Genomic DNA, 54444 nt, shown 5'->3' on the forward strand with positions numbered 1-54444 from the left:
AATGCTCGGGTGGCGCGCACCATCCAATCCAACGCTGCCGCCCTCGGCCTCGATTGGGGCTACGTGCTGCACCAGCTCACGGTCGAAACCTGGCTCGCTTCGCCCGCGCAGCAACCGTCGGCGCCGCGCTACGGCCTCATCATCGCCGACCCGCCCTACGCCCAGCTCGATCCCGATGTCATCGCCCGACTCGCCGCCTACCTGGCGTCGGGCGGCATTTTAGCGCTATCGCATTCCAGCAAGCTCACCTCACCGAGCATCGAACCCCTCCGCCTTGTCAAATCCAAAACCTACGGCGACACGGCGTTGAGTTTCTACGCGCTCCCGAATAGCACGTAGTGAAAATTTACTACCATTCGAGGTATGTACCAAAAAGGTAGTAAAACACACAAGAGGCTCACCCCAACTTGCGCAAACGCGCCCCGTAGCTTAGCTTTAGAGAGCACGCGGATGTGGTGGAATGGTAGACACGCTAGCCTTAGGAGCTAGTGGGGGCAACCCCGTGAAGGTTCAAGTCCTTTCATCCGCACCAATGCAATTATTCGCCGCCCGTGCCTTGTGTCCTGCCACCTCCCAGCCTATGCTTAATGCAAGACTAGAAAGGCATCCGCAGCACATGCAAAAAATCCTGCTCGTCGAAGACGACCCTCTCATTTATCGCCTCTACCAAAAGGTTTTCGCCCTCGAAGGCTTCGAAGTGCAGCTGGCTGAAAACGGCCAGTCGGCGCTCGATCAGCTCAAAACCTTTCACCCCGACATCATCTTGCTCGATATCATGATGCGCGCCATGAACGGTCTGGAGGTGCTCGACAAACTAGGAGCCGACCCCACAACCGCCACGATCCCGGTGCTCGTGCTCACCAACATATCCGACACCCGCATCACCCAGCGCGCCACCGAAAAAGGTGCCGCCGCCGTGATGATCAAAAGCGAATCAGAGCCAGACGCCGTGATCGCGATGGTGCGGAGCATCCTGGCCAAGCCCGCCGGGCAATAGCCCTTACCGCGATGCCAGAAACGTACCATCAGCAGCTGCGCCGCCAAATCAACGAAGCCCTGGGCGCAGATGCCAAGCTTCCGGCCGACCTGCAGAAGTTGCTGCACCACATCAGCGACACCTACAGCCAATTTGACGCCGAGCGAGCTCAGGCCCAAACCACCATCAAGCTCCGAACCGAGCAGCTCATGGCCTCCACTTCTCGGGCATACTCGTTTCTTGATAGCCTGCACAGGGGATTCATCATGTGCGACGTCAATCCCGAAGTGGTCCTCACCAATCTCTCGGTGCGCGCGATGTTGTCTGCCGACGAACCCCCGTCGCCATCCGGGGCCAACCGCGAGTGGACGCTCGCCGCAATCGATACCCTCTTGCAGCCCGCCTTGCACCTCAAAGACCTCATTCGAGCCAGCCTCGCGTCAAACCAACCCCGCGAATTCAAAGAAGTTAGCTTTGGCAAGCGCGTTCTGCGGTTGTTCATCGCCCCCATGATCAACGAAGTAAACGGCGACCAACAACCAATCGGGGCAGTGATACTCGTGGAGGACATCACCGAGCAGAAGGTATTGGATCGCTCCAAAGACGAATTCTTTTCCATTGCCTCCCACGAACTGCGCACCCCGCTCACCGCCATTCGCGGCAATGCCTCGGTCATCAAAAAATACTATGCCGAAAGCCTCAAAGACCCCAGCCTCGTCGAAATGATCGACGATATTCACGAATCATCCGTGCGCCTCATCGAGATCGTCAACGATTTCCTCAACGTTTCGGCTCTCGAGCAAGGCAAAATCCAAATGAACCCCGAGGCGTTGGCGCTGGCTGATGCCGTCAGTGAAGTCACCCGCGAGCTTCAGGCTTTGAGTGACGCCAAAGGCCTTGCCCTGGTCGTCGACCCGAGTGTTCCAGCCGCACCATTGGTAACCGCCGATAAACAGCGCATCAAACAAGTCATATACAACCTCATCGGCAACGCCATCAAATTTACCGACCAGGGCAGCATCACCGCCACGGCGCGGGCCGACCAAAACTTCGTTTACTGCACCGTTACCGACACCGGTCACGGCATGCCGCCCGAAAGTCACCGGCTGCTGTTTCGCAAATTCCAGCAGGCCGGCAGTAGCCTGCTGACCCGCGACAATACCAAGGGCACTGGTCTGGGCCTCTATATATCCAAGCTTATCGTGGAGCTTTCGGGGGGCAAGATCGAGCTGGAGCACTCTGAGGTGGGCAAAGGCAGTGCATTTACGTTTAGCCTGCCGCGCGCCGCTTCCAGACAATAAATCCCAAAAGACGCTCGCCGAGGCAACGGTATCCAAAACCGCGCCTCGGCGAGCATTGGCGTGGATCGCGCACGTCCTAGCCGCCCACGATCCGCCCTAGCGTTCAGCCCGCCACCATGGCGATGATCGAATAGAAATCCCGCCAGTTCAGTACCAGCGAGGCCTCGCTATCGCTCAAATTCGGCTGGCTGCGCACCGTAGTGTTGCGCCACCCCCGCAAAGGGGTCAGCAGCCGAGCCCCCCAACCCCGGCGTCCAACCACTTTTTGGCTAGCCTCCACATGTGTGCGCCAAACGATGACGAGCCGTAGACACGCCAGTGCTACCTGCGCTGCCAGGCTAACCCCGCTAAATCCCGCCGAACCCGCCAGCGCGAAGTGCCCGGCTTGAATGTACTGCGGCGCCACCTTAAATCCTGTTGCGCTCGTAATGCGTGCCCTGCGCGCCGCCACCGCGGGCAATTCCCGGCTTCGGTGCTTCTCGAGCCAGGCGCCCGTCACGAACGCGGCGGCTATGCTCACCAGCACGCCGTCGGCCGGATGCAGTCGGGCTCCATATTGCGCCAGAAAGATCGTAGCGACAGTATTGTAGATGGTTATGAACCCGAACATCATAAACTGCACTCGCAGCAGATGTCGCGTCCGAAAGCGCGCCTCTGCCTCCACGCGGGCGGACTGCCGCCAAACCCCGGGATATAGTGAAGCTTGCACGATGGCAAACCCCTCGCCGATCAAGATGTAGCTATAGAGAACTCCTTCGGTTGATGCGCGGATTCGAGTTAGCTGGGCTACTTCATAGGTGAGGGCAAGGACTACGCAAAGGCCAGGAACGATGAGCATCTCCCATCGATGCCGCCACAAAATATGCCGCCACGAAGCCGGAGGCTGTGCAGTCAGAATCATCGCGAACTACGCTCCTTAAAATGGAGGTGGATGGGGGAGGGTACGCGGACTGGTGAAAGCCCCAGGCATTATAAAAACCAGCGAATCGATATTCAACTCAATCTACAAAAAATCTTTTTGCACCATCTTATCGCCATCCGTTGGGCCACGTAGACACCGACTCCACCATTTCTATACGATAAAACCGTTAAGAAATTATTAAGAAAAGGAGTCTCATCATGTCATTAACAAAGCTGCGATCAGCGCTAGCGGCGGCGGTATTGCCGGTGGCCGCATTTATGCCGCTGCTCGCGCCGGCCGGGACGGCCCGGGCATTTTCAAGCTGCCCCACCGACCCGCTATCGGCCCTCACCCCGTACGAAGCAAATTATAACGACTCAGCCGCTGTCGATGTCGGCGTCAAATTCAACGTGCACGGCGCGCCGTTTGTGCGCGGCGTCAAATTCTACAAAGGCACCGACAACACCGGCACCCACGTAGCGCACCTTTTCGACTACTCAGCTTCCACCGAGCTCGCCTCGGCCACCTACACCAGCGAAACCAGCACTGGTTGGCAGACCGTAAACTTCTCGAGCGACGTGCCGGTGGACGACACCCACACCTTCGGCGTGTGGGTTGAAATGCCCGACGGCCACTACGCTGTTGATGGCGCCGGCGGCAACGGCACCAACAACTTTGGCGCCACCCCCGGCGGCCACGGCCAATTCGGCACTGCCGATGACGTGGTCGTGATTCCCCAGGGCAACTCGGGCATCTACGAGTACGAGCCGCAAGCCGGCGTGCCTAGCAACACCACCGACCTCAACTACTGGGTATCGCCCATAGTCGGCGACACCACCGCTCCGTCGGTTGAGGTGGGCAACATGTCGGTCACCGATGACGCTTCCGGTCCCTCCGTGGATTGGGACGCCCCCGGCGCGGACACCAACGCGGCCACCAGTGATGGCACCCCGGTCCGGACCGCGGTTGAGCGCATCCAGGGCGAAAGCAGCGACTGGATCGTTGGCAGCCAGTCGGGCGATCTCTCAAGCTGGAGCGACGGTCCCAACGACCCCACCGCCCTTCCCGGCACCGCGTACACCTACAAGGTCATTAACTACGACGGCTGCGGCAATGCCTCCTCCGGCGCCACCGACACCGTAACGACCGCCAGCCAATCGCTCGACCACATCTTCTCGGGCAACCCGGCCAACACCGACACGGGCCAAACCGACCCGCTCACCGTCGGCCTGCGCTGGCACGCTGATGAGCCCGGCTATGTCTGGGGCGTGCGCGTGTACCGCGCCAGCGGCACCCAGTACACCGGCAGCCTGCAAAACTTCGTTAGCCTTTGGGATACCGCCTCAACCACCACGGCTATGGCCACGCGCAACATCCCTCATGGCAACAACCAATCCGGTTGGATTGACGTACGCTTCGACGCACCCGTAGCCGTGGACGCCAACCACGACTATGTCGTGGGCTACCTCAGCCGTAACGGCCTCGAAACCTACACCAACGGCACCCTGAGCAGTGACGTCACCAACAGTCACCTCACCGCCGTCGGCGACACCGAGGGTACACCCAATGGTGTCTACTCAACCTCGGGCGGCTACCCCGGCACCCGCTCGGGCAACGACACCTGGTACGGCCTCGATGTAGACTGGTACCCCGCTCCGTAACGCTTACGGAAAACCGTTCACACGAAGGGCCGGACGCTGGTTGTCCGGCCCTTCCCTTGACTCTTGCATGTTCGCAAAATGTTCGGTATATTTCTCTCGGTCAGCAACTATAATGAATCGCAGAAGGGGACCAACCATGGCCGAGTTAACCGCCGCCGCTGTTCGGACAATCTTTAAAGAGGAATTCTCCGATCTTCGCGCCGAAATGCAGCAGGGATTGACCATCGTAAAGCAGGAATTCGTAGGCGTCAGATCCGAAATGAAGCAAGGACTTGCAGGTATACGGTCCGAAATGAAACACGGACTCGCGGACGTCAGGTCCGAGATGCAGCAAAGCTTTGCAGCTATACGGTCCGAAGTGGCTGCAGAATTCACCAACGTTCGCGCCGAAATGAAGCAAGGCCTCGCGGACGTTCGGGCTGAGATGACCGCCGAATTTGCGAATGTCAGATCCGAGATGACCACCGAATTTGCCAACGTCCGCGCCGAAATGCTCGATGGCCACGACCAAATTCTCGAAGCCATTCAGCGCCTGAGCGACGAAGACCGCGACGAAATGGCCGGCCTCACCGGTCGTTTGCGCAATCACAATGAGCGTATCGCCCGGCTCGAACGGCTGAGCGATCTGCGGTAGTTACGCCCCCGCCTTCACGAGTCGCTCCACCTCGGCCAGTGTCGGCAGGCCCGGCCGCGAAATTTTCAGCGCTGCTGTGGCACTGCCGTAGCGCATGGCCGTCTCCAGATCTTTGCCGGCCCGCACCGCCGCGATGACCCCGGCATTGAAGCTATCGCCCGCACCCACCATATTCACAGGTCTCACGTCATGGGCCGGCACTCGAACGACATTGCCACCTACCAGCCCCCAGGCACCACGCGCGCCGTCTTTCACCGCCACCCGCGTGTCGCCCCAATCGTGGTCTTCAAGCCCAGCCTCGATCGCACCAAACCCCCACAGCGCCAAAAACTCATCGCGACTCGGGAAGTAATAATCCGCCCGACGCACCAGTTCGCGCACCATGGCAAGATCGCCCTCGGTCGAACCGGCATTTAGCCGGCCGTGATCTACCACAATTCGCGTATCGGTCGCCCTCGCTCGCTCGGCCAATTCTTCATAGGCTGGCAGCAGCCGCTTGAGCTTAAGACAGCTGCCTAGGTACAAATACTCCACTTCGGGTAGCAGCGGTTCGGCCCGCTCCAACACCTCATCGGCCGTCAGAGCCTGGTTGGCCGTGCCCATCGCCGCCATCAGGGTGTGCGCCTGGTCATTCACGAAATTCATGCCAATATTCGTATGCACCGCCGCATCAACCACTAGCGCCGGTCGAATTCCGGCCTGCTCGATCATTCGCGCCAACATTTCTCCGGGCCGATCTTGCCCAGTTTTGCCCACCATCACGGCCGACAGCCCCAGCGCGACACATAGCCGGCTAAAATTCAGCGCCGAACCCCCAAGCGTAAACTCGTAATCTCCGGCCACCAACTCGGTCTCCACGGCTAGCCCGCGCTCATCAAACGGCGCACCGGTTGAATTAATGTCGATATACACCCCGCCGACAGCCAAAAGCTCGTATTTTTTCATGACTCGAGCATACACGAACGGCCATCCCGCCGGCTAGCCAGTCGACAAACAACACCGCAGAGCGTATCGTATGCCTGCCCGGAAAGAGCACTGCCCAACAGAGTTAGGAGCCCAGTATGGGCAACCCCCCGTACGATCGTGAGCAGGTAAACCAGTCCATCTATGCGCTGGGGCCATCCATCGTGGATCAAATGCGCATCCTGCACCCCGCTCATCACAGGGTCGATGCACCGTACGGTTTCATGATCCTCGACCCGCAAGTCCACGCCGTCAATCGAAACAATGCACTGGGCCTGAGCAATCCCCTCAAGGAAGCCCGGGCCTATCTGGGGGCACGCCTCGTGGGGCACTATGTGAGCCCCGCCGCTACCGCGAGAAGCCACGGACGACCGCCGCTCGCTGGCGCGATGAGCCTAGCGGCGGCGGTCGCACTCATGCGGTATCGCAATCAGCTCAGCGACAACACCGCTGGAATATTCGACCGCGAACAGGGCAAAACCGGCTGGCAGAGCTTCCTCGAGGTAAGGCCGGCGCCGATCATCCCGACTACCTTCAACGGCCCCGCCTTCATCATCGTGGCTGGCGGTTGGCCACAGGAGGACCACGTCGCAGCGACGGCGATCGAGCTCATGGCCCATGCGCTCGATCTCGCTTTCGGGGATCGTCCGCCCATCCTGCGATGACTACAGCTCATCTTCCGGGTGCGTTCCGCCGGCCCCCACTATCCCGGGGGCCGGCGGGACCACCGCTAACGCTTTGCGTCGGCCGCCAGCCGTGCTAATCTAGTACACTATGGAAACCAAGCTTATCACCCGCACCGACACCGAAATTCAGTTCACGGTAGTCCTCGACGAGGCCTATCTCAAGCCCATCAAGGCTGAAATGTTCGATCATCTGCGCGGCCGCGTCAAGGCCGCCGGCTTCCGCCCCGGCAAAGCTCCCGACATGATCGTGGAGCGTGAGCTTGGATCGGGCACCGTTCACAGCGAAATTATCGATCACGCTATTCAACATTCGTATCCCGATGCCATCAAGGAGCACGCCGTCCAAACCGTTTCCGGCCCCAAAGTATCGCTCGAAAAGTTCGTCCCCTACACCGAACTCGTCTATAAAGTGACCGTCGAGCTCCTGCCCAAAGTCAAACTGCCCGATTTCAAAAAACTACGCGTGAAGCGACCCGCCATCAAGGTCGAAAAAGCCGAAATCGAGCGCACCATCGAAGACTTGCGCCGCCGTGAAGCCGCTCGCCTCGAGAGCGAGCAGCCGGCCAAGAAGGGTGATGAAGTCAATTTTGATTTCGACGGCACCAAAGACGGCCAGTCCGTCTCCGGCGCTTCGGCCAAAAACCAGACCCTCCAGCTTGGCTCTGGCCAATTTATCCCCGGCTTCGAAGACGAAATGATCGGCCTCAAAAAAGGCGACGAGAAAACCTTCGACATCCGTTTCCCCGAAAGCTACCACGAAAAAACCTTGGCCGATCAGGTGGTCACCTTCGCCATCAAGATCAACACGGTCACCGAGCTGGTGCTGCCCGAGATCGACGAATCATTCATCAACGCCGTCAGCCCGTTCAAATCACTCGACGAGCTTAAGGCCGACATTACCGCCAAAATCTCCGGCGAAAAGGCCGAAGCCGCCTCGCGCGAGTACGAGCAAGAAGTCCTCAATAAGCTCCTCAAAAATTCTGACTACCAAACCCCTGAGACGCTCGTGGAGCAGCAGCTGGAGCGTATGCGCACCGAGCTCGAACAAAACCTCGCCTACAGTGGGCTTGATCTGACCAAATACCTCGACCTCTCGGGCAAGACCCGCGCCGAGCTCGACACCGAAATGCGCCCCGAAGCTCAGCGACGCGTCGGCCTGGCGCTCGTCCTCACCGAAGTGGCCGCGGCCGAGCAGTTGAGCGTGAGCGCCGAGGAACTCGACGCCGAAATCAGCCGCCTCAAGCAATCGTACCCCGACCCTAGCACCCAGGCCGAACTCGAAAACGCCAGCACCCGCGAAGAGGTCTACAACCATCTCATGAGCTCCAAAGTCATTGCCCGGCTCGTCAGTTACGCCGAAGCCAAATAGCGCACCCCGGGGCTAGCACTCGCATACCACGAGTGCTAAAATAACCCCAGAATGTGAACAAGGAAGCCCCCATGAAGCCAACCAGCCAATCCATTTTGATCCCCACCGTCATCGAGAAAACTCCCGGCGGCGAGCGCGCTTACGATATCTATTCGCGTTTGCTCAAAGAACGCATCGTGTTTCTGGGCACCGGCATCGATGACACGGTCGCCAACCTCATCGTGGCGCAGTTGTTGTTCCTCGAAAGCGAAGATGCCAGCAAAGACATTCAGCTCTACATCAACTCACCCGGCGGGCAAGTGTACTCGGGCCTGGCCATCGTCGACACCATGCACCTCATCAAGCCGGCCGTTTCCACTATCGTGGTGGGGGTGGCGGCCTCCATGGGTGCCATCATTGCCTCTCAGGGTGAAAAGGGCAAGCGTTTCGCGTTACCAAATGCTAAGATAATGATGCACCAGCCGTCCTCAGGCTTTGAAGGCACTTCGGCCGATATCGAGATCTCGGCCCGCGAAGTGCTCAGCCTGCGTCACCGCATCGACGAAATGCTAGCTGATGCCACGGGTCACCCCATCGAAAAGATCAATCACGACACCGATCGCGATTATTGGCTGACCGCGCAGGCCGCCGCCGAGTACGGCGTGATCGACAAAGTCATTACCAAATCCGCCTCCGCTACGAAATAAGCTTAAATTCCCAGGAGTCGCCCGCTTGAAGCGCCGCACCGAGATACCGGCCCAGTTCGTCACTGACGACGCCTCGATCGTCCGTAATGCCAGCTTCAATCGGCTCTGGAGCGCGCAGATTCTGTCGCAGATTGCGCAGAACCTGCTCAACTTTGCCCTCATCATCCGCGTCTTCCAGCTCGCCCAAGGCACACGCCTCGCCAACGTCTCGGTGGCACTGCTCATTTTGAGCTTTGGCATCCCATCGCTGCTCTTCGCCGCCGCGGCCGGCGTGTACGTGGATCACTGGAACAAAAAGCGGGTGCTCATCATCGCCAATGTCACCCGGGCGCTGCTGGTGCTCGGGTATTTGGCCTTCGAGCATAATCTGTATCTCGTGTTGCTGCTGACCTTCCTCATCTCCACCGCCACCCAGTTTTTTACCCCCGCCGAAGCCGCGGCCATACCGGCCCTGGTGTCCAAAAAACACCTCCAGCGCGCCAATTCGCTGTTCGTTTTTACCATCTACGCCTCGTTTATAATTGGCTATTCCGCTTCGGCGCCGGTGATCGCCGCCTTTGGACCCAGCGGACCGTACATCCTCACGGCTATTATGTTTGCCCTAGCCTCGGCGCTGGTGTGGGTGCTGCCCGATATTCAGGTGGAACGCTCCAAGGGCATGCCATTTAGGCACGTAGTGCGCCATACCTGGAGCGAACTGCGCGACAACTGGGAGCTCATTCGCACCACTCACAATCTATCGTTTCCCATCCTCCAGCTCACCGTCGCGCAGTCCATTCTGGGAGTCATCCTGGCGCTCGCTCCGGCTCTATCACTGGCAGTTTTAGGCTTGCCATTGCAAAATTCATCGCATTACCTCATTATTCCAGCCGGCATTGGCATGGTGCTTGGAGTAGTACTCATTGATCGCCTAACGGCGCTCGTGCCACGCATCCGGCTTATCGTGGGCGGGGTGATCGCCGGCGCTGTCGCTCTCACGCTGCTCGGTTTGGCCGACCGCTTGCACCATTTCACCGACGGCAAGGTTATGCTGGCGCATTACCAGATCGGCCTGATTGTCATCCCGATTGTTTTCATGCTGGGGTTCACGAATGCGGTCGTGTCGGTGGCAGCCCAAACGCTGCTGCAGGAAAACACCACCGAACAGAGCCGCGGCAAGGTCTTTGGCGCGCTCGGTATGATGATTAACATCGCCGCCACGCTGCCCATTTTCTTTGCCGGCATATTAGCCGATCTCACGAGTGTTAATATTGTCATCTCTACCCTTGGGCTCCTTCTGCTTGCATTTGCTCTCGGGCAATTTTGGTACCTCCGCCGCTCTGGTAAACTCGGCTAATGGTTTCCCGCCTAAGTTCTCAGGCCACCGCTTGAGCTCTTGGGTTGGAGTCCGACCTCGAGCCTGCGCCCGAGGTCGGACGGTTGTGGTGAATGGTCGCTGCCTGACCACCCGCTTGCCGTCGGGCGTCATGCCCGCCGACACGAGGGACGCGGGCGCGCCGAGGGCCGTCGTCTCCCCCTACCTGACCTTCCACGAAGCGCTTGAGCTCTGTCGGAGTAGCTGGATTGGGACTGCCGGTTCGGTGAGCGGTCGCGGTCGTCGCAATCATTTCGTTAGGGGCCGAGAAAGCCCTGCGGTAATTCCTAGAGCCTGCCACTCCATCTCGATGATGAGGATAGCTCGATGGAGGGAGGACCCGCCCGGCACCAAGACCGGGCGGGTCCTCGTCCCGGAACTAGCAGCCCAGCTGGACCGCCGGTACCGGCTTACTCACTACGCTCAGAATCAAGCTCCCTGGGTACCCGGCAGATGTGTCGCCCCAGCGATTCGGGTACGAGTGCTTCTGCCACCAGTCCAGCGAGTGCGGTGACACCAGCTGTACCCGGCAGTCATGCGGCGTGCCGACGATCAGGGTCTGGCCTGCGGGGCATGGCCGGGTAGACAAGGTCACCAGGTCGCCGGATTCCACTACCAGCGGGGTGCGGGTGCTGTCGGTGGCCTGGACCTTCCGGTCCAAGACGCACGCCCGGATCGGGCGACTCGAGTTGGCGACCAGCTGTTCGAAATTGATGCTGGCAATCTTTGTCCCCTCTGGTAGGCGCGGCGCACGAGATGCGGGGCCGGGAACGGGCCGCGCCGAGGTGGGCGCAGCTGCGCGCGTCGTTGCCGTCGCGGAGCCTCCCGGATCGCTGGTGCAGCCTGCGAGCAGGAGGCCTGCAGTGAGGCCCAGCCCTGCGAGCAAGGCAGTCGTTCGTGTGAAGTGCACAGAAATCACCCTTCGGTATCGGTACTAACGACGCCTATATGTCTACACGCCGGCCACGTGCACGTCAACACCTTGACACCGCCACCAGATTGCGCCACACTAGATACCAAGAGGATGCTTAAATCGGACAACTAGGGCCTGTAGCCCCTAGTTTTATGTGTTTAGAAAAGCCTCAGAGCACATATTCACTCACATCACCCATAGTTAGGAGCAAAGTTTTGGCCAAACCAGGCGCGCGCACCCGCAAAAACCTGAAGACAACAAAAGACGTCTTACCTCTCCCTAACCTCATCGAAATCCAGCTCAACTCGTTTGACTGGTTCGTCACTGAGGGTCTCTCGGAGCTCTTCGCGGAAATCAACCCGATCGAAGACTTCACCGGCTCCAGCCTCGCGCTCTATTTGCGCGACTTCCACTTCGAAGAGCCCAAATACGACGAAAAAACCGCCAAAATCAAAAACACCAGCTTTGAAGTTCCGCTCAAAGCCAAGGCCGAACTTGTCAACAAAGAAACCGGCGAAGTTCGCGAACAAGAAATTTTCCTCGGCGACTACCCGCTCATGACTGAGCGCGGTACCTTTGTGATCAACGGCGCCGAGCGCGTCGTGGTGTCGCAGCTCGTGCGTTCTCCCGGCGTATTCTTCACTTCCGAGCGCGCTGCCGCTGGGGAGTTGTTTGGCGCCAAAGTCATCCCAAGCCGGGGCGCCTGGCTCGAGCTCGACACCTCCGCCGCCGGCGTTATTTCGGTCAAGATCGACCGCAAGCGCAAACTTCCCATCACCACCTTGCTGCGCGCCTTTGGCTATGGCACCGACGAAGAGATCAAAGCGCTCTTCAAAGACGCCGACACCGGCGACATCAAATACATTGACGAAACCCTCGAAAAAGACCCCAGCTCCACTATTAGTGAGGCCCTCATGGAGGTCTATCGCCGCATCCGTCCGGGGGACCTGGCGACCGTCGAAAACTCCAAGAGCCTCATTGAGGGCATGTTCTTCGACTTTAAGCGCTACGATTTCAGCAAAGTCGGCCGCTACAAGCTCAACAAGCGCCTCGGTCTCGACGTCCCCAATACGAGCGAATACCGCACCCTGCGCCGCGACGATCTGGTAGCTATCGTGTCGGAAATCATCAACCTCGCCAACGGCAAGGGTCAAGCCGACGACATCGACAACCTCGCCAACCGTCGCCTCAAGATGGTAGGGGAGCTCATGCAGAGCAAGTTCCGCATCGGTCTGGCCCGCATGGAGCGCATCGTCAAGGACCGTATGTCGGTCTACGACACCACTACCGTCACCCCCGGCCAGCTCGTCAACGTGCGGCCGATTGTGGCTTCCGTGCGCGAATTTTTCGCCAGCTCACAGCTGTCTCAATTCATGAGCCAGATCAACCCGCTCGACGAAGTGGTGCACAAACGCCGCCTCAACGCCATGGGTCCGGGTGGACTCAGCCGCGAGCGCGCCGGCTTCGAAGTGCGCGACGTGCACAAGACTCACTATGGCCGCCTCTGCCCCATTGAGACGCCGGAAGGCCCCAACATCGGCCTCGTGAGCAATCTCTCCACCTACGCCCGCGTCAACGAGTACGGCTTCATCGAAACGCCGTACCGCGTGGTGCTGCGCGAACTGCCCACCGACAAGGCTGTCGGCGAGATCGCCCGCGGCCAGGTCAAGGCTGGCGACACCGTGATCATCAAAAACGGCGACACCATCACCGAAGCCGACGCCAAGAAGCTGGCCAAAGCCGGTATCGAGAAGGTCAACGTCAAGGCTCACGTCACCGACAAGAGCGTGTGGCTCGATGCCTCCGACGAGGAGCAGGCCGTCATCGCCGGCTACGGCGTGGAGCTCGACGACCATGGCTACTTCAAAGAAGCCCGCGTTCCGGCCCGTCTGAAGGGTGAGGCCGAAGAGGTCGACGCCAACTCGGTTGACTTCATGGACGTCTCTTCCAAGCAAATCGTGTCCGTATCCGCCTCGCTCATCCCGTTCATCGAGCACGACAACGCCAAGCGCGCGCTCATGGGCGCCAACATGCAAAAGCAGGCCGTAGCGCTCATTAAGCCGCAGGCCCCCATCGTGGGTACCGGCATGGAGGCCACCGTCGCCCGCGACTCCGCCCAGGTGGTGCTCGCCGAAGCCGATGGCATCGTCGACTCCGCCACCGCTAAGAGCATTACCGTTACCTACAAAACCGGCGAAACCAAGACCTACGAGCTCACCACCTTCGCTCGCAGTAACGTCGGCACCTCCATCCACCAAAAGTGCGTGGTGTCTGCCGGCGAAGAAATCAAGAAGGGCGACGTGCTGGTAGACGGCATGTCCACCAAAGACGGCGAGCTCGGCCTCGGTCAAAACATCCTCGTAGCCTTCATGAACTGGAAGGGCTACAACTTCGAGGACGCCATCGTGCTGTCGTCGCGCCTCGTCGGTGACGACCGCTACACCAGCATTCACATCGAGACCCACACCGTCGACGTCCGCGACACCAAGCTCGGACCAGAGCAAGTCACCCGCGACATTGCCAACGTTTCCGAAGAGTCCCTCAAGGACCTCGACGAAAACGGCATTGTACGCATCGGCGCCGAAGTCACTGCCGGTGACATCCTGGTCGGCAAGATTACCCCCAAGGGCGAGCAAGAGCTCAGTTCTGAGGAAAAATTGCTCCGCGCCATCTTTGGCGAAAAGGCCCGCGACGTCAAAGACACCTCTCTGCGCCTGCCCAACGGCGAACGCGGCAAGGTCGTCGGCGTCAAAATCTTTAGTCGCGAAAACGGCGACGAGCTCCAGGCCGGCGTTATCGAGCAGTATCATGTGTCGGTCGCGCAAATGCGCAAGATCACCATGGGTGACAAAATGGCCGGCCGTCACGGCAACAAGGGCGTCATCGCCCGCATCCTGCCCGCCGAAGACATGCCCTACCTCGAAGACGGCACTCCCGTCGACATGATCCTAAACCCCCTCGGTGTCGGCAAGCGCATGAACATCGGCCAGATCTTCGAAACCCACCTGGGCTACGCCGCCCACGCTCTCGGCTACACCGTAGCTTCCCCAGTCTTCGACGGCGTCACCCTCGACCAGATCAAAGCTGAGCTCAAAAAAGCCGGCCTGGCCGAAGACGGCAAGACCCAGCTCTACGACGGCCAAACCGGCGAGCCCTTCCAGGAGCGCACCACCGTGGGCTACAAGTACATGCTCAAACTCCAGCACATGGTCGACGACAAGATCCACGCCCGTTCCACCGGTCCCTACGCCATGGTCACCCAGCAGCCGCTCGGTGGTAAGGCGCAAATGGGCGGTCAGCGCTTCGGCGAAATGGAAGTCTGGGCTCTCGAAGCCTACGGCGCCGCTCACACGCTCCAGGAAATCCTCACCATCAAGAGTGATGACGTGGTCGGCCGCTCCAAGGCCTACGAGGCCATCATTAAGTCCGAAGAAATCCGCGGCCCGCGCATTCCCGAGAGCTTCAATGTGCTCGTGAAGGAACTCCAATCGCTCGGACTGTCGGTCGACCTCACCAAAGAAGACGGCAGCGACACCGTCATCGACGCCGAAACCGTGATCGCCGAGCGCCTCGATGACGAAATCACCGAGCTCGGCACCGAAAAGATCATCGAAGGCGAGGCCGTCGTGGCCGACATGCCGCTTGTTGACCTCGCTGCCGGCGGTGAAGACGAATTCGAAACCCTCGACGGGAACGCCGAAGAAACCGACGAAGACGAAGCCAAACGAGTGGCCGCAGACACAGAATTAACGGTGGAAGGCTAGTATATGGAACAATTTGAAAATCAAACCTCCACCGACTTCGACGGCGTGAAGCTCTCCCTTGCTTCCCCCGAGATGATCCTGCAGTGGTCTCACGGTGAAGTTACCAAACCCGAAACAATCAATTACCGCACCCAGAAGCCCGAAAAAGACGGTCTCTTCTGCGAGAAAATTTTCGGTCCTACCAAAGACTGGGAATGTTACTGCGGTAAATACAAGCGCATTCGCTACAAGGACGTTGTTTGTGACAAATGTGGTGTGCGCGTCACGCGCAGCATTGTGCGCCGCGAGCGCATGGGCCACATTAGCCTCGCCGTGCCCGTGACCCACATCTGGTTCCTGCGCGGCACCCCTAGCTCAATTGGCCTCGTGCTCAACATGAGCATCCGTGACCTCGAGCGGGTGGTTTACTTCGCCAGCTACATCGTCACCAGCGTCGACAACGAACGCCGTCAAACGGCGCTGGCTGGTCTCGAAGCCGAGTTCAACTCGCGCAAAAACGAGATCATCAAGACCTATGAGCAGCGCGCCGGTGAACCCGACGCCGATGTGAAGGCCCTGGCCGAGGCGCAAAACGTCGAGCTCGACGAGCTCGATGCCTCCCGCGCCACCGCCAAGAGCGAGCTCGAAAGCCTCGCGCGCCTCACGCTGCTTCCCGAAGCCAAATACCGCGACCTCAACCTCAAGTACGGCGAGGTCTTCCGGGCCGCCATCGGCGCCGAAGCCATTCGCGCCCTCTTGGCCGAGATCGACACCGACAAGCTCGTGAGCGATCTCGATGCCGAAGCTGAGGCTTCACAAGGCCAAAAACGCAAGAAAACCCTCAAGCGCCTCAAGATGATCGAGGGCATGAAGGCCGCCGGTATCCGTCCCGAGTGGATGGTCACCACTGAGCTGCCCGTGATCCCGCCCGACCTGCGCCCCATGGTGCAGCTGGCCGGTGGCCGGTTTGCCGCCAGTGACCTCAACGACCTCTACCGCCGCGTCATCAACCGCAACAACCGCCTCAAGCGCCTCATCGAGCTCGACGCACCGGAAGTCATCCGCCGCAACGAGAAGCGCATGCTCCAGGAGGCCGTTGATGCCCTCATCGACAACAACGCCCGCCGCGAGCGCGCCGTCTCGAGCACCGGCACTCGCCGCAAGCTCAAGTCGCTCTCGGACATGCTCAAGGGCAAGCAAGGCCGCTTCCGCCAGAACCTGCTCGGCAAGCGCGTCGACTACTCGGGCCGTTCGGTCATCGTGGCCGGCCCGCAGCTCAAGCTCTACCAGTGTGGTCTGCCCAAAATGATGGCGCTCGAGCTATTCAAGCCGTTCGTTATCGGCTCACTCATCGAGCAAGGCCACGCCCACAACGTTAAATCTGCCAGCCGCATGATTGAGCGCGCCACCACCGTGGTGTGGGACACGCTCGAGTCAATCATCGAAGGCAAGCATGTACTCCTCAACCGCGCCCCCACGCTGCACCGCCTCGGCATCCAGGCCTTCCAGCCCAAGCTCATCGAGGGTAAGGCCATCCAGCTGCACCCGCTCGTGTGTCGCGCGTTCAACGCCGACTTCGACGGCGACCAGATGGCCGTGCACGTGCCATTGAGCGATGCCGCCCAAAAGGAAGCCCGCGAGATTATGCTCTCGAGCAAGAACCTGCTCAAACCGGCCGACGGCGAAGTCGTGGTAGACGCCACCAAAGACATGGTGCTCGGCAACTACTACCTCACCTTCCTCAAGGAAACCGGCGACAAGGCTACCAAAGCGTACTCCACGCCGGCCGAAGCCATCTACGCCCACCAGACCGACAACATTACCCTGCAGAAGCTCATCAAGGTGCCGATCGAGGGTAAGCTCATCGAGACCACCGTTGGCCGTATCTTATTCAACGAAATCCTGCCCGAAGGCTTTGGATTCCGCAACGAGACCATGACCAAGAAGGTGCTCCAGCGTCTCATGGCCGAAGTCTTCGTGCGCTTCGGCGGCGACGTCACGGCCGAAGTCATTGACGACGTCAAGAACCTCGGCTTTGAACACTCCACCAAGTCCGGCGTATCCGTGTCGCTCGATGATTACCTCATTCCCGACGCCAAAAACGGCATCATCGACACCGGCGAGAAGCAGACCGCCAGCATCTCGAGCCAGTATGCGCAGGGGCTCATCACCGACGACGAGCGCTACCAGCGCACCGTCGACACCTGGAAGACCGCCAACGACCAGATCACCAAGGCCGTCGCCGATAAGCTCAAAGAGGGCAAAACCTCCACGGCGCTGTTCATCGACTCTGGCGCCGAAGGTGACACCGCTCAGGCCAACCAGATCGCCGGTATGCTCGGACTCGTGGTCGACCCCTCGGGCCGTACCATCGAGCTGCCCATCAAGAGCAACTACAAAGAAGGCTTCTCGGTGCTCGAGTACTTCAACTCCACCCACGGTGCCCGCAAGGGTCTCACCGACACCGCCCTCAAGACAGCCGAATCCGGCTATCTTACCCGCCGGCTCGTCGACGTGTCTCAGGACGTGATCATCACCGAGGACGACTGTGGCGACACCACGGGCATCCAGATGTTGCGCTCTGAAGCCACCGGCATCGGCGAAAGCTTCGCCCACCGCCTCGCCGGCCGCGTCACCGCCGCTCCGGTCAAGGACGGCAAAACCGTCCTGGCGCCGTCCGGTGAGCTCATCACCGATGACATTGCTCGCGCCATCGAGACCGCCGGCATCGACGAGGTCATGATCCGCAGCGTCCTGAGCTGCCGCACCAGCTGGGGCATCTGCCGCCTCTGCTACGGCCTCGATCTGGCCCGCGGCCACATCGTGGACCTCGGCGAACCCGTCGGCGTCATCGCCGCGCAGTCCATCGGCGAGCCCGGCACGCAGCTCACCATGAAAACCTTCCACAAGGGTGGTATCGCCGGCGAAGACATCACCACCGGTCTGCCCCGCGTCGAAGAAATCTTCGAAGCCCGCAGCCCCAAGGCTCAAGCCATCCTGGCCGATGTCGCTGGTGTGGTCACCGTAAAGCAAGCCGGCGGCAAGCAGCTCGTACGCATCGCTCCGGCCGACCTCAAAGTCACCACCCACGATCTCGACGGTCGCATCGCGAGCGTCAAGAGCGGCCAAAAGGTCGTCCCCGGCGACGTCATGGCAGCCAACGCCGGCGGCAAGAAGCCGCTCAAGGCCAAGGTCGAAGGCACCGTTAAGGTCCACAAAGACCACATCGACCTCACCCACACTGGTGGCGCCGAGCGCGAGCACAGCATCCCGGCGTTCCAGAACCTCGAAGTCCGCAGCGGCGACTTGGTGGCTCCGGGTCAGCGCCTCACCGAAGGCTCCATCAACCTCCAGGAAATGCTCACGCTCAGCGGTGAAACCGCCGTTCAGCGTTACATCATCTCTGAGGTCCAGACCATTTACGCCGCCCAGGGTCAGATCGTGTCCGACAAGCACATCGAGGTGATCATCCGCCAGATGTTCAGCCGCGTGCAGGTTGAGGAGCCCGGCGACAGCCTGTTCGTCACCGGCGAGATCGTGCCGCGCCAGAGCGTCATCGAAGACAACCAACGACTCGAAGGCGAAAGCAAGCAGGGTGCTACATTTACCCAGCTCCTGTTGCCGGTCACGAAGATTTCGCTGTCGAGCGACTCGTTCCTGTCGGCCGCCTCGTTCCAAGACACCACTCGCGTGCTCATCGCCGCCGCCATCCGTGGCAAGACCGACAAGCTCCGCGGCCTCAAGGAAAACGTGATCATCGGCCGGCTCATCCCGGTTGGTACCGGATTCCGGGTCGACGGCGAGGGCGAAACCGGCCTCCCTGAGGCCGAAGCCGCGGCAGCCGCCGAGACCCAGATTGACGAACCAGCCAAAACCGAGTAACATTTAGGACCGTTATGCCTACCATCAACCAATTGCTGCGCAAGCCCCGTAAGGACCCGAAGAAAAAGTCGGATACCCCTGCGCTCGGCCGCATCCAGAACTCTCTGAAGAACCGCACCTACAACCTCAATTCGCCGTTCATGCGCGGCGTGTGTGTGAAGGTGTCCACCCAGACCCCGAAGAAGCCAAACTCGGCCTTGCGTAAGATCGCCCGCGTGCGTCTTACCAACGGCATGGAAGTCACGGCCTACATCCCCGGCATCGGCCACAACCTGCAAGAGCACTCCGTCGTGCTCATCCGCGGCGGCCGCGTGAAGGACCTTCCGGGTGTGCGCTACCACATCATCCGCGGAGCGCTCGACACCGCCGGTGTCGCCAAGCGCGCCCAAGGCCGCAGCAAGTACGGCGCCAAGAAACCCAAAGCCGCTTAACTATTAATCCAAGCATCAACCGCCCGGCTGGTCCGGAACCAAGCGGTAGTATCTCAAAGGAGAGAAGCCAATGCCCCGCAAGAAAACCAAGTCCTTCAAGCGCGTCGTCGACGCCGACCTCAAATACAACAACGTCATGGTCACCAAGCTCATCAACAAAGTGATGCGCGACGGTAAAAAGCGCCTCGCCGAGACGCTGGTATACGATGCCCTCGAAACCGCCGAAACCAAAGCCAAGCAGCCCGCCCTCGAGATCTTCGATACTGCCATCAAAAATGTCGCCCCGGCCGTACAGGTGAAAGCCAAGCGCATCGGTGGCGCCACCTACCAGGTCCCCATGGAAGTCCGCGGCGACCGCAAAGTCCACTTGGCCATGACCTGGATCCTGGCCGCCGCCCGCACCAAAAGCGGCAAAGCCTTCGACCAGCGCCTCGCCGATGAACTCATGAATGCCGCCAACAACACCGGCGACGCCGTCAAAAAGCGCGAAGACACCCACCGCATGGCCGAAGCCAACAAGGCCTTTGCCCACTTCGCCCGCTACTAAGCCTCCAGCTTAAGTGCTATGCTTAAGGCCATGAAGTCTGCGCGCCTTAGCGACACCACCTATGCCCTCCGGCTCGAGCGCGGTGACGACATCCATACCGTCGTCCAGGAATTTTGCGCCGAGCATACCATCGCCAACGCCTCGCTCACCGGCATCGGCTCAATCGAAAACCCCAAGCTAGCTTACTACTCCATCGAGACCAAGCAATTCACCGAACGCCCCCTCGACGGCATCTTCGAGGTCACGAGCCTGCTCGGCAACGTTGGTCTACTCGAAGGTAAACCGCTCAACCACGTACACGTCACCCTGTCCGACTCGCTCATGCAGGTCTACGGCGGCCACCTCGTGAGCGGCGCCTGCTCGGCTACGCTCGAAATCTTTCTGCACCAGTACGCCACCAGCTTTGGCAAACAGTTCGACGATGCTATCGGCCTCAATGTTTGGGATTTCGGCTCCCATTAAAATATTACCCCGGATGGGATTTCCGACCTAAACCCACTACTCCATTTTACGGAATAGTCGCACAATATTGAAGAATAATACCCGTACAAAGCCTTAATTCAGTTATACGCCAACAACTATTCCAAAAGGTGGAATAGTACTCCTGCGGCCACAACCCAAGCAGTAACGGCCGCGCGAAGTCCCCCTCTATAAGGAAATTCATGCTCATCAATCTCCAAAACATCGGCAAAACCATCGGCGCCAAGACGCTCTACGCCAACCTCGACCTCACCATCCAGGCGGGAGAAAAGATCGGCCTCATCGGCCGCAACGGCATCGGAAAAACCACCCTGCTGGGCATCATGGACGGTACCGACTCGAGCTTCACCGGCAGCCTAGAAACCCGGCGCGGCCTGGTGGTTGCCTCCACCGCCCAAGAGCACCACGCGGTGGCCGACCAGCCGGTGCTGGAATACGTGCTCGAAAACCTCCCCGAGTACAAGCAGCTCAAGCACATCATTGACGCCTACCCGGAGACGATGGGGGAGGACATGGCCATGATTTCTGCCTACTCCGACGCGTTAAGCCGCTTCGGCGAGCTGGGCTACTACGATATCGAGCAGCGCGCCCGCCAGGAGCTCGAAGACTTCCAGCTGCCGGCCGCCCGCATCGACGGCCCCATGCGCACGCTCTCAGGCGGCCAAAAGCGCTTCGTGGAACTCGTGAAGGTCACGCTGGCCGACGCCGACCTCGCGCTCATCGACGAGCCCACCAACCACATGGACTACATCGCCAAAGAGGCCTTCATCGAATGGCTCGAAGCTGCTAAGCAGGCTGTGGTGGTCATCACCCACGACCGCGATGTGCTGGCCGTAGTCGACCGCATCGTTGAAATCAAAGACAAAGGCACGGTCAGCTTCGACGGCGACTACGAAAACTACCTCAAGCAAAACGGCCGCACCACCATGAACGCTATGGAGCAGTACGAATTTGACCAGCGCACCCTGTCTAACCTGCACAACCAGGTGATGGAGGCTCGGCGCAAGAAAAACAAAGCTGCCGGCCCCAGTGCTGTGCGGTTTCGCATTATGGAAGACCGCCTGGCGCGCCAATATAGCGAGCTCAAAAGCCGCATCGTAAAGCCGTCGTTTTGGATTGATTCCGAGCAGCTCGACACCATGCAAAACAAAATGGTCGAAAAATACGACAAATACAAAGCCAAAAACATTCGCATTCACACCAAGGAAATCACCGAAGGCCAGCGTGTGCTCGTAGACGTCGAGAACCTCTCGCTCGGCTACGATCAACCCTTGTTTGCCGGCATCAACCTTCACCTCCGCCAGGGCGAGCGCATCGAGCTCAAGGGCCGCAACGGCGTCGGTAAATCCACGTTCGTGAAGGCCATCCTCTCGACGGCCGGCAGCACCAAGCTTGGCTCCCAGATTTTCGGCGGCCATATCATTCTCGATCCCAAGATCAAAATCGGCGTCTACGAGCAAGAAATTGACGCCAAATACCTCAGTATGCCCCTCGGTCAGGCCGTCATGAATACCTATCTCGAGCAAGATGTGCCAGCCAGCGACCAAAAAGTCCGCCAGATTTTATCCGACTATCTATTTGATCCCCAGCTCGACGCGCAGCTGCCCATCGAGCGCCTCTCTGGCGGCCAAAAAGCCCGCTTCCAGCTCATCAAAATGCTCTGCGCCGGTCCCAACCTGCTCATTCTCGACGAGCCCACCAACCACCTCGACCTTCCGAGTATCGAAGAACTCGAAAAAGCCCTCGACCGCTATACCGGCGCGGTGCTCTACATTTCGCACGATAGCTATTTCACCCGCGGTGTGGGTGGGGAAGTTATTGAAGTTGCGCCTTAAGCTGGCGGATATCCGCGGAACTTTGTTTAACCAGGCTCTTAATGACCGTTAAATCCAGTTCAACTCCATCCATCCGGTCTTCCAATCTGCCCAACCGCAGCCGCATATCTGGAATGTCTTTCACATATTCCAAAATAGCATCAAACTTACCGTTCATTTCCTCAAACAAAACCAAAATACGCGCAGGTTCTTTCATATCATCCCCATTTGTTCCTAGTTTACCAACTCTGCCCGCCAAATATACCGAACAAAATACGAAAATACAATATTAATTTCAATCGGATATAATAAGCTCAATGAGAACTATTTTACCTGCCAAACACCGCCTCATCCCCAGCCAAGCCAAGCGCGTCTTCCAGGGCCAAATTTATGACGTCTACCAATGGCCGCAGGAGATGTTCGACGGCTCCACGGCCACCTTCGAAATGCTCAAGCGGCCCGACACGATTCAAATTATGGCCGTCAAAGACCACAAACTCGTGGTGCTCGAGGAGCAGCAGCCGAGCATGGGGCCGGCCTTTTACGGCCTGCCCGGGGGCCGCCACGACAATCCCGCCGAAACCGAGCTCGACGCCGCCAAGCGCGAGCTGCTCGAAGAGACCGGCATGACATTCACCAACTGGCGCCTCATTGAGGTCACCCAGCCGCACTCCAAAATCGACTGGATGGTGTATTTGTATCTGGCTACGGATTTCGAATCGCAGGGGCCGATCCACCTCGATGCCGGCGAGAAAATCGAGGTAAGTCTCATGGATTATTCGCAGGTACTGGGCCTGGCCAAAGACGATTCCGTGCGCAGCCTGCCGTTCGAGATTCTCCAAACCGCCGGCTCCCTCGATGGCTTGACGAAACTACCCCAATTTGGCGTGGTAAACTCGAAGCTATGACGGGCCACCTCTATTTCATCGGCATCGCCGGCCACACCATGCGCGGCCTCGCGCTGGCCGCCCGCGACAACGGCTACACAGTGACCGGCCTCGACCCGAGCGCCGTGCCCCCCGGCAGCACCTGGCTCGACGAGCACGGCTTCGACTGGGCGGCCGAGTACGAACCGGCGCAGCTCAAGGGCGTCACGGCCGTCATTGTCACCGGGGCGCACGTCAGCGCCGACGCGCCGGTGATCGTTGAGGCCCGCGAACGCGGCATTCCGGTGCAATCGTACGCCGAATTCTTCGGCCACCTCACCGCCCGCGCCCGCGTGATCGCCGTGGCCGGCACCCACGGCAAAACCACCACCACGGCGCTCATCGCGTGGTTGTTCGAATCGGCCGGCCGCCGGCCCGATTACCTCATCGGCATTCAGCCGTTTAACTTTGCCACCAGCGTGCGCTTCGCCGGCGCCGCTGACGTCGTGGTGGAAGCCGATGAGTACCAGGCTTCGGCGCTCGATACGCGCTCCAAGGCCGAATATTACCACCCCGACATTCTCGTGCTCACCTCGGTGGAGCACGATCACCCCGACCTGTTTCCTGATCTCGCCTCGGTGGAGGCGCGGTTTGCCAAAATCGTGGCGGCCGTACCCTCCTCGGGCGCCGTTATTGCCTGTGCCGAGGCCAAAAACACCGTGCTCATCGCCTCCGGGACGTCCGCGTCGCTCGCCACCTACGGCTTCAAAACCGGCGATTTCCACGCCCGCAACATCGCTTATTTGCCCCAAGGCCTCGAGCTCGAGGTGGAGCACGACGGCGAGGTGCTCGGCCACCTGGCCGTATCGCTCTATGGCAAGCACAACGCGCTCAATACTCTCGCTGCCGTGGCCGCCGCCCTCCAGGCCGGCTTGAGCTTCGATCAAATCCTGGCCGGCGTCGCCTCGTTCAAGGGCGCCTACCGCCGCTTTAACCTCATCACCCCGGCCGAAGCCGATATCACCGTCGTCGATGATTACGCCCACCACCCCACCGAAGTCGCTACCACCATCGAGGCCGCCAAATTGCATTTTCCTGGCCGCCGCATCGTGGTAATTTTCCGCCCGCACACCTACTCGCGTACCAAAGCCCTGCTCCGCGACTACCAGGGCGCTTTCGGCCAGGCCAACATCGCCTACATCACCGACATCGAAGGCGCGCGCGAAGCCGGCACTCAGACCACCGTGAGCGGCCGCGACATCTCGGGCGCCCTCAAAATCCCCGCCCACTACGAGCCCGATCGCACTCAGCTCGCCACGCGGGTAGTCTCAGATGCCAAGCCGGGAGACGTTATCCTCTGTCTCACCGTCTCCGGCTACGACGATCTGGCCGAAGAGCTCGCCCACAACACGACGAAGCCCGCCACCGACGAGGGTGGTGGGCTTCGTCGGTAACGGGCAGTGATGTAGTGATCGTGTAGCTAGGCCGCCAGGCGGTTGTGGGACTCGAGGAGCCGCACCATGCCGTAGGCCGGGCCTGCGAGGGTCGACGTGAGGTCTGGCGTGCGGCGCCATAGCTCGAACATGCCCCTCAGATCGGCCAGTGCCGTCGCTTCGGCTTGCGCCAACACCTCCCGCTGCGTTGGCGGAGCCAAGCGAGTCGCGCCGGCCGGCCGGAGGTTGTACTCCAGCTCCATGGCCGACACATCCATCCCGCCGGACCCACAGAGGATGCCCGAGAGCACGTCCACATTCGGCTTGGTAGCCAGAACCTGAGCGGCGCCATAGGTCACCCCGAAGTTCGACGGTTCGGCCACGATGCGGGCGTTCACCCGGTGTGCGTTGCCGTCGTTGACGGCCATTTCGCCGGCCGCCAGCACGAGGGCCGTGGTATTGGCCCCGATGACATCAGCCGAGGCGAAGGGCTCGCCGCCGGGGAATGTGCTGAGCGGGTTGCGATCGCGCATCCAGCTCAGGAGCTCCTCTACATTGAGACCGTTCGGGTCGAACCGGCCGCCATCCACCTCGGCGACCATGGGGATGCGCCAGCCGAGCTCGTTCAGCCGATAGGCCAGATGCCACCCGACCTTGCCGAGACCCTGGATGGCCGCCGTCCGGTTGGAGCGCGGAATGCCGAGCAAGTCGGCAAACCGGTCCAGCAGTACGGCACACACGTGGCCGGTGCTTTGGGGTCGCCCCTCGTATCCTCCCAGTCCCAGCGGCTGGCCGGTGACCAGCGCGAAGGGGTATTCGGGGTAGTGGTCTTGGATCGCGCACCGGTAGGCATCCATCTCCCACTCCCCGGTGCCCATGTCGGGCGCCGGAACGTCGTTGAGCGGACCGGCGATGCCGAGCTCGTGCATCTTGAGCGCGAAGCCCGCCATCAGCCGCTGCCTTTCGGCGGGCGAGAGCGTCAGCGGGTCGACCTCCACGCCACCCTTGGCGCCGTAGAACGGCCGTCCGCGAGCGGCGCACTTGAACATCATGAGAATCGCCAGGGCGGCGGCCTCGTAGCGGTCCATCACCGCCGCGAACTTCAGGCCGCCCTTCACGGCCCATCGGTTGAGTCCGGAGGCGTCCGCGAAGGCGCCGGGGCGGCACCACACACGGAACGCGTTGTACCGTTGCACGGAGCCGTTGTCGCGGTGGAGCGTCACGGTGAACTCGTACACCAGGAAGTGTCCGAGCACGAACTGCGCTTGCTCCGAGGTGAGTCCGAGGGCCGTGAGGGCGCACACGAGCATGGCGCGCACTTCGTTGAGGAACCTCCAGCCGTGAGTGCGGGTGCTGGGTCGTTCGAGTAGTTCGCCCAGCGTCGTTGCTGTGACCGAGTCGGTGGCCGTCATGTCAAGCTCCTGGTCCAGGCCGTTGGGAAGTTAGGCCGAGATTAAGCTACGCCTATCTGGAAAAAGTGTCAATAAAAAGGCCTCATTGGCGCTCAAATATTATCATTTCGCACAAATGTATCTGGTCCCGCCCCCGCACAGATAGCTTGAAAAATTCGGCCACAACCAGTACAATGATTGCAACCAGTGCGCACTGCGCTGTTTTGTTTTGCGCACACATAACTATAAGAGGAATTAACCACCCCCATGGCCCGCGACTACTCGCTCGAAAACACCCGCAACATCGGCATTATCGCCCACATCGACGCCGGCAAAACCACCGTCACCGAAGGCATTCTTTACCGTACCGGCAAAACCCACAAAATCGGCGAAGTCCACCAGGGCGAGGCCACCATGGACTGGATGGAGCAGGAGCAGGAGCGCGGCATCACCATCACCTCCGCTGCCACCACGTGCTTCTGGAAAGGCAAGCGCATCAACATCATCGACACACCCGGTCACATCGACTTCACAGTCGAAGTGGAGCGCTCGCTGCGCGTGCTCGACGGCGCCGTCACCGTCTTCGATGGCAAGATGGGCGTAGAGCCCCAGTCCGAGACCGTCTGGCGCCAGGCCGACAAGTACGGCGTGCCGCGCATTTGCTTCATCAACAAGATCAACCAGACCGGTGGCGACTTCTACAAAAGCCTCGAAAGTATCCACGAGCGCCTCAATAAGCGCGCCTACGCCATCCATCTGCCCATTGGTTTCGAGCAATCCATCAACGGCATCGTCGACCTGGTCGAAATGAAGGCCTACACCTACAAAGACTACAAAGATCACGAGCTGGTCGTTGGCGAAATTCCGGAAGATATGCTTGAAAAAGCCAAAAACTACCGCCGACACCTCATCGAAGCGGCCGTGGAAGCCGACGATACCATCATGGAAAAATACCTCGAAGGTCACGAGCTCAGCAACGACGAACTTAAATCCTGCATTCGCAAGAGCGTACTTTCCGGCAGCTTCTTCGCCGTCTCCGGTGGCGATGGCCGCGGTGTGATGGTCGAAAAGCTCCTCGACGCCGTCGTCGACTACCTCCCCACCCCGCTCGACATCGGCTCTGTTTGGGGCACCGATCCCAAGACCGGCGAAGAGATCGAGCGCAAACCCTCGGACTCGGAACCCTTTGCTGGCCTAGCCTTCAAGATCGCCACCGACCCGTTCATCGGCAAGCTCGCCTTCTTCCGCGTCTACTCCGGCGTGCTCAAGTCCGGCTCGTACATCCTCAACGCCTCCACCGGCGACAAAGAGCGCGTCGGCCGCCTCGTCCAGATGCACGCCAACTCCCGCGAAGAAGTCCAGGAAGTCTACGCCGGCGAAATTGCCGCCGCCGTGGGCCTCAAAAACACCACTACCGGCAACACCATTTCCGACCTCGACAAGCCGGTCATTCTCGAAAGCATCACCTTCCCCGAGCCCGTTATCTCCATCGCGGTCGAGCCCAAAACCAAAGCCGACCAAGAAAAAATGGGCAACGCCCTCCAGCGTTTGGCCGAGGAAGACCCCACCTTCCGCGTTCACACCGATGAAGAAACCGCTCAAACCATTCTCGAAGGCATGGGCGAGCTGCACCTCGACATTCTCGTCGACCGCATGAAGCGCGAATTCAAAGTGGAGGCCAACGTCGGCCGTCCGCAGGTCGCCTACCGCGAAACCATCAAGAAAACCGCCAAGGCCCAAGGCAAATTTGCCCGCCAAAGTGGTGGCCGTGGTATGTATGGTGACGTTTGGCTCGAAGTCTCGCCGACCGAAGTCGGCGAAGGCTACATCTGGGAAAACGGCATCGTGGGTGGCTCCGTTCCGCGCGAATTCATTAAGCCGACCGAAGAGGGCGTAAAAGAGGCCATTAAAAATGGTATCGTCGCCGGCTTCCCCATGGTCGATGTGAAAGTAAGGCTCTACGACGGCTCGTTCCACGAAGTCGACTCCAACGAAATGGCGTTCAAAATCGCCGGCTCCATGGGCTTCCAAGCCGCCGCCCGTCAGGCCGAGCCGATTATCCTCGAACCCATCATGAAGGTCGAAGTCATCGTAGCCGAGGAGTTCATGGGCGACGTCATCGGCGACCTCAACTCCAAGCGCGGCCGCATTGAAAAAATGGAAGACCGCTCCGGCGCCAAGGTGATCGATGCCCAGGTGCCGCTAGCCGAAATGTTTGGCTATACCACCACGCTGCGCTCCATGACCCAAGGCCGCGGCTCCAACACTATGGAATTCGACCACTACGAGGAAGTTCCGCGTAATGTCGCCGAGGAAATTGTTGGCAAGCGCGCCGCCGCCAAAGCTGCCGGCAACTAAGCCTCACCCACAATTTCCTTAAAAAGGCCCGCCAGGGCCTTTTTAAGTTCGCCCCAATGTGATATAAAAGGCGGCGTGCCATAACAGCACGCACCTGTCCGCTCCAGTGCGAGAAGGAGACCAGTCATGAGTCCCGAACTTCCCCGCCCACCCCGGGCGGGCCAACGGTGAAGAAACTCGTACACTGGGTGAGTGTGGCCGCGTTCGCGGGAATGTCGGTGATCGTGCTCAGCAACGCGGTCACGCAGGGTCCCCCCAACACGGCCGTCTCTCCCCACGCCCTCCAGCTCGTGACCGGCAGTGGGAATATCCTTGCCGTCAAGGTTATCCCGAACGGCTGCAGCTTTGAGCTGGTCGCGCCGAACGACGATACCCAGCTCGGCTGGCAGAACTTCACCGGCGTCGCCGCTCGCAAGCTGTGCCGCCCGTCCGCAGCCATCCGGGGCTCCCGCGTTTTTCCGGACAACTATGAAATTTCGACCGACCACCAGTTGGCCGTGTACTACCGAGTCGTCGCCCGCCTCATGAAGGTGGAGGAATTCGATCAGTACAAGGGCACCTCGGACACCTATTGCACCATCACCTACCGTGGCCTCACTCCCGCCGCCGCCAAGGACTTCCCCAGCGTGCCGCTGGTACAGGACAAACAAACCTGCAAGAACATCCCGGAGGAAGGAATCGCCGCAATTACCGTGAAGACAGACAGCGTCCCGGCCACAGACGCGCACCTGGACGCGCACCTATGAGCAGGGATAGCTCGAGAGCAAAGGCGGGAATCTGGGTCAAGTTTGGGATCGGCATCGCGGCATTCTTGACCCTGCAATTCATCCTGCCGTCCACGATAGGAACCATGCCGCTCATACCCCGGACGTACGAGCACGGAACAGTCGTCGTCGCCGAACATCCCAAGCCGAGTACCTGCCGGTTTGAGCTGGCGCCCACCGGCGAGAAGCCGCACCATTGGACCGATGTCCTCAGCGGTGGAACGTGTCAGTCCCTCCGCGTCGGTTCGCACTATAAGCTGAAAACCGGATGGAACTTCACCATATTCCACACGTCTGAACGGATAGAGGGCACGTAAGCCACCGGTCTCATCCCAAAAGACGGGGCCCTGGGCACGAACCCAGGGCCCACCCGCGATTTAGCGACAGCTAGATCGCGTTTTTGCTGTATAATGACCGCGTCCAGTCCACAGCGCGTTCGCGGGGGCGACCATGCTAGTACGAAGAGTAGTAACGGCCATAATCTTAGTGCCGCCAACGTTCGTATTTGTGCTCACAGGCCTGCAGCACGTCACCAAAGAAACCGGCACCGTCGTCACGATCGAACACCCCACGCCCACCACCTGCCAAATGGTGGTGGAACCCGATCACGGCAGCCGTCACCGGACGATCGTGTACCCGCGGGACGTCTGCGATCGGTTCTACCTTGGGCAAAATTACGCCCTGCACCTTGACGACCAGATCGTCCCGACCCATCCGTAAGAGCATCCTCTACCACACCCCGGGAGGGGCAATGAAGCTTAGAGCAGTCGTAGCCGGAGTCGCATTGGCGATCGGTATAGGCTTCGCGGTGGCACATACTCCACCCGAGCACCGATATGAGCGCGGGAAGGTGGAAACCATCGAGCACCCGACCCGGGCGCCCAGCACCTGCCGGATGCTGCTCCGGCCCAATGACAACCCCAGCCATCCCTACTGGACGCCGGTGTACGCCGACGGCCACTTCTGCGATGCGTTCAAGGAAGGCGGCCCCTACATCCTGCTCATCAACGCTCTCAAGCCGCAGTGAGCAGCGGCATCACCCAAAGAGGGGGTCCGAGGGCAAAACCGCCTTGGACCCGCGCGATTTAGCCTAAGCTAGATCGCGTTTTTGCTTATAAATCCAGGTTAGGGCGATAGCCCCACCTCCAAAAGTCAGGGCCATCGCCGGCCAGTCTCGGTAGTTTGGCGCTACCTACTGGCGGCCCAGCACCGTCAAGAAAGCCCGAAAGGCGCGCCGAACGGTGTTGACATCGTCTGTTGTCAGACTCCTCGAGTCGGTGAATTCCGGCGTCGTGTTTGATCGCACCCACCCCTGTGAGGTAGGCAGCCAAACATGAATCTCCGCGCGCCGTGCGTCCCGGTCGAGCAGTGGTGAGCTGGGCACAGATACCTGCAGCACCACGCCCGTCCGGCGTGGATACAGCCACAGGAACATCCCGCCTCCGGCCCCGGGCGCGAGCTCAGCGAAAAATTCCGGCACCGCCGCATCATCGAGGTCGCCACCGGTATTGACGAACATGGCCGCATACACAAAGCCCGGTACGCCGCCGATGCGGGCAAAGCAGTACGGCTGGTCAGTGGGAAGTGCCGGCTTCCATGTGCCCTTCACGTTGACGGTGGGACAGTTGTGGGCCGACAGACCGCGCGGGGTGCCTGGTCGCTGCACCGGATTATACACCGGATGCAGGTTGCGGAGCGGCCGGCCGCACAGCTTGGCCATCATCAGCGTGAGGTGCTGGCCTTCGATCGCGCTGCGGGTCTGCGCTCCACAGGCCGCCTGCTTGATGGGCGGCGGCGTTGGGGTAGCGCTCGGCGTGACAACACTGCCGCCGTTACCGATAGCAGCACAGCCCGCCAGCAGGAGCGCGCTCGCCGACAGTCCCAGCCTTCCGCGGCGGGGGTTCCTCGTGCTCATGGCATCCTCTCGGGAACTCGGATCGTACGGACCTAAACCTTATAGCATTAAAACCATAAGCAAATCAACAAGACCGCTCTCCGGCGCCACCCTCTGCTACAATCGAAAGATGCCAACCGTTACCAAGCTCGAACAAACCTTTCTCGACCTCGTTGCCATCGATGAAGTACATCCCCACGAAGACCAGGTACTTGTCTACATTAAGCGCCGCCTCGATGCGGCCGGCGTACCTTTCCGCCAAGACGCCGCCGGCAACATTGTGGCGCAAATCGCCGGCGCGGCGGGCGGCCCGGCAATCGCGCTGGTCGGCCACACCGACATCGCCGCGCCGCTGGCCGGCCGCCAGGTGGTGGTGGCGGAGGGCGTCATCAAAACCGACGGCCACGGCCTGCTCGGCGCCGACGACAAAGCCGCCGTAGCCGCCATGCTCGAGCTGGCCGACGGCGCCACCTCAGCGCGTCCCGCCCGTACGATTGAGCTCGTGTTTACCGTGGGCGAGGAAGCCGGCTGCGTAGGCGCCGTGGGCCTCGACATGGCTCTCGTAAGCGCCAAACAGGCCGTGGTGCTCGATTGGACCGGCCGCGTCAACCGTGTCATCACGCGCAGCCCCGCTTACTTCAAGATCGACGTCGAGTACCGCGGCCGCGCCGCGCACCCCGCCGAGTGGCAAGAGGGCAAAAACGCCGGCGCCGCCCTCATCGCCGCGGCCGCCCAGCTCCGCCAGGGTGAATACGCGTCCGGCGTTACCTGCAACATCGGCGTCATGCAATTCGGCGACGCGCGCAACAAAGTCCCCGGCCACGCCACCCTCCAAGCCGAGTTGCGCAGTTACGACACGGCCAAAATCACGGCCGCGGCGGCCGAAGGCGAGCGATTATTCCGCGCCACGGCCGCCCAACACGGCGTAGAAGCGCAGCTAGCGTTCGTGAAAGATTCCCCGGCCTACGAGCTCAATCAAGACGGCGAACTAATCACAATCGTCGAACAGGCTCTCGCCACCGCCGGCCTTCAGCCCCATCTTGAGCCCACCTATGGCTGTTTCGACGGGAATATTCTGGCCGCTCGCGGCCTCGACACCATCATGCTTGGCGCCGCCTATTACCATCCCCACAGTGCCGAGGAATATCTCAACCGCGCCGAATTTGCCGAGCTGCTCACTGTCTTAAAAATACTCCTGTACCCACCCAAAGGCTCAAACCGCGTTTGAGAACTTGGGTCGGGCAGTGGCCCTCCCCGGCGTTATTGCCGGCGAGGGCCACTACGAGCGGCTCCCTGCGGTTATCCGGCCGCCCGGTCTAGAAAGTCATGAAAGTCATTGAGGAGGCCGGCCAGATCGGTAAAGCTCGGTCTGGGCACCACCTCCCATCCAGCCTTGCCGGGGCGCCACGACGCCACATTATCGCTCGTCAGGATGCTGGCCCCCACCGGTATCCGGAATAGCAGCCCGTCTGCCTGGAATACCCAGAAGTAATCACCGACCTCCTCGATGAAAAAAAGCGGCTGCGACGCCGGGTTGGTTTTGCCGTTGGCAGACGCGGGCATTGCCGCGTATACCGTTGGATAGTCACCCAGGCGGGGGAAACAGTACAGGGTGCCGCTGACAAACCGCCAGCCCTTGGCAGTGTGGTCGGCGGCGCAGCTTCCGGCCACGCCGAGAATGGTGGTCGCCGGTTTGTGATTCAGGTAGACCGGCTTCAGCTCCCGCAGCGCCTTGTTGCAGCTGAGCGTACCCGCATCGGCGACGTGCTCCTGCGCCGGAGCCCCGTGCAGCGTGCGGCCGCACAGACCCGCGGGCAAAAGCAGGATGGTCAGGCCTGTGGCAGCAAGGGCCGCTAATGCAAGCCCTCCCGCGGAGCTGAGAAGCCGCCCAACAAAAGTCTCTCTCGCCATGCTCTCCTCCGAGACTCGAACGTTTGCGGACGATAAAATTATGCAACCAAGGCTCGTGCCAAGCAATGAGCCAAAACACCACTTCTATCCCACCCAAAGCCTCAAACCAATGCTTGAGAACTTGGGTCGGGCAGTGGCCCTCCCCGGCGTCATTGCCGGCGAGGGCCACCACGGACGGTCCTGGCGATCAGCTGCCCGCGCGGACCAGGAAGTCATCGAAGGTGGTCACCAGTGTGACGAGCTGGTCGGCGGCTATGCCGTCGCGAGCCTCATCCAGACCGCCCGGCTGACGCACCCACTTTGCGCCGACTGACCGCAACACCGTCAGCTGTCCCGCAGCTCGCTCCCGCTTGGCCGTGGGCGAAGCAATCAACGAGCCGGTCGCAGGCACGAATACCCAGTCGACACTCTTCACTCGCTGCACGAAGATGGGCGGATTGGACTTCGATCCGATCTCCGCCGGCGGCGCCGCCGCAAAGACCGAGCGCGCCGCCGTGATCCGCGGGAAGCAGTAGGGGGTCTGGAAGTTCAGCGTGGGCTTCTTGGTGTCAGACGCACAGCTCTTGTACAAGCCCCGATTCCCCTGCTTGGGGTAATGCGTGTCGTAGGCGACCCCGATCTCCTCGAGTGACTGATTGCAGTGCTGGAAGCCCACGGTGGCCGCAGCAGAATTCGGCCGCGGCGCAATGGGCGCGCAATCCGCACCACTGTGGTTGAGGCCACCTTTGGCGACGGTAACCACGCCGGCCGCGGCAACCAGCCCCAATGTAACCCTTACTATTCGTGGTACTTTCAGTTTCACGATTTCCCTCCGGGGGTCTCGCATCGGTTCAGGACGGTAACGATTATGCGATATTGGAGCGCAAAAAGCAATTCGCGGCGCCGAGCGCCCGGCGCCAATCTATGGCATGATAGAAGCACTAACGGGACCGCCTCATCATGAGCAAATGGCAACGCCTGTCCGGCAAAATCGTGTACCAAAACAATTACATGAGCGTCCACGAAGACGAAGTAATCGCTCCCGACGGCCGCGCCACCGTGTATGGCTGGATCGAAACGCCGCCGGCCGTGTTCATCGTAGCGCTCGGCGATCAAGACCGCGTCTGCCTGGTAGAGCAGGAGCGCTACACCACCGGCGCGCCGTCGTGGGAAATCCCGGCCGGCAACACCGACGGCGAAGACGACACCGACGCCGCCAAGCGGGAGCTCGCCGAAGAGGCCGGCCTCCACGCCGACAAATGGGAACGCCTGCCGGTGCAAACCTACCCCTTCAACGGCTTCGCGGCCGAGCGCAACATCATCTTCATCGCCACCGGCCTACATCAAGTCCGGGAACCTGTCGGCGCCACCGACGACACCATCACCGCCAAGCGTTGGGTGAGCTGGCCGGAACTCAAAAAAATGCTCTCCAAGGGCGAAATCACCGACGCCCAAACCATTTCTGCCGTTATGTTGGCCGGCCTGCACCTGGGGCATATCAAATAAACCGTCCGACTTGAGCCCGCACCTCTTTACAAGATCGGCCTGGCTTGTCTATAATGATTGGGTCCCAAGTGGGCAAAATTTTTTATGTTCACAAAGTAATAAATCGATTCCACTGTAGATCGCTGATGCGGCCGCCGATTGGCAGTCCGCTAGGGGCTAGCAAAAGCCACATTATCAATCTGTAGTGGAACATATTAAGGAGAGTTAAAGAATGGCCGAAACATTCAAGCGCGACAAGCCGCACGTCAACGTAGGTACCATGGGGCACGTCGACCACGGCAAAACTACCCTCACGGCTGCCATCACCGCCGTGCTGGCTAAGCACAAGCCCAGCTCGATCAACAAGCCCGTTAAGTACGACGAAATCGACAACGCTCCCGAAGAGCGCCAGCGTGGTATCACCATTGCTACCTCGCACCAGGAGTACGAGTCCGACAAGCGTCACTACGCTCACGTCGACATGCCGGGCCACGCCGACTACGTCAAGAACATGATCACGGGTGCCGCCCAGATCGACGGCGCCGTGCTGGTGGTTTCCGCCGCCGACGGCCCCATGCCTCAGACCCGTGAGCACATCCTGCTCGCCAAGCAGGTGGGCGTGCCGAGCATCTTGGTCTTCATGAACAAGATGGACATGGCCGATCCCGAGCTGGCCGAACTCGTCGAGATGGAAATCCGCGAGTTGCTCGCCAAATACGACTTCGATGAGAATGCCCCCATCATCAAGGGCAGCGCCCTCAAAGCCCTCGAAGGCGACGCCGACAACGAGAAGGCCGTTCTGGACCTCGTTGCCGCCATGGACGACTTCATCCCCGAGCCCAAGCGCGAAGTCGACAAGCCGTTCCTGATGCCAATCGAAGACGTCTTCTCGATCAAGGGTCGCGGCACCGTCGCCACCGGCCGTATCGAGCAGGGTAAAATCGCGATCAACGACGAAGTCGAAATCGTGGGTATTCGCCCCACCAAGAAGACCGTCGTCACCGGCGTCGAGATGTTCAAGAAACTGCTGCCCGACGCCCAGGCCGGCGACAACGTCGGAGCCCTGCTCCGCGGCATTGAGCGCACCGACATCGAGCGCGGCCAGGTATTGGCCAAGCCCGGCACCGTCACGCCTCACACCGAGTTCGACGCCGAGGTCTACGTGCTGAGCAAGGACGAAGGCGGCCGCCACACCCCGTTCTTCAAGCACTACAAGCCGCAGTTCTACATCCGCACCACCGATGTCACCGGCGACGTCACGCTGCCTGAGGGCGTCGAGATGGTCATGCCGGGCGACAACGTCAAGATGAAGGTTGAGCTCATCTCGCCCATCGCCATGGAAGAAGGTCTGCGCTTCGCTATCCGCGAAGGTGGCCGTACCGTCGGCGCCGGCGTGGTGATCAAGATCATCAAGTAAGTTTGCCCACCGCAAACGACCGCAAAAAGCGGGCCTTCGGGTCCGCTTTTTTGTGGTGTACAATCAATCCATGAAGGTTAAGCTTACCGCCGAAGCCTCGGTCCAAAAAGCCTCGGTCAAACTCGGTCTGCTAGCCGCCGCCGGCCTCGCTGCCGGCCTGCTCGCCGGCACGCTGGCCTCATGGAAAATCGCGCCCCTCGTAGCCTGGGATACGCTCGCGTTTGCCTATGTAGCGGCTACCTGGCTCAAGATTACCAAATACGACGCAGCGCTCGTCAAAAAGCACGCCACCCGCGAAGATCCCTCGCGCGTGGCGTCCGATCTCATTCTCATCGGTGCCAGCGTCGCGAGCCTTGGAGCCGTCGCGGTGCTGCTGGCGGGCTCGGCCAGCTCCGGGCAGTCCACCAAACTAGCACTCACGGCGCTCGGTATGCTGAGCGTGATCGCGTCTTGGCTGATGGTGCATACCGTGTACGCTCTGCGTTACGCCGAGCTCTACTATTCCCAGCCCGAAGGTGGGGTAGATTTTGGCGGTCAGAAGCCACAATATGTTGATTTTGCCTACCTGGCGTTTACCATCGGCATGACGTACCAGGTTTCGGATACCACCCTCACCACCCGGGCTTTCCGCGCCACTGCGCTCAAACACGCGCTATTGGGCTTCCTGCTGGGCACCGTTATCATCGCTACTACCATCAATCTCGTGGCCGGACTGGTCAAATAATCGCTTCAACTAGCCAATTCTGATACACTCCGCTCAGGTGAACGCACCTCACAACCCGTTTCGTCGCGCCCCGCCTCCGGGAGGAGATAGTCATGCAGCCATCAAGTGCAGCTACCGTACGTCTCCGCTGCCCGCACCCACATCAGCACCTCGGAACCAACCCACGGACAGAACCTCCGGGAGCCATTGAGCTCGCCGGGTCCATGCGGGGCTGGCTTCAGCATGCGCTGGCCATCGGTTCCCCCAAGGAGCCCGAAGCGTCGCAGCACGACGTGCACCTGTTCTACCTCGCGTCGCTGGCCACGCAATTCCCCTCGCCGCAGCCGGGACTGCTAAGCCCCGAACACGAGCTTCTAGGCGCCCCGTGCTCCGCCGTCGCCATGATCCCCTATGGGCTGCTCGACGGCGTGCCCTGCTCTGCTATCAGCTTCCTGGAGTACTGGGGCGAACCAGGCGCGAGCTCATGCTCCGTGATCGGCTCGGTGCTGGCCACGGCGGCCGGCCACCAACTCGTCTACAGCATGAGCGCCGCCCACAGCCTGTTCTGGGACCCGGATGAAATGCCGTCGGACGCCAACAGTCCGCTCAGCTTGTACCTGTCTCGAGCGTGGCATCCGATCCCGGGCTCGCCGCTCGCCCGAGCTATCCAGCTCAACTGCAACGGTGGCATCATGGATAGCCATGAGCTCTTCGAGGGCAGCGTGCTGGCCGGAGTGTTCGGCTTGCTCCGGAGCGAAGGCGCGCTCATTCTGCCGCCCGGCAATTACAGCGTGGCCATGATGGCCGCTGTGCTACCCACCCTCATCCGGCGCGACTACGTCTTCTACACGATCGGATCAGAGGGTGATATTCAGCACTACTGCCCCCGTCTGGGCATCGAATCCGTCCTGCTCACGGCGCCCGTGCTCGTCCTGGCTCAGCGCCACCGGCAAGCGTTCAACGACTACATCATCTAGCCCCGAGGAGCCTGAGGCCCCTTGGGGCTTCAGCGCGTTTAGGCACAAAAAAGCCCCCAGAACAGGGGAGTGGAGGATAATTGCCGTGGTCTCGGTCCCGGGTTTCCCCGGGGCCGAGTTCCACCTTCGCACCGTGCGGGATCAGAGGGCGAGCAGGCCAAGCCCGAGACATACGATGGCGTACGGCGCCTGCCAGATCAGCAAGGCGCGGTAGCGCCCCACTCGGAACTCCTGAAGCACCTTCCAGCCGCACAAAGCCGCCCCGGCGAGTGCCAGCAGGCAGGCGAAGAACGCGGCGTCCGGGGCGTAGGCGGTGTGAATGGCGGCGCCCTGCCGGGCATTCCAGGCGGCGACCGCCACGAGCCCGAGGTAGCCGATGAGCCCGATGAGTTCCGGCCATGTCAGCGAGTTCGCCTTCGGCTGGGGGATCGCCCCGGCCGCGTCGGCGTTCTGGGTCATGGTGCTCCTTCGAGTCAGGCGACGTTGGCCGCGTTCAGGATCAGCATGGAGACCGCAATGGCCAGCCCTAGTACCACGAATGAGCCAGCCACCACCCACAGGCCCCAGTCACCCGCGCGGAGCCGCAGGTAGCTCTCTCCTGCGAGCAGCCCCATCAGTACCGCGGTCAGCGCGAGCAGGATCAGCGCCAGTATCCACGGGACATGCGGCACCATGACGGCGCCGAATGCCATGAGGCCCGCGACGATCACGCCCAGGATTACCGCCAGCGCATGGCGTTTACTGGTCGTTTCTGTCGGGTCCGATATCTCACCCATGTCGATGATCTCCATTTCTGTGCGAAAGATGGAAGACCAACTATACCCACAAAGAGCCAAAAAATCAACCCAACCAAACCTGAATCTCAAAACCCCAGCCTTATTTCGAGTGACTCGGTGATTTTTGACAATTTTTGTCATTTTTTGCCTATCCGTTCTAATGGACTCAGTGAGAGCGAGGAAGATTTAGGGGGTTTCGAGACTCAGGTACCACGGGTAATTGACAAAACATCAAGAAAGTTATATTTTCATAAAGTTCGTCCCGCCCACAGATGAGGTGAGAGACCCATGACCGAGCTCCCGATCCAGGCGCTCCCGCGCGACGGCTACCTCGCATTCTCCGGAATGAGCTGCGTTACGGAGTTTTGGAAATTCGCCGGTACATCGTTGCTCAACGACATTCCGACCGATTCAATGCATTTCCCGTCCATGACCGATTATGCCTGGGGCACTCTTCAGGCGTGGCCGCTATCCGGCGGAAGGGAAGTAGTCGATGTCGGTGGCGAAGCCGAGCCGGACCAGAACCGACGGGGGCGCCGCCTGTTCTTCCTGACGCTGCCCGGCTCCCCCGCCTGGATCATTACGCTGATTCTCACGGCTACGCCGATGTGGCAGCCGCCCGGAACCCTGGATCTGCGCCTAATACGGACGCGCGGTGTGGTCGAGTACGCAGACCCGGGGCCACACCGGCGCAGCCTCACAGCCCTCGTCTACATTGGCTTCGGCGGCTTCGGCGCTTGCGTCGAACTCGTCGGAGCCAATGGTCAGACCGTCCACCGACAGGTTTTCGAGCCCGGCGATGCCGTCCTGTTCGACGACCGGCGCCTCCGCCCCGCCTGTTGTCGCCCCATCGGCTCCGGGGCGTCGGTGATTATCTCGAAATCACCTTCTGCCAGCCGAGCACCCATCCGCTGCCGCACACACGCCGCGCCCACATCATCCCGACCAACCCGATGCCCTGAGGAGCATGAAGCCCCTCGGGGCTTCATGGCGTTTAGGCACAGATTGACAAAACCGCCTGAGCCATGCTTAAATCAAAGCCAAACACGTGAGAGTGTATTTACTATTAATTGATCGAAAGATAGCACCTACCCATGGCCACAGCCGAAGTCAAAGCCCCCGATAAGCAGCGCATTCGCATTCGCCTCAAGGCGTACGATTCCAAAGTGATCGACCAGTCCGCCAAACAAATCATCGACACCGCCACCCGTACCGGCGCCACCGTCGCCGGCCCCATCCCGCTGCCGACCGAAAAAAACTCCATGACCGTCCTCCGCTCGCCCCACATCTTCAAAGATGCCCGCGAGCAATTCGAAATGCGCACCCACAAGCGCCTCATCGACATCACCGAGCCCACCCCCAAGACCATCGACGCCCTCATGAACCTCAACCTCCCCGCCGGCGTCGACATCGAAATCAAAATGTAACTAACGCCCGCTCCAACAGCCCCGCTCCGGCGGGGTTTTTGGTTTAGGGGTGTTGACTGCTTGATATCTTTTTTGATATCATCAAGGTGTTTCGGAGCCAAACATGAAGTACGAAGTAAAATTTTATGAGGCTCCGAACGGCAAGCGGCCCGCTGAGGATTTTCTAAGCAAGCTTTGGAGGAAACAACCTAAGTTAGCAAAACATACCCTAGCAAATCTCAAAAAACTAGAAGATTCAGAAAGACACGGCCCCCCATTGGTTAAAAATCTCGAGGATAATTTGTTCGAACTTCGGACGGGATCAGCAAATATCACCCGGATCTTTTTCTCGTATAGGCAGGACCAGAGCATTTGGTTGCTAAGTGGATACGTAAAAACTACGGATAGGATTCCGCAAACCGAACTAGATAAAGCTCGAGCCTTGCGGGACGAGTGTGAAAGGAGCAGACAATGACAAGAAGCCTTAATGATTTCATAGACGATCAGCGTCGAGAAGACTCTGATATTGATCGGGAGCTAATTGAGTTAGGAAACTACACTGATCTCGCGCTGAAAATCCAAAACCTTCGAACGTCCCGAGGTTTATCGCAGCGTGATTTAGCCGAAATGATTGGCACAGGCCAGGCCAATATTAATCGGTGGGAGACCCCTGGATATGCTAGCTACACAGTGAATAGTCTTAAGAAGCTTTCTAGGGCGCTAGGGGTGGCACTAAAAATTGATCTAGAGCAGGCGGCGCAGATCAGAATAGATAAGCCATACAAATTCTTAGTGCAAATTGAGCGTAGCCCATATGACGTAACGATTAATCCTAGCAGGCAACGCGAAGAGGCCAACAACTACTATCCATCAAGCGGAGGAATAAAATGATCAGGCACCTATGGTCAATTTTGGCAACCCAATCGTCAGTTGACCAACAGACCAATAACCTCAGCATTTTCGACGTCATGGAGGAGCTCACAGTTCAGCTTCCCGTCGATGCGAAGCTACCTGCCGTCGTTCCGCTAAAACACACCATTGTATCGCTTTGGCAGAAAGAGCGTGGGAAAGAAGTTAATTTCGAATTAAGAATAGAAATTGTTGGTCCCAACGGGAATAAGCTCGGTGAAATAGTCCAAAAAATAAAAACCTTACCCCAGCACAGGCGGATGAGGACAATAACACAAATGGAGACATTCCCATTAGTTGGGGCAGGAGAATACACCTTTAAAGTGTTCACAAGTGAGTCAGATACAGTGAGAACTCTTCAATCAGAACTTCCTCTTGACATCATCATTCCTAAAATCGAGCAGTAAAGAGCGATCTATTCACGCCGCCAGAATAATATATAAACCACGAGGAATTCGCCATGGCCACACAAATCAAAGGCAACGGAACCAAAGAGTCGCCCTGGCAGCTCACCACGCCGCCCGGGACGTCGCAGTATCAGATGTACGAGGATGAATCGGCCGATCCGGCGGCCATTGTGTGCGTGGTGGGCTCCACGAAGCTCGGCTACCAGTTGCGGGCCGTCGAGGATCTGCACGCCATGCTCAAGGCTCACGGCGATTGGATGGAACTCGGCGCCGCCGATGAGCAAAAGCCCGCCAAAGACGGCACCGTGGAGGCTTGGGGCCGCGCCGAAACCAACCCCGTAGGCGGCTGGTATGGCATCAAGAAGGGCTTGCGCGGCCGATTTGGCATGTACATGCCCCCGTTGCTCGAGGCGCTCGGACTAGCCGAGGTGGAGCACAATCCGCGCGGCAACCGGATGCGGGCTCTATAGCTCAGGCGCTTGTGGTATAAAGCTATTGTTGCAATCGCCTAGCCGAGAGGCAGGATAGCCAATGTCCACTGACACCCAACCGCCCCCGGACCCGCTCACCGACTACTCGCAGTGGATCGGCGGAATCCTCTACACTGTCACTAGTGAGCGGCGAACTGTTTCCGACACCTTCGGCTTCCGGGTCGACGAGGTCTCGCGGCTCATCACGCCGATCTTCCCCTCGCTCGGAGACACGATCTACATGGTCGCCCGCGAGTACTTCGTGGCCGGCCGCCCCTTGGCCAGCCTCACCATCAGGGCCACCACCCTGAACCTGTTGTTGCTCGCCGGGCCGGGCGGTCCGCACGCGTGCGGGCTCTGACGGGGACATGCAACCCAACCGGCCCCGGGACGACGTCCCGGGGCCGGCTCCACTAGGACAGCTGTCAATGCGCACATACGCTGCTTCAAATTACAGCTCAGCGGAAGGATAACGCACATGTCCCCAATCCAAACCGTCCGGCGGGTCCGTTTCAGTGCCAAGGGCGCCCTCGCTGCGGGCGGCGCTTACGGCCTGGCGCTCGGCGTCATCCACGCCTTCCTCAACCACGCCGGCACCAGCCCGATGGAGAAGCTCGGCGTCATCGCCGCGGCCGTGCTCATCGGGGCCGCCACGACGCTGCTGGCAAAGGAGCTCTTGTCGCTAATGCCCTCCGGCGGGTACATCACCCAGCTCGTGCTCGGCTTCGGCGGCCTTGCCTACCTGCTCGGATGGAGCCAACCTTGGGTGCGCTGGCTCGTCATCCCGACGATTCCCTGCCTGCTCGCCGCGTTCGTGATGGACTACCAGGCCGAGGCCGGACCAAAGCGGCGGCACACATAGAGGCTGACCGCCACCCAACCGGCCCCGGGACCATCTCCCGGGGCCGGCGCACCGCCATTATTTTTCACGCTCGCCAGTTTGACACCCTTGCACTCAGTCCGCTAATGTGGCTAAACCTAGCAGAAAGTTCAAGATTCGGCCACGAGGTAGCCGAAACACAAAAGGGGGGAGTGGCATGTACCCGCACTACGACGAACGAGCTACCCTACCGCCTACGTCTAGCGGTCGTCTACGCACAATGGTCGCCGAGGGAATCCCAGCCGTGGTCGCGCATCTCGCCACCGGCATGAAGCTGGCCGGCGAAATCGACCACACCATGGCGCGGCTCTACGCCGGCGGAATCCTCTCGGCCGAGCTGAGTGTGCTTCAAACGCTGCGGCTCGGCGGCGCCGAAGGCGACTGGTTTGTGCGCGAGGGCGAGGAGCCCACATGGGGCATCGGCGTACGCCTCGACTTCGCGTTTAACCGCAGCTACATCGTCTGCTCGCTGCGCCGCGACACGCCGGCAGCCGCGCTCTACATCACCGTCGAGCGCATCGTGCCCGATCGCGATCTGCAGCAAGAGCTCCTGCGGGTGACGTACACAGTCGAAACGGGCTTCATGTGCTGGGCCGGCGAAGACATCACGCTTGAGACCCAGCCAACGCTCGGCACCGAGGTGAGCTGTCGGGAGGCCTTCGAGATCGCAGTCAGAAAACTGTTCGATGCTCTCAAGAATGAAGCCGCCCACATCTTCGATGGCTATACGCGACTGTCCGAGTATTAACTCCGGCCCGAAGGGTGGCCACCATGCCCGATTCGAGTCTCGACCCGGCCGAGCGCAAAATCGTCGGGGACGTCCGGTCCAGAGTTGCCGGCAATTTCGGCATCGATGCCGACACCTGGAAGCGGTTGGTGGCGTGGGACGAATCAACCAAGTCTCAGCGCTGGATCGTCGGGATCATGATCCTGGTGGCAATGGAGCTCATCCGCCGCCGGCGGGTGCACATGAGCGCCACGGCACCAAACGAGCGTGATCTCGCTCGTCGCATCAGCGCTGAGCTCGGCATCAATGCCCGCGCCAACCCCAAGAATCCCCATGCCCGCATGGCCGAGGCAGTCGGCGCAGCGGATCGCAAAGGGCTACTGCATGAAGTGCGAGAAGCAGTAGCAAGCATCTTTCTCGCGCTGCGCCAGTCGGAGTTCCCAAATTGGCGTACCATCGCTCGCCGGGTCGTCCATCCCCGGGCCAACAAGGACGACCAGTGAGACGCCCGGCGCTCGAGTTTCCGGTACCACCGGAACGCTCGAGCGCCGTCTCTCGTTTTATCGAGCGCTTGTCTCCCCAAACGCAGTGCGCCCCCGCCGAGACCGAAGTCAGGGCAGGGGCGTGGGCACCGATGGTGCAGGGGGATCAGCCCCGAACTGGAACATAGGCGGCGTACGGCGACCCGGGGGTGATCAGGAGTCCGCGAACCGGCCGGCCACCGGGGTCGAGGACATCCGCGTAAAGCGATCGCTCATCCCGCGCGTCGAGCCGGAACGCCAGGGTGAACGCAGCCGAATCGCCGTCATGCGCCACTCCGGGCGCGTCCGGAAGCGTAACCGCTCGCGCAAAGGCCTCGTGCCACGCGAGACGCCTCGAACCTTCCCCGTCCCAAGCCCGTCCGAACACCGCCGCCAGCATCGCCGGCGACAGATCGGCCGCCGCCGGATTGGGATCGCGCCCGGCCGCCACATTGGCGCCGACCACGCCGAAGACGTAGCGCACCGCCAGATCGAGGCTCATGGGCTGCCGAACCTTCGACCAGTCGAGCCGTCCTCCGATGCTGGGCAGCCCCGGTAGGTAGAATCTGACCCAGCTGCCGGAGCCGGCCCAGAGGAACAGTCCGCTCGGGCCGGCCGACCCTATGGTCGGCGTGACTTCCAGCGACACCTTCCTCGGCTCGATGAGCGTCCAGCGCGTGTGGGGCAGCGGCGGAGTCACGTCGGGCACGGCCAGCTGGCCGAAGGTCACCGTGAGCGTGGATCCATCGATGGTGATGTCCACGATCGTTCCCTGGCACATCGAAATAGCTTCGTCAGTGCCGTGAGAAATGCTGATCTCGCCACCCGCCGCATAAGGCGCTAGGTGTCGCGGCTGCAGAGCAAGAGGATCTTCCATGGTCGCCTCCTGGGCGTCGGGCTGACGGGAACTGGCCAGAATGGCCGAGATTGGACTCACCGACTATACCATCATTACGCACTTTAGTCGAGGCATGCGGGTAGTGTAAAATACCCACATGACCACACCCGCCACACCCATCATTTACTACACCGACGGCAGCTGCGAGCCCAACCCTGGGGCCGGCGGATTTGCCGTTATTCGCTCTATGAAGCCACACGTGTTGGGTTCCGAACCCGTTAGCACCAACATTCGCATGGAGGGCCGGGCCCTCATTGCCGCGCTCGCCGACGCCGACGGCACCCCCTGCCTCATTCACACCGACAGTGAATTCTGGATCAACGTCATCACCAAATGGTCCCTCAATTGGGAGCGCAACGGCTGGAAAAAGAAAGGCGGCGACATCAAAAACCTCGACCTCGTGCGCGAAGTCTGCGAGCTGTACCGTGCGTCCCAGGCCCGGCTCATCTGGGTACGCGGCCACAACAACGACCCAGGCAACGAGCTGGCCGACCAATGGGCCAACCGTGCCCGCGAACAAGGCGTACAAGCAACCAAGGAGGCAGTATGAAGTTCACCGAGCAAGAAATATTTGTGATGGCCGACCGAGCTTTGGAGCAGGTAGTCAGTCAGATCAAGCCCGAACAATATACCCAAATCGTGCCGCCCGAAATCACCACCCGCCAGCCGGGATCGTCGCTGCGCCAAATCATCAACTACCACGCCTACGACGACTCGTGGGTGCCCGACACCCTGGCCGGCAAAACCGCCGCCCAGGTCGGCGCCAAATACGACGGCGATCTGCTCGGCACCGACCCCGCCGACAGCTTTAGCCGCGTGGTTGACCGCGCCGTGAAGGCGGTCGAAAGATTCCGCGAGCCCGAGCGGGTGGTGCACCTAAGCTACGGCGACTTTCCGGCCCGAGACTATCTCATCCACATCACGAGCTTCCGCGGCTTTCGGGCCTACGATATCGCCAAATTTATCGGCGCCGATACCACGCTGCCGGCCGATCTGGTCCAGGGCATGTGGGACGAACTCTCGCCGCACTGGGAAGAATACCGCGCTATGGGTGTGTTTGGGCCGGCCGTAGAGACACCACCTCACGCCGACCTGCAGGCTCGGCTGCTGGCGCTCTCGGGCCGCAACCCAGCAGCCTAAGCATCTCGCATCTCGGCTAGGGCCCTTGATAAATCGGTGAAATATGCCTATAATAACCAATTCTTATGGCTACCACCGATACCACCCTTCTCAACCCCCGTCGCGGACCCCGTTTGGGCCTCCGCAGCCTCATCGGCCTGTTGGCACTTTTGGCGCCACTGGGTTACCTAGCCGGCCGTCTCAGTACGAGCCAACTTGCTGGTAGTTACATCGCTTTTCTTGGCTCCGGCCTTGCTCTCGGCGCGCTGGGGGCTATGATTGGCATCCCGATCGGCCTGTTTTTTGGCTCGCTGCGGTCCGGCACCACCCGCCCCAGCGCCGCCCTCAGCGCCAACACCCCCGCTATGGAGCGCGACATTCTCGAGCAACTCCGGGCCGAATTGGTCGAAGACAAAGCCCTCTTTGACGCTCGCCGCGGCAGTACCACCATGTACGCACGCATCGAATATCTCATGTCGTTTTGGACTACCATCAAAGCTTCGGGCCGGCTGTTTGTGATGCAAGATGCCCACCTCCTAAACACTATCGCCACGGCCTACTACTGGCTCGAGCAAGCCACCCACCTCGAAACCCTAGCCTACGAGGCCAAATACGCAGGCAAACAAATCGACGAAGCCCGCACCGCCGAGCACCTCATCGCCGAAGCCCGGCTGCTCGACGGCCAGCTCGATGCCGCTCTTTCGCGCGCTATAGCCGAAATCGACGCCACCCGGTCATAGCCACCTCGCGCTCGGCAAAAATTAACGCTACTATAGTTCTAGCTTTTAAACGAGGATGCGTCGGATATGTCGCTCGTGCTTGCGCTCAAGAACCGTAATTCCATCATAGCCGCCAGCGATAGCCCCACACCGACGGACGGTAGTCTAGCTTTTGGTCAGTTTATGAACGTCCCCGGTCGCGCCATCCTGCTCCTGGCAGGCAACCTGGCGGCCGTGCAGCGACCCATCGTCGAAACCGTGCTACCCAAGCTCACCGCCAGCACCAGCGCCGCCACCCTGGCACAGCTCATCCAGGCCGCACTCGTGCTTGAGGTCGTGCCCCATTTGGCGGGCATGGCCGGCCGCGTCGAAATCATCGTCGCCGGCATTGATCCCGTGCGCCACACCGAAGAGCCGGGGCTGTATTACCTGGATAGCGCCCAAGATTTCTATCTGCAGCCAATCCTGGGGCAATTCGTGGCCGCCGGCGCCAATGCGGCCGTCGCGGAGGTCATCGGCGACCAAGATCTCACCGCCGCCACGGACGACGATCTCATTAATCTCGCTAAGGAATGCATCACCACCACCAAGCTGCGATGGCCCACTTCGGTAGCCCAGCACGTCCAGTTTGGCGTTATTTCGCCCGTTCGCACCCGTATACTCAATTTCTAAGGCATCATGGTTCCATCCCAGGTATAGTGGAGATATGAATTTATTCTCCGATAACACCAAGCGTCCCCTCGCCGACCGGGTGCGGCCGCGCACACTCGACGAATTTATCGGCCAAGCGCAGGTGGTGGGGGAGGGGCAATTTTTGCGCACCATGATCACACGCGGCACGCCTACCTCGCTGATCTTGTGGGGGCCGCCCGGCACCGGCAAGACCACGCTCGCGCGCATCATTGCTTCAAGCGGCGATTTTGCCTTCGAGGAAATCTCCGCCGTCACGAGCGGCCTGCCCGACGTCAAAAAGGTCATCGAGCGCGCGGCCGAACGCAAAAAACTCGGCCAGGCCACGGTGCTCTTCGTCGACGAAATCCACCGCTTCAACAAGGCCCAGCAAGACGCCTTCCTGCCCCACGTCGAAACCGGCACCATCATCCTCATCGGCGCCACCACCGAAAACCCGTCGTTTGAGGTCATCGGGCCGCTGCTGTCACGTAGTCGCGTGGTGGTACTCGAGCCTCTGTCGGCCGAGCAGATTTTGGCCATCATCGAGCGGGCCACCCGCGAACTTCCGGGCAAAGCGCTCGACGCCGATGCCGCCCGCCTGCTGGCCGAGCTCTCCGCCGGCGACGCGCGGGTGGCGCTGGGCGGGCTCGAGACCGCCGCCGAGTTAGCCGGCGGCCGCATCACGCTGGAATCGGTGAAACAAGCCATGCAAAAACCTGGCCTCAAATACGACAAAAACGGCGAATATCATTACAATCTCATCTCGGCCTACATCAAATCTCTCCGCGGCGGCTCGGCCGATGCCGCACTGTTTTACCTCGCCCGCATGCTCGAAGGCGGCGAAGACCCCAAATTTATCGCTCGGCGACTGGTTATTTTTGCCTCCGAAGACATCGGCGTGGCCGACAACACCGCGCTGCCGCTGGCCGTAGCCGCCTTTCAAGCCATCGAACGCATCGGCTTGCCCGAAGGCCGCATCATATTGAGCCAAGCCACCATCGCGCTGGCCACTGCTCCCAAAGACCGCCGGGCCTATGACGCCATCGCCGCCGCTATTACCGCGGCCCAGGAGCACCCGGCCGCCGAGGTTCCGTTGCATCTGCGCAACGCTCCTACCAAGCTCATGAAAGACTTGGGTTACGGTCAAGATTATCGCTGGCAACCCGGCTTTGAGCCCGACCAAGGCTTTTTGCCCGATGAGCTCAAGCATCAGAAATTTTTCACACCAGATCAACAGTAAGCGATAATAAGCCCGCGGCCGTTTCGCCAGGCCACCACAAAATAGCCTTTGCACTCGCAACATGCTTATGGTTTAATGAGCGCATGGCAAAGACTACCAAACAAGCGCGCGGTCGCGAAACCGACAACGCTTATTTTCTCAAAATTCTCATTTATTTTGTACTCGGACTCATTTGGGTTAAGGTCAACGGCTTCGTCGTAGTGCCCATTGGACTAATTTTGGGCATCATTATCGCCCAGCACGACCACTTCTCGATTGATCGCAAGATAGAATACGCTATTTTGCTCGTATCCGCCGTTCTCGGGCTGGCCGGCTTCGGCGCATATCTCGGCTTTTGGCTCGGCTAAGCTAAAATTCGCGTAGCAACGATCGCACGGCTACCGCCGCGACTCCCAGTATGCAGCCAAGCTGCACTGCCGACAAGACCGCGCGCATCACCTCTAAATCCTGGGGCACATACTGATACGCGATCGTAATAGCAACGGCCGGAATGAGTAATGCACCAATTTGATTGAGCGTAGAATGCTGATTCAAAGCGTTTCTCCAATAGGAATACTGCATAGTACCATAGCATAAGTGCTTTGTCAATACTGACGAATGAGCAGCGAGCCGCTAGAGTACTAACGTATGTGGATTTTTATTTGCGGTAACTTACCATTGCCGCTCATTCTCTATCTGAACTGGCATGTCACGAGAAAGTTCTTGCGCGTGCGCAAACTTTCCAAGCACGTACCCATAGCCAAACCGCGGCGCCTCGTCATTGGTTGGTGGCTCACCAATGTATCGGCGGTATTCGTGCTCATCCCCGTGCTCACCGAGCATCGACTGTTCGTCCAAGACTACCGCTGGCTGGTGTCCTATGCCCTAGCTGCCACCTTCACCATCACCGGACTGGTGCTCATGAACGACGCTTTGGGGGAGGAGCTGGCGGCCCTAGCGCATCGCCGGCGTAAAAACCCGTCTAAACCTGTTGACACTACAGCCTCAGATACGCTATAGTCACATGGTATTTGGCCTCAGCAGCCACCTGCGGGGCGTGCAAAGACTAGGAAGCGGCAGGTCTCCACGATAGGAGAAACCATCGTTGCCTAGCGCTTATTTTATGTAACTTTAGGATAGTTTGACCTCATATGAAGGCGCTTCTCGGAACCAAACTCGGTATGACCCAGCTCTTTGACGAGAGCGGTAACGTCGCACGCGTTACGCTTATTCAGGCTGGTCCCTGCGTGGTCACCCAAGTGAAAACCCAAGCAACGGACGGCTACAATGCCGTTCAAATTGGTTTTGGCGAGGCCAAGCATCAGCCCAAGCCGCAGGCCGGCCACCTCAAGCCCGCCGGCAGCAACGCTCACAAGCTGCGTGAAATCCGCATTCAGGACGTCCAGGCCGGCCACCCCGACGCCAAGACTCGCGAGGCCGCCGCGGTCGAGGCCCTGGCACTCGAGGTCGGCGCCACCATCGATGTTACCGCCTTTGAGGCTGGCGACGCGGTGCAGGTGACCGGTATTTCAAAGGGCAAAGGCTTTGCCGGTACGATCAAGCGCCACAACTTCAGCCGCGGGCCCAAGACTCACGGTTCGCGCAACTATCGCGCACCGGGTTCGATTGGTTCTGGCTATCCGGAGCACGTCTTCAAGGGCATGCGCATGGCCGGCCACATGGGCCACGAGCGCGTTACGGTTAAAGGTCTCAAGGTCGTCGTGGTAGATGCCGCCCTCGGGGTACTGGCCATTTCCGGCGCTGTGCCCGGCCCCAAGCGCGGGCTCGTAATGATCCGAGGTGCCGCATGAACAAAGTAACCGCTTACTCGAAGACGGGCACTACCCGCGAGGCTGGCCACCAGCTCGACGCGACCGTATTTGGCGTCGAGGCCAACCATGAGCTCGTCGCGCAAGCTTACCGCACCTATCTGGCCAACGGCCGCGTAGCCGGCGCCAGCACCCTCAAGCGCGGCCAAGTCGCCGGCGGTGGCAAGAAGCCCTGGAAGCAAAAAGGCACGGGCCGGGCCCGCGTCGGCTCCATCCGTGTGCCCAACTGGCGAGGCGGCGGCGTGGTGTTTGGCCCCACCGGCAACGAGAACCACACCATTACTCTGCCGGTGCGCATGAAGCGTGCCGCCATTCGCCAAGCTCTCAGCCTGCGCGCCGAGGCCGGCAATATCGTGGTAATCGAAGCGTTCACAAGCGCCGATGGCAAAGTTAAGCCCACCGTCGAGCTCCTGAGCAAAATGGGTCTCGCCGGCAGCATCCTGATGGCCGTCAGCGTCAAAGACAACCTCACCGAGCGCGCCACGCGCAACGTGGCTGGCCTCAAGGTTGTTCAGGCCCAGTACCTCAACGTCTTCGACATCATGAGCGTCGACACCATTGTTATCACCGAGAAAGCCCTCGACATGATCAAAGACTGGCTGGGAGAGAAATAATGTCACACCTCATGCTTACCCCCAAGATTAGCGAAAAAGCTATTTACCTCGCCGAACGCGGCATTTACGTGTTCGAGGTGCCGTCCGATACCAACAAGATCGAGGTGGCCAAGGCTGTCGAAGCCATGTTTAAGGTCAATGTAGTCGACGTGAACATTGCCATCACCAAGGGCAAGCTCAAGCGCTACAAGCAGATCTTTGGTCGCCAAAAAGACGTCAAGAAGGCCATGGTTAAGCTGCGGAGCGGTCAAACGATCGCCCTATTTGAGGGAGCAAAGTAATGGCTATTAAACTGTATAAACCAACCACGCCCGGCCGCCGCGGCATGACCACGGCCGACACCGAGGGACTTTCGAGGAAGCGCCCCGAAAAGTCGCTCATCGTTGCCAAGAAAACCGGCTCGGGCCGCAACAATCAAGGCAAAATCACCGTCCGCCACCGCGGTGGTGGCATGAAGCGTTTCTACCGCCTCGTCGACTTTAACTTCAAATCGGTAGCCTCGGCCAAAGTCGAAGCCCTTGAGTACGACCCCAACCGTTCGGCCCACATCGCGCTCGTGCGCATCGAAGGCGGCAAGCTAGCCTACGTGCTGGCCGGCGCCGGCATGAAGGTTGGCGACCAGCTCGCTTCGGGCGAAGAGGCCGCCATTCGCGCCGGCAATCGCCTGGCCCTCAAGAGCATTCCCGCTGGCACCCAGATCTACAACATCGAGCTCGTCCTCGGCAAGGGCGGCCAGATCGCTCGCTCCGCCGGTACCAAGGCCTCGCTGGTATCCAAAGAGTCCACCAAGGCCGGCTTCGTCCAGGTGAAGCTCCCGAGCGGCGAAGTGCGTCTCGTAAACGAAAATTGCCAGGCTACCATCGGCACCGTTGGCAACGAGCAGCACCAGAACATTAAGTACGGCTCAGCCGGCCGCCGCCGCCGCCTCGGTTGGCGCCCCGCCGTTCGCGGTAAGGCCATGAACCCCGTCGATCACCCCCACGGTGGTGGAGAAGGCGCGCAGCCCACAGCTATTTATAAATACGGCCAGAAGACGCCATGGGGCAAGCCGGCTTTGGGTCTCAAGACCCGCCGCCGCAAGTCCACCGACGCCATGATTATCCGCGGCCGCGGCAAAGGTAGGAGACGCTAGATGAGTCGTTCACTCAAAAAAGGACCCCACGTAGACCAGCGGTTGCTCGGGCGCATTGTAGCACTCCCGGCCGGTGATAAGTCGGTGCTCAAGACCTGGGCCCGCGCCTCCACCATTTCTCCCGAGATGGTCGGCCACACCATCGCCGTACACAACGGCCGCATGCACGTACCCGTGTTCGTATCTGAAAATATGGTTGGCCACAAGCTCGGCGAATTCTCGCCCACCCGCAAGTTCCGCGGCCACGGCGGTAAATTGGCGAAGAGTAAATAATGAAAACCTCAGCTACAGCTAAATTTGTCGGCACCTCGGCTCGCAAGACCGGGCTCGTGGCCGCCCTCATCCGCGGTCGTCGCGCCGTCGACGCTCAGGCCATCCTGGCCAACACCGACAAACGCGCCACCACGCCCGTGGGCAAGGTGCTCGCCTCGGCCATTGCCAACGCCGAAAACAACCACAACGCCAAAGTCGCCAACCTGGTGATCGAGGCCGTCCTTATCGGCCCCGGCCCCACGCTCAAGCGCTCCCGTCCCCGCGCCAAAGGCAGCGCCAGCGCCATCCGCAAGCGCTCCAGCCACATCACCGTCATCGTCAGCGACGGCGCATCGGTGGTAGTAGACGCAGGCAGCGCGAAGGGATCAGTCGCCTCGCCAGCCGGCGTAGGTTCTGATACCGGTTCCACCGAAAAGAAGGGTAGCGTTCGTCGGTCAGAGGCGACTGATCCCGCAGCGCCTAAAGCCAAAGCAGAGACCGCCAAAGAAGCTAAAGAGGAGGCCAAGTAATGGGCCAGAAGATCAATCCCCGCAGCATGCGCCTCCAGGTCGACCACGACTGGCAGTCACGCTGGTACGCCGACCGCGATTACGCCACCTTCCTGATCCAGGACCTCAAGTTGCGCGCGGCCATCTCGAAGAAGCTCAACAAGCGCGCCGGCGTGGCCCGTGTCGACATCGAGCGCTCGCCCGGCCAGTTGGTTGTTACCATCCACACCTCCAAGCCCGGCGTGGTCATCGGCCGCGGCGGTAGCGGCGCCGAAGAGCTCAAGACCCTGCTGGCCGCCATCGTTGGCGGTCCGGTGAAAGTCTCGATCGAAGAGGTCAAGAAGCCCGAAACCAACGCCATGCTCGTCGCCGAGAACATCGCCGGCCAGCTCGAGCGCCGCATCAGCTTCCGCCGCGCCATGAAGATGAGCGTCGAAAACGCCATGAAGAGCGGCGCGCTCGGCGCCAAAGTCGCCATCGCCGGCCGCCTCAACGGCGCCGAAATGGCCCGCCGCGAAAACGTCAGCCAGGGCAGCATTCCGCTCCACACCCTACGCGCCGACATCGACTACGCTCAGGCGCTGGCCAAGACCACCTACGGCGTCATTGGCGTGAAGGTTTGGGTATATAAAGGTTCGAAGTTTTAGGACACCGCTATGTTAATGCCAAAGAAAACCAAGTTTAGAAAGCAGATGAAGGGCGTAATGCGTGGCAATGCCACCCGTGGCACCGAGATCGCTTTTGGTACCTACGCGCTAAAGGCCGAGGCATCGGAGCGCATCACGAGCCGCCAGATCGAGGCTGCTCGCCGTGCCATGACCCGCTACGTCAAGCGTGGCGGCAAAATCTGGATCCGCATTTTCCCCGACACGCCCATCACCAAGAAGCCAGCCGAAGTCCGCATGGGTTCGGGTAAAGGCTCGGTCGACCACTACGTCGCCAAGGTCAAAACCGGCGCCATCATGTTCGAAATGGACGGCGTCGACATCGAAACCGCCAAGGAAGCCATGCGTCTAGCCGCTCACAAATTACCCATCCCCACGCGATTTATCGTCCGTGAAGTCCCGGGAGAGACCCAGTCATGATTAAGTTGAATGAAATAACCAAGAAGACCGACCAGGAACTAAACGACTTTATCGTTTCCGAACGCGCAGCATTGGCCCAGGCCATCATCGACAGCCGCACCAAGGAAGTCAAAGGCGTCAAAATTCTGGCGGCTCACAAGAAAACCATCGCCCGTGCGCTCACGCTTCGCCGCGAACGCGCGATCGCTAAAGAGGAGGCCGCGTCATGATTCGAACACTTCGGGGGACAGTTGTCTCCGACAAAATGGACAAGACGGTCGTGGTCGCGGTAAACAGTGTCAAAGAACACCCGATCTACCGTAAGAAGTACAAAGTAACCACTCGCTTCAAGGCTCACGACGCCGAGAACGCAATGCATACCGGAGACCTCGTGGAGATCACCGAGACTCGGCCATTGTCGAAAGACAAGCGCTGGGAAGTTGCCCGTAAAGTGACGGCCAAGGAGATGGAGGCCTAATATGATTCAGGCAGAAACCAGACTCAAAGTAGCCGACAACTCCGGCGCCAAGGACATCTTGTGCATCAAGGTGCTCGGTGGCTCACGCCGTCGCTACGCCCACGTTGGCGACATCATCACCGCCAGCGTCAAGTCGGCCTTGCCCGGTGCCGGCGTCAAGAAAAAAGAAATAGTTCGGGCGGTCATCGTGCGCACCGTCAAAGACACCAAGCGCGCCGACGGCTCCAGCATTCGCTTCGATGAAAACGCCGCCGTACTCATCACCAAAGACGGCCTGCCCCGCGGCACCCGCATCTTTGGCCCCATTGCCCGCGAGCTGCGCGA

General features: G+C 60.2%; 65 protein-coding genes, 1 tRNA gene and 1 pseudogene (2 of these 67 only partly in view). 55 read left to right on the plus strand and 12 right to left on the minus strand.

Annotated elements, in window-relative coordinates; translation table 11 throughout:
* The 4 genes from VMT30_06940 to VMT30_06955 form a co-directional block, all read left to right on the plus strand.
* On the plus strand, positions 1-339 hold the 3' portion of the coding sequence (locus VMT30_06940; protein HVQ44670.1) for an RsmD family RNA methyltransferase. Its footprint begins 213 nt before the window's first position; the window shows 339 of its 552 coding nt (coding positions 214-552); its start codon lies off the left edge, out of view; its stop codon occupies positions 337-339.
* A 107-nt stretch (positions 340-446) separates the two neighbouring features.
* Positions 447-532 (plus strand) — tRNA-Leu (locus tag VMT30_06945).
* A gap of 84 nt (positions 533-616) precedes the next feature.
* A complete protein-coding gene (locus tag VMT30_06950; GenBank protein HVQ44671.1) occupies positions 617-997 on the plus strand; it encodes a response regulator in 381 nt (126 codons plus the stop codon).
* An 11-nt stretch (positions 998-1008) separates the two neighbouring features.
* Positions 1009-2277 carry a HAMP domain-containing sensor histidine kinase gene (locus VMT30_06955; protein ID HVQ44672.1) on the plus strand — a complete coding sequence of 423 codons (1269 nt, stop codon included), beginning with the start codon at positions 1009-1011 and terminating at the stop codon, positions 2275-2277.
* A 103-nt stretch (positions 2278-2380) separates the two neighbouring features.
* Here the strand turns inward: VMT30_06955 and VMT30_06960 are convergent, their stop codons facing one another.
* Positions 2381-3178, minus strand: coding sequence for a hypothetical protein (locus VMT30_06960; protein HVQ44673.1), 798 nt, complete (start codon positions 3176-3178; stop codon positions 2381-2383).
* 218 nt (positions 3179-3396) lie between these two features.
* Between VMT30_06960 and VMT30_06965 the strand changes: the two genes are divergently transcribed.
* Together VMT30_06965 and VMT30_06970 are read left to right on the plus strand one after the other, a co-directional pair.
* Positions 3397-4839 carry a DUF4082 domain-containing protein gene (locus tag VMT30_06965; protein ID HVQ44674.1) on the plus strand — a complete coding sequence of 481 codons (1443 nt, stop codon included), beginning with the start codon at positions 3397-3399 and terminating at the stop codon, positions 4837-4839.
* Between the two features lie 136 nt (positions 4840-4975).
* Entirely contained in the window at positions 4976-5473 is a 498-nt protein-coding gene (locus VMT30_06970; protein ID HVQ44675.1) for a hypothetical protein, read from the plus strand.
* Here the strand turns inward: VMT30_06970 and VMT30_06975 are convergent, their stop codons facing one another.
* Positions 5474-6418 carry a carbohydrate kinase family protein gene (locus VMT30_06975; protein HVQ44676.1) on the minus strand — a complete coding sequence of 315 codons (945 nt, stop codon included), beginning with the start codon at positions 6416-6418 and terminating at the stop codon, positions 5474-5476.
* Positions 6419-6534: 116 nt separating this feature from the next.
* Here VMT30_06975 and VMT30_06980 point away from each other — a divergent pair, with 116 nt between their 5' ends.
* The 4 genes from VMT30_06980 (at position 6535) to VMT30_06995 (ending at position 10513) form a co-directional block, all read left to right on the plus strand.
* The gene (locus VMT30_06980) at positions 6535-7101 is read left to right on the plus strand and encodes a hypothetical protein (GenBank protein HVQ44677.1); all 567 of its coding nucleotides are present in this window, start codon (positions 6535-6537) and stop codon (positions 7099-7101) included.
* 109 nt (positions 7102-7210) lie between these two features.
* On the plus strand, positions 7211-8491 hold the full coding sequence (tig, locus tag VMT30_06985) for a trigger factor (protein HVQ44678.1): 1281 nt from the start codon (positions 7211-7213) through the stop codon (positions 8489-8491).
* A 71-nt stretch (positions 8492-8562) separates the two neighbouring features.
* The gene (locus VMT30_06990; GenBank protein ID HVQ44679.1) at positions 8563-9177 is read left to right on the plus strand and encodes an ATP-dependent Clp protease proteolytic subunit; all 615 of its coding nucleotides are present in this window, start codon (positions 8563-8565) and stop codon (positions 9175-9177) included.
* A 25-nt stretch (positions 9178-9202) separates the two neighbouring features.
* Positions 9203-10513, plus strand: a complete 1311-nt coding sequence (locus VMT30_06995; protein HVQ44680.1) for an MFS transporter — start codon at positions 9203-9205, stop codon at positions 10511-10513.
* Positions 10514-10910: 397 nt separating this feature from the next.
* Here the strand turns inward: VMT30_06995 and VMT30_07000 are convergent, their stop codons facing one another.
* On the minus strand, positions 10911-11441 hold the full coding sequence (locus tag VMT30_07000; GenBank protein HVQ44681.1) for a hypothetical protein: 531 nt from the start codon (positions 11439-11441) through the stop codon (positions 10911-10913).
* 218 nt (positions 11442-11659) lie between these two features.
* On the opposite strand from VMT30_07000, the gene VMT30_07005 reads away from it, so the two are divergent.
* From VMT30_07005 to VMT30_07030, 6 genes are all read left to right on the plus strand, one after another.
* Entirely contained in the window at positions 11660-15208 is a 3549-nt protein-coding gene (locus tag VMT30_07005; GenBank protein ID HVQ44682.1) for a DNA-directed RNA polymerase subunit beta, read from the plus strand.
* Positions 15209-15211: 3 nt separating this feature from the next.
* A complete protein-coding gene (gene rpoC, locus VMT30_07010) occupies positions 15212-19069 on the plus strand; it encodes a DNA-directed RNA polymerase subunit beta' (GenBank protein ID HVQ44683.1) in 3858 nt (1285 codons plus the stop codon).
* 14 nt (positions 19070-19083) lie between these two features.
* Entirely contained in the window at positions 19084-19500 is a 417-nt protein-coding gene (gene rpsL, locus VMT30_07015) for a 30S ribosomal protein S12 (GenBank protein ID HVQ44684.1), read from the plus strand.
* A gap of 70 nt (positions 19501-19570) precedes the next feature.
* Positions 19571-20047, plus strand: a complete 477-nt coding sequence (gene rpsG / locus VMT30_07020) for a 30S ribosomal protein S7 (protein ID HVQ44685.1) — start codon at positions 19571-19573, stop codon at positions 20045-20047.
* 30 nt (positions 20048-20077) lie between these two features.
* Complete coding sequence (locus tag VMT30_07025) at positions 20078-20509, plus strand: DUF296 domain-containing protein (protein ID HVQ44686.1); 432 nt, start codon at positions 20078-20080, stop codon at positions 20507-20509.
* 200 nt (positions 20510-20709) lie between these two features.
* Positions 20710-22362 (plus strand): ABC-F family ATP-binding cassette domain-containing protein, encoded by a 1653-nt coding sequence (locus tag VMT30_07030; protein HVQ44687.1) that lies wholly within the window; start codon positions 20710-20712, stop codon positions 22360-22362.
* Here the strand turns inward: VMT30_07030 and VMT30_07035 are convergent.
* Positions 22343-22558, minus strand: coding sequence for a hypothetical protein (locus VMT30_07035; protein HVQ44688.1), 216 nt, complete (start codon positions 22556-22558; stop codon positions 22343-22345). The two genes, VMT30_07030 and VMT30_07035, sit on opposite strands and share 20 nt — an antisense overlap.
* A 100-nt stretch (positions 22559-22658) precedes the next feature.
* Between VMT30_07035 and VMT30_07040 the strand changes: the two genes are divergently transcribed.
* Together VMT30_07040 and murC are read left to right on the plus strand one after the other, a co-directional pair.
* Complete coding sequence (locus VMT30_07040; GenBank protein ID HVQ44689.1) at positions 22659-23249, plus strand: NUDIX hydrolase; 591 nt, start codon at positions 22659-22661, stop codon at positions 23247-23249.
* Entirely contained in the window at positions 23246-24661 is a 1416-nt protein-coding gene (murC, locus tag VMT30_07045; protein HVQ44690.1) for a UDP-N-acetylmuramate--L-alanine ligase, read from the plus strand. The genes VMT30_07040 and murC overlap by 4 nt, the downstream gene beginning before the upstream one ends.
* A 26-nt stretch (positions 24662-24687) precedes the next feature.
* On the opposite strand, the gene VMT30_07050 is transcribed toward murC, so the two are convergent.
* Positions 24688-26052: a Glu/Leu/Phe/Val dehydrogenase dimerization domain-containing protein gene (locus VMT30_07050; GenBank protein HVQ44691.1), complete on the minus strand. Its 1365-nt coding sequence runs from the start codon at positions 26050-26052 to the stop codon at positions 24688-24690.
* Positions 26053-26298: 246 nt separating this feature from the next.
* On the opposite strand from VMT30_07050, the gene fusA reads away from it, so the two are divergent.
* From fusA to VMT30_07075, 5 genes are all read left to right on the plus strand, one after another.
* Positions 26299-28389: an elongation factor G gene (gene fusA, locus VMT30_07055; protein HVQ44692.1), complete on the plus strand. Its 2091-nt coding sequence runs from the start codon at positions 26299-26301 to the stop codon at positions 28387-28389.
* Between the two features lie 194 nt (positions 28390-28583).
* Positions 28584-29135, plus strand: a complete 552-nt coding sequence (locus VMT30_07060; GenBank protein HVQ44693.1) for a hypothetical protein — start codon at positions 28584-28586, stop codon at positions 29133-29135.
* 104 nt (positions 29136-29239) lie between these two features.
* Positions 29240-29470 carry a hypothetical protein gene (locus VMT30_07065; GenBank protein ID HVQ44694.1) on the plus strand — a complete coding sequence of 77 codons (231 nt, stop codon included), beginning with the start codon at positions 29240-29242 and terminating at the stop codon, positions 29468-29470.
* A gap of 133 nt (positions 29471-29603) precedes the next feature.
* Positions 29604-29873: a hypothetical protein gene (locus tag VMT30_07070; protein ID HVQ44695.1), complete on the plus strand. Its 270-nt coding sequence runs from the start codon at positions 29604-29606 to the stop codon at positions 29871-29873.
* Positions 29874-29904: 31 nt separating this feature from the next.
* Complete coding sequence (locus VMT30_07075; protein HVQ44696.1) at positions 29905-30180, plus strand: hypothetical protein; 276 nt, start codon at positions 29905-29907, stop codon at positions 30178-30180.
* A 165-nt stretch (positions 30181-30345) separates the two neighbouring features.
* Here VMT30_07075 and VMT30_07080 read toward each other — a convergent pair whose 3' ends face one another.
* Positions 30346-31068 (minus strand): hypothetical protein, encoded by a 723-nt coding sequence (locus VMT30_07080; protein HVQ44697.1) that lies wholly within the window; start codon positions 31066-31068, stop codon positions 30346-30348.
* 109 nt (positions 31069-31177) lie between these two features.
* Here VMT30_07080 and VMT30_07085 point away from each other — a divergent pair, with 109 nt between their 5' ends.
* Positions 31178-32275 (plus strand): M20/M25/M40 family metallo-hydrolase, encoded by a 1098-nt coding sequence (locus tag VMT30_07085; protein HVQ44698.1) that lies wholly within the window; start codon positions 31178-31180, stop codon positions 32273-32275.
* Positions 32276-32346: 71 nt separating this feature from the next.
* Here VMT30_07085 and VMT30_07090 read toward each other — a convergent pair whose 3' ends face one another.
* Together VMT30_07090 and VMT30_07095 are read right to left on the minus strand one after the other, a co-directional pair.
* On the minus strand, positions 32347-32865 hold the full coding sequence (locus VMT30_07090; protein ID HVQ44699.1) for a hypothetical protein: 519 nt from the start codon (positions 32863-32865) through the stop codon (positions 32347-32349).
* Positions 32866-33145: 280 nt separating this feature from the next.
* A complete protein-coding gene (locus tag VMT30_07095; GenBank protein HVQ44700.1) occupies positions 33146-33760 on the minus strand; it encodes a hypothetical protein in 615 nt (204 codons plus the stop codon).
* A 137-nt stretch (positions 33761-33897) separates the two neighbouring features.
* Between VMT30_07095 and VMT30_07100 the strand changes: the two genes are divergently transcribed.
* The 4 genes from VMT30_07100 (at position 33898) to VMT30_07115 (ending at position 37519) form a co-directional block, all read left to right on the plus strand.
* The gene (locus VMT30_07100; GenBank protein HVQ44701.1) at positions 33898-34443 is read left to right on the plus strand and encodes an NUDIX hydrolase; all 546 of its coding nucleotides are present in this window, start codon (positions 33898-33900) and stop codon (positions 34441-34443) included.
* Between the two features lie 211 nt (positions 34444-34654).
* Entirely contained in the window at positions 34655-35839 is a 1185-nt protein-coding gene (tuf, locus tag VMT30_07105; protein HVQ44702.1) for an elongation factor Tu, read from the plus strand.
* Between the two features lie 70 nt (positions 35840-35909).
* Positions 35910-36563: a DUF1345 domain-containing protein gene (locus VMT30_07110; GenBank protein HVQ44703.1), complete on the plus strand. Its 654-nt coding sequence runs from the start codon at positions 35910-35912 to the stop codon at positions 36561-36563.
* 203 nt (positions 36564-36766) lie between these two features.
* Positions 36767-37519: a hypothetical protein gene (locus tag VMT30_07115; protein HVQ44704.1), complete on the plus strand. Its 753-nt coding sequence runs from the start codon at positions 36767-36769 to the stop codon at positions 37517-37519.
* Positions 37520-37660: 141 nt separating this feature from the next.
* On the opposite strand, the gene VMT30_07120 is transcribed toward VMT30_07115, so the two are convergent.
* A complete protein-coding gene (locus VMT30_07120; protein HVQ44705.1) occupies positions 37661-37978 on the minus strand; it encodes a hypothetical protein in 318 nt (105 codons plus the stop codon).
* 14 nt (positions 37979-37992) lie between these two features.
* Positions 37993-38310 (minus strand): hypothetical protein, encoded by a 318-nt coding sequence (locus VMT30_07125; GenBank protein ID HVQ44706.1) that lies wholly within the window; start codon positions 38308-38310, stop codon positions 37993-37995.
* 273 nt (positions 38311-38583) lie between these two features.
* Here VMT30_07125 and VMT30_07130 point away from each other — a divergent pair, with 273 nt between their 5' ends.
* The 9 genes from VMT30_07130 to VMT30_07170 all read left to right on the plus strand — a co-directional run bounded on the left by VMT30_07130 (position 38584) and on the right by VMT30_07170 (position 43597).
* Positions 38584-39369: a hypothetical protein gene (locus VMT30_07130; GenBank protein HVQ44707.1), complete on the plus strand. Its 786-nt coding sequence runs from the start codon at positions 38584-38586 to the stop codon at positions 39367-39369.
* Positions 39370-39389: 20 nt separating this feature from the next.
* The gene (rpsJ, locus tag VMT30_07135) at positions 39390-39722 is read left to right on the plus strand and encodes a 30S ribosomal protein S10 (protein HVQ44708.1); all 333 of its coding nucleotides are present in this window, start codon (positions 39390-39392) and stop codon (positions 39720-39722) included.
* Between the two features lie 450 nt (positions 39723-40172).
* Positions 40173-40592: a helix-turn-helix transcriptional regulator gene (locus VMT30_07140; GenBank protein ID HVQ44709.1), complete on the plus strand. Its 420-nt coding sequence runs from the start codon at positions 40173-40175 to the stop codon at positions 40590-40592.
* Positions 40589-41017: a hypothetical protein gene (locus tag VMT30_07145; GenBank protein ID HVQ44710.1), complete on the plus strand. Its 429-nt coding sequence runs from the start codon at positions 40589-40591 to the stop codon at positions 41015-41017. The genes VMT30_07140 and VMT30_07145 overlap by 4 nt, the downstream gene beginning before the upstream one ends.
* A 53-nt stretch (positions 41018-41070) precedes the next feature.
* Complete coding sequence (locus VMT30_07150) at positions 41071-41487, plus strand: hypothetical protein (GenBank protein ID HVQ44711.1); 417 nt, start codon at positions 41071-41073, stop codon at positions 41485-41487.
* 61 nt (positions 41488-41548) lie between these two features.
* Complete coding sequence (locus VMT30_07155; GenBank protein ID HVQ44712.1) at positions 41549-41848, plus strand: hypothetical protein; 300 nt, start codon at positions 41549-41551, stop codon at positions 41846-41848.
* A 117-nt stretch (positions 41849-41965) separates the two neighbouring features.
* Entirely contained in the window at positions 41966-42349 is a 384-nt protein-coding gene (locus VMT30_07160; protein ID HVQ44713.1) for a hypothetical protein, read from the plus strand.
* 175 nt (positions 42350-42524) lie between these two features.
* Entirely contained in the window at positions 42525-43115 is a 591-nt protein-coding gene (locus VMT30_07165; protein HVQ44714.1) for a hypothetical protein, read from the plus strand.
* A gap of 23 nt (positions 43116-43138) precedes the next feature.
* On the plus strand, positions 43139-43597 hold the full coding sequence (locus tag VMT30_07170) for a hypothetical protein (GenBank protein ID HVQ44715.1): 459 nt from the start codon (positions 43139-43141) through the stop codon (positions 43595-43597).
* 145 nt (positions 43598-43742) lie between these two features.
* On the opposite strand, the gene VMT30_07175 is transcribed toward VMT30_07170, so the two are convergent.
* The gene (locus VMT30_07175; protein HVQ44716.1) at positions 43743-44492 is read right to left on the minus strand and encodes a hypothetical protein; all 750 of its coding nucleotides are present in this window, start codon (positions 44490-44492) and stop codon (positions 43743-43745) included.
* A gap of 118 nt (positions 44493-44610) precedes the next feature.
* On the opposite strand from VMT30_07175, the gene VMT30_07180 reads away from it, so the two are divergent.
* The 6 genes from VMT30_07180 (at position 44611) to VMT30_07205 (ending at position 48610) form a co-directional block, all read left to right on the plus strand.
* On the plus strand, positions 44611-45063 hold the full coding sequence (locus VMT30_07180; GenBank protein ID HVQ44717.1) for a ribonuclease H: 453 nt from the start codon (positions 44611-44613) through the stop codon (positions 45061-45063).
* Positions 45060-45653, plus strand: a complete 594-nt coding sequence (locus tag VMT30_07185) for a TIGR03086 family protein (GenBank protein ID HVQ44718.1) — start codon at positions 45060-45062, stop codon at positions 45651-45653. Before VMT30_07180 ends, VMT30_07185 begins: the two co-directional genes overlap by 4 nt.
* Positions 45654-45718: 65 nt before the next feature.
* Entirely contained in the window at positions 45719-46372 is a 654-nt protein-coding gene (locus VMT30_07190; protein ID HVQ44719.1) for a hypothetical protein, read from the plus strand.
* A 66-nt stretch (positions 46373-46438) separates the two neighbouring features.
* Positions 46439-47023, plus strand: coding sequence for a hypothetical protein (locus tag VMT30_07195; GenBank protein ID HVQ44720.1), 585 nt, complete (start codon positions 46439-46441; stop codon positions 47021-47023).
* A 34-nt stretch (positions 47024-47057) separates the two neighbouring features.
* Positions 47058-48263 carry a replication-associated recombination protein A gene (locus VMT30_07200; GenBank protein ID HVQ44721.1) on the plus strand — a complete coding sequence of 402 codons (1206 nt, stop codon included), beginning with the start codon at positions 47058-47060 and terminating at the stop codon, positions 48261-48263.
* Between the two features lie 83 nt (positions 48264-48346).
* Positions 48347-48610, plus strand: a complete 264-nt coding sequence (locus VMT30_07205) for a hypothetical protein (GenBank protein HVQ44722.1) — start codon at positions 48347-48349, stop codon at positions 48608-48610.
* Position 48611: 1 nt separating this feature from the next.
* On the opposite strand, the gene VMT30_07210 is transcribed toward VMT30_07205, so the two are convergent.
* Positions 48612-48797, minus strand: coding sequence for a hypothetical protein (locus VMT30_07210; GenBank protein ID HVQ44723.1), 186 nt, complete (start codon positions 48795-48797; stop codon positions 48612-48614).
* Between the two features lie 93 nt (positions 48798-48890).
* Between VMT30_07210 and VMT30_07215 the strand changes: the two genes are divergently transcribed.
* From VMT30_07215 to rplN, 12 genes and pseudogenes are all read left to right on the plus strand, one after another.
* A complete protein-coding gene (locus VMT30_07215; protein HVQ44724.1) occupies positions 48891-49262 on the plus strand; it encodes a hypothetical protein in 372 nt (123 codons plus the stop codon).
* Positions 49263-49393: 131 nt separating this feature from the next.
* Entirely contained in the window at positions 49394-50053 is a 660-nt protein-coding gene (gene rplC / locus VMT30_07220; GenBank protein ID HVQ44725.1) for a 50S ribosomal protein L3, read from the plus strand.
* Complete coding sequence (gene rplD / locus VMT30_07225) at positions 50050-50685, plus strand: 50S ribosomal protein L4 (GenBank protein HVQ44726.1); 636 nt, start codon at positions 50050-50052, stop codon at positions 50683-50685. Before rplC ends, rplD begins: the two co-directional genes overlap by 4 nt.
* Positions 50685-50966: a 50S ribosomal protein L23 gene (gene rplW / locus VMT30_07230; protein ID HVQ44727.1), complete on the plus strand. Its 282-nt coding sequence runs from the start codon at positions 50685-50687 to the stop codon at positions 50964-50966. The genes rplD and rplW overlap by 1 nt, the downstream gene beginning before the upstream one ends.
* Positions 50966-51817 carry a 50S ribosomal protein L2 gene (gene rplB / locus VMT30_07235; GenBank protein HVQ44728.1) on the plus strand — a complete coding sequence of 284 codons (852 nt, stop codon included), beginning with the start codon at positions 50966-50968 and terminating at the stop codon, positions 51815-51817. Before rplW ends, rplB begins: the two co-directional genes overlap by 1 nt.
* Entirely contained in the window at positions 51818-52090 is a 273-nt protein-coding gene (gene rpsS / locus VMT30_07240) for a 30S ribosomal protein S19 (GenBank protein ID HVQ44729.1), read from the plus strand.
* A pseudogene (gene rplV / locus VMT30_07245) lies at positions 52090-52416 on the plus strand (50S ribosomal protein L22). The gene rpsS and the pseudogene rplV overlap by 1 nt, the downstream one beginning before the upstream one ends.
* Positions 52417-52598: 182 nt before the next feature.
* Complete coding sequence (rpsC, locus tag VMT30_07250; protein ID HVQ44730.1) at positions 52599-53225, plus strand: 30S ribosomal protein S3; 627 nt, start codon at positions 52599-52601, stop codon at positions 53223-53225.
* Between the two features lie 9 nt (positions 53226-53234).
* Entirely contained in the window at positions 53235-53663 is a 429-nt protein-coding gene (gene rplP / locus VMT30_07255) for a 50S ribosomal protein L16 (GenBank protein ID HVQ44731.1), read from the plus strand.
* Positions 53660-53872: a 50S ribosomal protein L29 gene (locus VMT30_07260; GenBank protein ID HVQ44732.1), complete on the plus strand. Its 213-nt coding sequence runs from the start codon at positions 53660-53662 to the stop codon at positions 53870-53872. The genes rplP and VMT30_07260 overlap by 4 nt, the downstream gene beginning before the upstream one ends.
* Entirely contained in the window at positions 53869-54120 is a 252-nt protein-coding gene (rpsQ, locus tag VMT30_07265; protein HVQ44733.1) for a 30S ribosomal protein S17, read from the plus strand. The genes VMT30_07260 and rpsQ overlap by 4 nt, the downstream gene beginning before the upstream one ends.
* Position 54121: 1 nt before the next feature.
* Positions 54122-54444, plus strand: the 5' portion of a protein-coding gene (rplN, locus tag VMT30_07270; GenBank protein ID HVQ44734.1) for a 50S ribosomal protein L14. It continues 46 nt past the right edge of the window; only the first 323 of its 369 coding nucleotides appear in the window; the start codon lies at positions 54122-54124; the stop codon falls past the right edge of the window.

This window comes from Candidatus Saccharimonadia bacterium, assembly GCA_035544015.1.
Lineage (GTDB): Bacteria > Patescibacteriota > Saccharimonadia > UBA4664 > UBA4664 > UBA5169.

Coding starts and splice junctions, on each gene's coding strand:
- VMT30_06950 (HVQ44671.1), top strand. CDS start 617: ATGCAAAAAATCCTGCTCGTCGAAGACGACCCTCTCATTTATCGCCTC.
- VMT30_06955 (HVQ44672.1), top strand. CDS start 1,009: ATGCCAGAAACGTACCATCAGCAGCTGCGCCGCCAAATCAACGAAGCC.
- VMT30_06960 (HVQ44673.1), bottom strand. CDS start 3,178: ATGATTCTGACTGCACAGCCTCCGGCTTCGTGGCGGCATATTTTGTGG.
- VMT30_06965 (HVQ44674.1), top strand. CDS start 3,397: ATGTCATTAACAAAGCTGCGATCAGCGCTAGCGGCGGCGGTATTGCCG.
- VMT30_06970 (HVQ44675.1), top strand. CDS start 4,976: ATGGCCGAGTTAACCGCCGCCGCTGTTCGGACAATCTTTAAAGAGGAA.
- VMT30_06975 (HVQ44676.1), bottom strand. CDS start 6,418: ATGAAAAAATACGAGCTTTTGGCTGTCGGCGGGGTGTATATCGACATT.
- VMT30_06980 (HVQ44677.1), top strand. CDS start 6,535: ATGGGCAACCCCCCGTACGATCGTGAGCAGGTAAACCAGTCCATCTAT.
- tig (HVQ44678.1), top strand. CDS start 7,211: ATGGAAACCAAGCTTATCACCCGCACCGACACCGAAATTCAGTTCACG.
- VMT30_06990 (HVQ44679.1), top strand. CDS start 8,563: ATGAAGCCAACCAGCCAATCCATTTTGATCCCCACCGTCATCGAGAAA.
- rpoC (HVQ44683.1), top strand. CDS start 15,212: ATGGAACAATTTGAAAATCAAACCTCCACCGACTTCGACGGCGTGAAG.
- rpsL (HVQ44684.1), top strand. CDS start 19,084: ATGCCTACCATCAACCAATTGCTGCGCAAGCCCCGTAAGGACCCGAAG.
- rpsG (HVQ44685.1), top strand. CDS start 19,571: ATGCCCCGCAAGAAAACCAAGTCCTTCAAGCGCGTCGTCGACGCCGAC.
- VMT30_07025 (HVQ44686.1), top strand. CDS start 20,078: ATGAAGTCTGCGCGCCTTAGCGACACCACCTATGCCCTCCGGCTCGAG.
- VMT30_07030 (HVQ44687.1), top strand. CDS start 20,710: ATGCTCATCAATCTCCAAAACATCGGCAAAACCATCGGCGCCAAGACG.
- VMT30_07035 (HVQ44688.1), bottom strand. CDS start 22,558: ATGAAAGAACCTGCGCGTATTTTGGTTTTGTTTGAGGAAATGAACGGT.
- VMT30_07040 (HVQ44689.1), top strand. CDS start 22,659: ATGAGAACTATTTTACCTGCCAAACACCGCCTCATCCCCAGCCAAGCC.
- murC (HVQ44690.1), top strand. CDS start 23,246: ATGACGGGCCACCTCTATTTCATCGGCATCGCCGGCCACACCATGCGC.
- VMT30_07050 (HVQ44691.1), bottom strand. CDS start 26,052: ATGACGGCCACCGACTCGGTCACAGCAACGACGCTGGGCGAACTACTC.
- fusA (HVQ44692.1), top strand. CDS start 26,299: ATGGCCCGCGACTACTCGCTCGAAAACACCCGCAACATCGGCATTATC.
- VMT30_07065 (HVQ44694.1), top strand. CDS start 29,240: ATGCCGCTCATACCCCGGACGTACGAGCACGGAACAGTCGTCGTCGCC.
- VMT30_07070 (HVQ44695.1), top strand. CDS start 29,604: ATGCTAGTACGAAGAGTAGTAACGGCCATAATCTTAGTGCCGCCAACG.
- VMT30_07075 (HVQ44696.1), top strand. CDS start 29,905: ATGAAGCTTAGAGCAGTCGTAGCCGGAGTCGCATTGGCGATCGGTATA.
- VMT30_07080 (HVQ44697.1), bottom strand. CDS start 31,068: ATGAGCACGAGGAACCCCCGCCGCGGAAGGCTGGGACTGTCGGCGAGC.
- VMT30_07085 (HVQ44698.1), top strand. CDS start 31,178: ATGCCAACCGTTACCAAGCTCGAACAAACCTTTCTCGACCTCGTTGCC.
- VMT30_07100 (HVQ44701.1), top strand. CDS start 33,898: ATGAGCAAATGGCAACGCCTGTCCGGCAAAATCGTGTACCAAAACAAT.
- tuf (HVQ44702.1), top strand. CDS start 34,655: ATGGCCGAAACATTCAAGCGCGACAAGCCGCACGTCAACGTAGGTACC.
- VMT30_07110 (HVQ44703.1), top strand. CDS start 35,910: ATGAAGGTTAAGCTTACCGCCGAAGCCTCGGTCCAAAAAGCCTCGGTC.
- VMT30_07115 (HVQ44704.1), top strand. CDS start 36,767: ATGCGGGGCTGGCTTCAGCATGCGCTGGCCATCGGTTCCCCCAAGGAG.
- VMT30_07120 (HVQ44705.1), bottom strand. CDS start 37,978: ATGACCCAGAACGCCGACGCGGCCGGGGCGATCCCCCAGCCGAAGGCG.
- VMT30_07125 (HVQ44706.1), bottom strand. CDS start 38,310: ATGGAGATCATCGACATGGGTGAGATATCGGACCCGACAGAAACGACC.
- VMT30_07130 (HVQ44707.1), top strand. CDS start 38,584: ATGACCGAGCTCCCGATCCAGGCGCTCCCGCGCGACGGCTACCTCGCA.
- rpsJ (HVQ44708.1), top strand. CDS start 39,390: ATGGCCACAGCCGAAGTCAAAGCCCCCGATAAGCAGCGCATTCGCATT.
- VMT30_07140 (HVQ44709.1), top strand. CDS start 40,173: ATGACAAGAAGCCTTAATGATTTCATAGACGATCAGCGTCGAGAAGAC.
- VMT30_07145 (HVQ44710.1), top strand. CDS start 40,589: ATGATCAGGCACCTATGGTCAATTTTGGCAACCCAATCGTCAGTTGAC.
- VMT30_07150 (HVQ44711.1), top strand. CDS start 41,071: ATGGCCACACAAATCAAAGGCAACGGAACCAAAGAGTCGCCCTGGCAG.
- VMT30_07155 (HVQ44712.1), top strand. CDS start 41,549: ATGTCCACTGACACCCAACCGCCCCCGGACCCGCTCACCGACTACTCG.
- VMT30_07160 (HVQ44713.1), top strand. CDS start 41,966: ATGTCCCCAATCCAAACCGTCCGGCGGGTCCGTTTCAGTGCCAAGGGC.
- VMT30_07165 (HVQ44714.1), top strand. CDS start 42,525: ATGTACCCGCACTACGACGAACGAGCTACCCTACCGCCTACGTCTAGC.
- VMT30_07170 (HVQ44715.1), top strand. CDS start 43,139: ATGCCCGATTCGAGTCTCGACCCGGCCGAGCGCAAAATCGTCGGGGAC.
- VMT30_07175 (HVQ44716.1), bottom strand. CDS start 44,492: ATGGAAGATCCTCTTGCTCTGCAGCCGCGACACCTAGCGCCTTATGCG.
- VMT30_07180 (HVQ44717.1), top strand. CDS start 44,611: ATGACCACACCCGCCACACCCATCATTTACTACACCGACGGCAGCTGC.
- VMT30_07185 (HVQ44718.1), top strand. CDS start 45,060: ATGAAGTTCACCGAGCAAGAAATATTTGTGATGGCCGACCGAGCTTTG.
- VMT30_07190 (HVQ44719.1), top strand. CDS start 45,719: ATGGCTACCACCGATACCACCCTTCTCAACCCCCGTCGCGGACCCCGT.
- VMT30_07195 (HVQ44720.1), top strand. CDS start 46,439: ATGTCGCTCGTGCTTGCGCTCAAGAACCGTAATTCCATCATAGCCGCC.
- VMT30_07200 (HVQ44721.1), top strand. CDS start 47,058: ATGAATTTATTCTCCGATAACACCAAGCGTCCCCTCGCCGACCGGGTG.
- VMT30_07205 (HVQ44722.1), top strand. CDS start 48,347: ATGGCAAAGACTACCAAACAAGCGCGCGGTCGCGAAACCGACAACGCT.
- VMT30_07215 (HVQ44724.1), top strand. CDS start 48,891: ATGTGGATTTTTATTTGCGGTAACTTACCATTGCCGCTCATTCTCTAT.
- rplC (HVQ44725.1), top strand. CDS start 49,394: ATGAAGGCGCTTCTCGGAACCAAACTCGGTATGACCCAGCTCTTTGAC.
- rplD (HVQ44726.1), top strand. CDS start 50,050: ATGAACAAAGTAACCGCTTACTCGAAGACGGGCACTACCCGCGAGGCT.
- rplW (HVQ44727.1), top strand. CDS start 50,685: ATGTCACACCTCATGCTTACCCCCAAGATTAGCGAAAAAGCTATTTAC.
- rplB (HVQ44728.1), top strand. CDS start 50,966: ATGGCTATTAAACTGTATAAACCAACCACGCCCGGCCGCCGCGGCATG.
- rpsS (HVQ44729.1), top strand. CDS start 51,818: ATGAGTCGTTCACTCAAAAAAGGACCCCACGTAGACCAGCGGTTGCTC.
- rpsC (HVQ44730.1), top strand. CDS start 52,599: ATGGGCCAGAAGATCAATCCCCGCAGCATGCGCCTCCAGGTCGACCAC.
- rplP (HVQ44731.1), top strand. CDS start 53,235: ATGTTAATGCCAAAGAAAACCAAGTTTAGAAAGCAGATGAAGGGCGTA.
- VMT30_07260 (HVQ44732.1), top strand. CDS start 53,660: ATGATTAAGTTGAATGAAATAACCAAGAAGACCGACCAGGAACTAAAC.
- rpsQ (HVQ44733.1), top strand. CDS start 53,869: ATGATTCGAACACTTCGGGGGACAGTTGTCTCCGACAAAATGGACAAG.